General features: G+C 44.4%; 49 protein-coding genes. 22 read left to right on the forward strand and 27 right to left on the reverse strand.

Annotated elements, in window-relative coordinates:
• From CAG60_RS00905 to cra, 4 genes are all read right to left on the reverse strand, one after another.
• Nucleotides 1–1,826, reverse strand: a 1,826-nt coding sequence (locus tag CAG60_RS00905) for a hybrid sensor histidine kinase/response regulator (protein ID WP_161438052.1), incomplete at its 3' end; no start/stop codon positions are given.
• A 53-nt stretch (nucleotides 1,827–1,879) separates the two neighbouring features.
• Nucleotides 1,880–4,924, reverse strand: coding sequence for an AAA family ATPase (locus CAG60_RS00910; RefSeq protein WP_161438053.1), 3,045 nt, complete (start codon nucleotides 4,922–4,924; stop codon nucleotides 1,880–1,882).
• A 3-nt stretch (nucleotides 4,925–4,927) separates the two neighbouring features.
• The gene (locus tag CAG60_RS00915) at nucleotides 4,928–6,070 is read right to left on the reverse strand and encodes an exonuclease SbcCD subunit D (protein ID WP_161438054.1); all 1,143 of its coding nucleotides are present in this window, start codon (nucleotides 6,068–6,070) and stop codon (nucleotides 4,928–4,930) included.
• 74 nt (nucleotides 6,071–6,144) lie between these two features.
• Nucleotides 6,145–7,125: a catabolite repressor/activator gene (cra, locus tag CAG60_RS00920; RefSeq protein ID WP_161438055.1), complete on the reverse strand. Its 981-nt coding sequence runs from the start codon at nucleotides 7,123–7,125 to the stop codon at nucleotides 6,145–6,147.
• A 436-nt stretch (nucleotides 7,126–7,561) separates the two neighbouring features.
• Between cra and fruB the strand changes: the two genes are divergently transcribed.
• The 3 genes from fruB (at nucleotide 7,562) to fruA (ending at nucleotide 11,539) form a co-directional block, all read left to right on the forward strand.
• Entirely contained in the window at nucleotides 7,562–8,710 is a 1,149-nt protein-coding gene (gene fruB, locus CAG60_RS00925) for a fused PTS fructose transporter subunit IIA/HPr protein (protein ID WP_161438056.1), read from the forward strand.
• A 10-nt stretch (nucleotides 8,711–8,720) separates the two neighbouring features.
• A complete protein-coding gene (gene pfkB / locus CAG60_RS00930) occupies nucleotides 8,721–9,647 on the forward strand; it encodes a 1-phosphofructokinase (protein WP_161438081.1) in 927 nt (308 codons plus the stop codon).
• Nucleotides 9,648–9,799: 152 nt separating this feature from the next.
• A complete protein-coding gene (gene fruA / locus CAG60_RS00935) occupies nucleotides 9,800–11,539 on the forward strand; it encodes a PTS fructose transporter subunit IIBC (RefSeq protein ID WP_161438057.1) in 1,740 nt (579 codons plus the stop codon).
• Between the two features lie 109 nt (nucleotides 11,540–11,648).
• On the opposite strand, the gene CAG60_RS00940 is transcribed toward fruA, so the two are convergent.
• From CAG60_RS00940 to nrdD, 4 genes are all read right to left on the reverse strand, one after another.
• Nucleotides 11,649–12,269 carry an ATP-dependent zinc protease family protein gene (locus CAG60_RS00940; RefSeq protein WP_158145033.1) on the reverse strand — a complete coding sequence of 207 codons (621 nt, stop codon included), beginning with the start codon at nucleotides 12,267–12,269 and terminating at the stop codon, nucleotides 11,649–11,651.
• Between the two features lie 23 nt (nucleotides 12,270–12,292).
• Complete coding sequence (locus CAG60_RS00945) at nucleotides 12,293–13,477, reverse strand: amino acid aminotransferase (RefSeq protein WP_154171122.1); 1,185 nt, start codon at nucleotides 13,475–13,477, stop codon at nucleotides 12,293–12,295.
• 75 nt (nucleotides 13,478–13,552) lie between these two features.
• A complete protein-coding gene (gene nrdG, locus CAG60_RS00950; protein WP_158137289.1) occupies nucleotides 13,553–14,020 on the reverse strand; it encodes an anaerobic ribonucleoside-triphosphate reductase-activating protein in 468 nt (155 codons plus the stop codon).
• A 34-nt stretch (nucleotides 14,021–14,054) separates the two neighbouring features.
• On the reverse strand, nucleotides 14,055–16,175 hold the full coding sequence (gene nrdD, locus CAG60_RS00955; RefSeq protein WP_161438058.1) for an anaerobic ribonucleoside-triphosphate reductase: 2,121 nt from the start codon (nucleotides 16,173–16,175) through the stop codon (nucleotides 14,055–14,057).
• A gap of 289 nt (nucleotides 16,176–16,464) precedes the next feature.
• Here nrdD and CAG60_RS00960 point away from each other — a divergent pair, with 289 nt between their 5' ends.
• The gene (locus tag CAG60_RS00960) at nucleotides 16,465–17,364 is read left to right on the forward strand and encodes an endonuclease/exonuclease/phosphatase family protein (RefSeq protein WP_202598471.1); all 900 of its coding nucleotides are present in this window, start codon (nucleotides 16,465–16,467) and stop codon (nucleotides 17,362–17,364) included.
• Between the two features lie 88 nt (nucleotides 17,365–17,452).
• Here CAG60_RS00960 and CAG60_RS00965 read toward each other — a convergent pair whose 3' ends face one another.
• The 3 genes from CAG60_RS00965 to CAG60_RS00975 are packed head-to-tail and all read right to left on the reverse strand — an operon-like array spanning nucleotide 17,453 to nucleotide 18,670.
• Nucleotides 17,453–17,884: a YeeE/YedE family protein gene (locus CAG60_RS00965; RefSeq protein WP_161438059.1), complete on the reverse strand. Its 432-nt coding sequence runs from the start codon at nucleotides 17,882–17,884 to the stop codon at nucleotides 17,453–17,455.
• 34 nt (nucleotides 17,885–17,918) lie between these two features.
• Nucleotides 17,919–18,338 (reverse strand): YeeE/YedE family protein, encoded by a 420-nt coding sequence (locus CAG60_RS00970; RefSeq protein WP_154171126.1) that lies wholly within the window; start codon nucleotides 18,336–18,338, stop codon nucleotides 17,919–17,921.
• Nucleotides 18,339–18,361: 23 nt separating this feature from the next.
• The gene (locus CAG60_RS00975) at nucleotides 18,362–18,670 is read right to left on the reverse strand and encodes an ArsR/SmtB family transcription factor (protein ID WP_161438060.1); all 309 of its coding nucleotides are present in this window, start codon (nucleotides 18,668–18,670) and stop codon (nucleotides 18,362–18,364) included.
• Between the two features lie 145 nt (nucleotides 18,671–18,815).
• On the opposite strand from CAG60_RS00975, the gene CAG60_RS00980 reads away from it, so the two are divergent.
• A complete protein-coding gene (locus CAG60_RS00980; RefSeq protein WP_161438061.1) occupies nucleotides 18,816–20,519 on the forward strand; it encodes an FAD-dependent oxidoreductase in 1,704 nt (567 codons plus the stop codon).
• Nucleotides 20,520–20,623: 104 nt separating this feature from the next.
• On the opposite strand, the gene CAG60_RS00985 is transcribed toward CAG60_RS00980, so the two are convergent.
• From CAG60_RS00985 to CAG60_RS00995, 3 genes are all read right to left on the reverse strand, one after another.
• Nucleotides 20,624–22,183 carry an AbgT family transporter gene (locus tag CAG60_RS00985; protein WP_161438062.1) on the reverse strand — a complete coding sequence of 520 codons (1,560 nt, stop codon included), beginning with the start codon at nucleotides 22,181–22,183 and terminating at the stop codon, nucleotides 20,624–20,626.
• Between the two features lie 594 nt (nucleotides 22,184–22,777).
• Nucleotides 22,778–23,137, reverse strand: coding sequence for a hypothetical protein (locus CAG60_RS00990; RefSeq protein ID WP_050782746.1), 360 nt, complete (start codon nucleotides 23,135–23,137; stop codon nucleotides 22,778–22,780).
• Entirely contained in the window at nucleotides 23,134–24,399 is a 1,266-nt protein-coding gene (locus CAG60_RS00995; RefSeq protein WP_161438063.1) for a S1 family peptidase, read from the reverse strand. Before CAG60_RS00995 ends, CAG60_RS00990 begins: the two co-directional genes overlap by 4 nt.
• Nucleotides 24,400–24,647: 248 nt before the next feature.
• On the opposite strand from CAG60_RS00995, the gene ahpC reads away from it, so the two are divergent.
• The 4 genes from ahpC (at nucleotide 24,648) to glpD (ending at nucleotide 29,567) form a co-directional block, all read left to right on the forward strand.
• The gene (gene ahpC, locus CAG60_RS01000; protein ID WP_161438064.1) at nucleotides 24,648–25,205 is read left to right on the forward strand and encodes an alkyl hydroperoxide reductase subunit C; all 558 of its coding nucleotides are present in this window, start codon (nucleotides 24,648–24,650) and stop codon (nucleotides 25,203–25,205) included.
• 179 nt (nucleotides 25,206–25,384) lie between these two features.
• A complete protein-coding gene (gene ahpF, locus CAG60_RS01005; protein ID WP_161438065.1) occupies nucleotides 25,385–26,953 on the forward strand; it encodes an alkyl hydroperoxide reductase subunit F in 1,569 nt (522 codons plus the stop codon).
• 273 nt (nucleotides 26,954–27,226) lie between these two features.
• Nucleotides 27,227–27,664 carry a DUF3069 domain-containing protein gene (locus CAG60_RS01010; RefSeq protein WP_004396583.1) on the forward strand — a complete coding sequence of 146 codons (438 nt, stop codon included), beginning with the start codon at nucleotides 27,227–27,229 and terminating at the stop codon, nucleotides 27,662–27,664.
• 358 nt (nucleotides 27,665–28,022) lie between these two features.
• Nucleotides 28,023–29,567 (forward strand): glycerol-3-phosphate dehydrogenase, encoded by a 1,545-nt coding sequence (glpD, locus tag CAG60_RS01015; RefSeq protein WP_161438066.1) that lies wholly within the window; start codon nucleotides 28,023–28,025, stop codon nucleotides 29,565–29,567.
• Between the two features lie 73 nt (nucleotides 29,568–29,640).
• On the opposite strand, the gene CAG60_RS01020 is transcribed toward glpD, so the two are convergent.
• The 3 genes from CAG60_RS01020 to CAG60_RS01030 form a co-directional block, all read right to left on the reverse strand.
• Nucleotides 29,641–30,687 carry an AbrB family transcriptional regulator gene (locus CAG60_RS01020; RefSeq protein ID WP_161438067.1) on the reverse strand — a complete coding sequence of 349 codons (1,047 nt, stop codon included), beginning with the start codon at nucleotides 30,685–30,687 and terminating at the stop codon, nucleotides 29,641–29,643.
• Nucleotides 30,688–30,719: 32 nt separating this feature from the next.
• A complete protein-coding gene (locus tag CAG60_RS01025) occupies nucleotides 30,720–31,073 on the reverse strand; it encodes a GlpM family protein (RefSeq protein WP_158145020.1) in 354 nt (117 codons plus the stop codon).
• Between the two features lie 90 nt (nucleotides 31,074–31,163).
• Complete coding sequence (locus CAG60_RS01030) at nucleotides 31,164–31,571, reverse strand: VOC family protein (protein ID WP_161438068.1); 408 nt, start codon at nucleotides 31,569–31,571, stop codon at nucleotides 31,164–31,166.
• A 105-nt stretch (nucleotides 31,572–31,676) separates the two neighbouring features.
• Between CAG60_RS01030 and CAG60_RS01035 the strand changes: the two genes are divergently transcribed.
• The 4 genes from CAG60_RS01035 to CAG60_RS01050 all read left to right on the forward strand — a co-directional run bounded on the left by CAG60_RS01035 (nucleotide 31,677) and on the right by CAG60_RS01050 (nucleotide 34,539).
• On the forward strand, nucleotides 31,677–32,369 hold the full coding sequence (locus CAG60_RS01035; RefSeq protein ID WP_161438069.1) for a tRNA (adenine(22)-N(1))-methyltransferase: 693 nt from the start codon (nucleotides 31,677–31,679) through the stop codon (nucleotides 32,367–32,369).
• A gap of 193 nt (nucleotides 32,370–32,562) precedes the next feature.
• On the forward strand, nucleotides 32,563–33,036 hold the full coding sequence (locus CAG60_RS01040) for a peroxiredoxin (protein WP_154171140.1): 474 nt from the start codon (nucleotides 32,563–32,565) through the stop codon (nucleotides 33,034–33,036).
• 179 nt (nucleotides 33,037–33,215) lie between these two features.
• On the forward strand, nucleotides 33,216–33,959 hold the full coding sequence (locus tag CAG60_RS01045) for a hypothetical protein (protein ID WP_161438070.1): 744 nt from the start codon (nucleotides 33,216–33,218) through the stop codon (nucleotides 33,957–33,959).
• Nucleotides 33,880–34,539: a hypothetical protein gene (locus tag CAG60_RS01050; protein WP_040905069.1), complete on the forward strand. Its 660-nt coding sequence runs from the start codon at nucleotides 33,880–33,882 to the stop codon at nucleotides 34,537–34,539. The genes CAG60_RS01045 and CAG60_RS01050 overlap by 80 nt, the downstream gene beginning before the upstream one ends.
• 3 nt (nucleotides 34,540–34,542) lie before the next feature.
• Here the strand turns inward: CAG60_RS01050 and viaA are convergent, their stop codons facing one another.
• A complete protein-coding gene (gene viaA / locus CAG60_RS01055) occupies nucleotides 34,543–35,985 on the reverse strand; it encodes an ATPase RavA stimulator ViaA (RefSeq protein ID WP_161438071.1) in 1,443 nt (480 codons plus the stop codon).
• 13 nt (nucleotides 35,986–35,998) lie between these two features.
• On the reverse strand, nucleotides 35,999–37,648 hold the full coding sequence (locus CAG60_RS01060) for an ATPase RavA domain-containing protein (protein ID WP_158145453.1): 1,650 nt from the start codon (nucleotides 37,646–37,648) through the stop codon (nucleotides 35,999–36,001).
• Nucleotides 37,649–37,984: 336 nt separating this feature from the next.
• Here CAG60_RS01060 and CAG60_RS01065 point away from each other — a divergent pair, with 336 nt between their 5' ends.
• Both CAG60_RS01065 and CAG60_RS01070 read left to right on the forward strand, forming a co-directional pair.
• The gene (locus CAG60_RS01065) at nucleotides 37,985–38,500 is read left to right on the forward strand and encodes an NUDIX hydrolase (RefSeq protein ID WP_154171143.1); all 516 of its coding nucleotides are present in this window, start codon (nucleotides 37,985–37,987) and stop codon (nucleotides 38,498–38,500) included.
• Between the two features lie 119 nt (nucleotides 38,501–38,619).
• A complete protein-coding gene (locus CAG60_RS01070) occupies nucleotides 38,620–39,399 on the forward strand; it encodes a TetR/AcrR family transcriptional regulator (protein ID WP_158145451.1) in 780 nt (259 codons plus the stop codon).
• A 59-nt stretch (nucleotides 39,400–39,458) separates the two neighbouring features.
• On the opposite strand, the gene CAG60_RS01075 is transcribed toward CAG60_RS01070, so the two are convergent.
• Complete coding sequence (locus CAG60_RS01075) at nucleotides 39,459–40,721, reverse strand: DEAD/DEAH box helicase (protein ID WP_161438072.1); 1,263 nt, start codon at nucleotides 40,719–40,721, stop codon at nucleotides 39,459–39,461.
• A gap of 164 nt (nucleotides 40,722–40,885) precedes the next feature.
• Nucleotides 40,886–41,017 (reverse strand): hypothetical protein, encoded by a 132-nt coding sequence (locus CAG60_RS16745; protein WP_261384366.1) that lies wholly within the window; start codon nucleotides 41,015–41,017, stop codon nucleotides 40,886–40,888.
• A 310-nt stretch (nucleotides 41,018–41,327) separates the two neighbouring features.
• On the opposite strand from CAG60_RS16745, the gene CAG60_RS01080 reads away from it, so the two are divergent.
• Entirely contained in the window at nucleotides 41,328–42,533 is a 1,206-nt protein-coding gene (locus CAG60_RS01080) for an aromatic amino acid transport family protein (protein WP_154171146.1), read from the forward strand.
• Nucleotides 42,534–42,764: 231 nt separating this feature from the next.
• A complete protein-coding gene (locus tag CAG60_RS01085; protein ID WP_154171147.1) occupies nucleotides 42,765–44,189 on the forward strand; it encodes a methyl-accepting chemotaxis protein in 1,425 nt (474 codons plus the stop codon).
• A 153-nt stretch (nucleotides 44,190–44,342) separates the two neighbouring features.
• Here the strand turns inward: CAG60_RS01085 and galE are convergent, their stop codons facing one another.
• Nucleotides 44,343–45,368, reverse strand: coding sequence for a UDP-glucose 4-epimerase GalE (gene galE, locus CAG60_RS01090; protein WP_161438073.1), 1,026 nt, complete (start codon nucleotides 45,366–45,368; stop codon nucleotides 44,343–44,345).
• A 251-nt stretch (nucleotides 45,369–45,619) separates the two neighbouring features.
• Here galE and CAG60_RS01095 point away from each other — a divergent pair, with 251 nt between their 5' ends.
• A complete protein-coding gene (locus CAG60_RS01095) occupies nucleotides 45,620–46,360 on the forward strand; it encodes a 5-oxoprolinase subunit PxpA (protein ID WP_161438074.1) in 741 nt (246 codons plus the stop codon).
• Here the strand turns inward: CAG60_RS01095 and CAG60_RS01100 are convergent.
• The 3 genes from CAG60_RS01100 to CAG60_RS01110 all read right to left on the reverse strand — a co-directional run bounded on the left by CAG60_RS01100 (nucleotide 46,357) and on the right by CAG60_RS01110 (nucleotide 51,356).
• The gene (locus CAG60_RS01100) at nucleotides 46,357–47,826 is read right to left on the reverse strand and encodes an FAD-dependent oxidoreductase (RefSeq protein WP_161438075.1); all 1,470 of its coding nucleotides are present in this window, start codon (nucleotides 47,824–47,826) and stop codon (nucleotides 46,357–46,359) included. The genes CAG60_RS01095 and CAG60_RS01100 overlap by 4 nt on opposite strands.
• Nucleotides 47,827–48,222: 396 nt before the next feature.
• Nucleotides 48,223–50,664: an FtsX-like permease family protein gene (locus CAG60_RS01105; RefSeq protein ID WP_161438076.1), complete on the reverse strand. Its 2,442-nt coding sequence runs from the start codon at nucleotides 50,662–50,664 to the stop codon at nucleotides 48,223–48,225.
• Entirely contained in the window at nucleotides 50,661–51,356 is a 696-nt protein-coding gene (locus tag CAG60_RS01110) for an ABC transporter ATP-binding protein (protein WP_004396609.1), read from the reverse strand. Before CAG60_RS01110 ends, CAG60_RS01105 begins: the two co-directional genes overlap by 4 nt.
• On the opposite strand from CAG60_RS01110, the gene tesA reads away from it, so the two are divergent.
• The 3 genes from tesA (at nucleotide 51,355) to CAG60_RS01125 (ending at nucleotide 55,185) form a co-directional block, all read left to right on the forward strand.
• Nucleotides 51,355–51,972 (forward strand): multifunctional acyl-CoA thioesterase I/protease I/lysophospholipase L1, encoded by a 618-nt coding sequence (gene tesA / locus CAG60_RS01115; RefSeq protein WP_154171151.1) that lies wholly within the window; start codon nucleotides 51,355–51,357, stop codon nucleotides 51,970–51,972. The genes CAG60_RS01110 and tesA overlap by 2 nt on opposite strands.
• A gap of 154 nt (nucleotides 51,973–52,126) precedes the next feature.
• The gene (gene fabV, locus CAG60_RS01120; protein ID WP_154171152.1) at nucleotides 52,127–53,323 is read left to right on the forward strand and encodes an enoyl-ACP reductase FabV; all 1,197 of its coding nucleotides are present in this window, start codon (nucleotides 52,127–52,129) and stop codon (nucleotides 53,321–53,323) included.
• Nucleotides 53,324–53,529: 206 nt separating this feature from the next.
• Nucleotides 53,530–55,185, forward strand: a complete 1,656-nt coding sequence (locus tag CAG60_RS01125) for an ABC-ATPase domain-containing protein (protein WP_161438077.1) — start codon at nucleotides 53,530–53,532, stop codon at nucleotides 55,183–55,185.
• A 108-nt stretch (nucleotides 55,186–55,293) separates the two neighbouring features.
• On the opposite strand, the gene CAG60_RS01130 is transcribed toward CAG60_RS01125, so the two are convergent.
• Complete coding sequence (locus CAG60_RS01130) at nucleotides 55,294–55,917, reverse strand: DNA-J related domain-containing protein (RefSeq protein WP_161438078.1); 624 nt, start codon at nucleotides 55,915–55,917, stop codon at nucleotides 55,294–55,296.
• 515 nt (nucleotides 55,918–56,432) lie between these two features.
• Between CAG60_RS01130 and CAG60_RS16470 the strand changes: the two genes are divergently transcribed.
• The gene (locus CAG60_RS16470; RefSeq protein WP_072671066.1) at nucleotides 56,433–56,663 is read left to right on the forward strand and encodes a hypothetical protein; all 231 of its coding nucleotides are present in this window, start codon (nucleotides 56,433–56,435) and stop codon (nucleotides 56,661–56,663) included.
• A gap of 24 nt (nucleotides 56,664–56,687) precedes the next feature.
• Here the strand turns inward: CAG60_RS16470 and CAG60_RS01135 are convergent, their stop codons facing one another.
• A complete protein-coding gene (locus CAG60_RS01135; protein WP_161438079.1) occupies nucleotides 56,688–57,392 on the reverse strand; it encodes an HAD-IA family hydrolase in 705 nt (234 codons plus the stop codon).
• Nucleotides 57,393–57,671: the final 279 nt, after the last annotated feature.

The following is a 57,671-nucleotide window of genomic DNA, read 5'->3' on the forward strand; positions in this document are numbered from 1 at the left end:
TCCATAGTATGTTGTTTTAATATCTCTAAAGCTTGTTGACCATCATGAGCTTGATAAACATCATAACCCTGCTTTTCTAATAATATAGCAGAAAATGCTCGTAAAGAATCATTGTCATCGACTAATAAGATGCTTCTTTGATAATTGACTTCTCGTTGTGGGATATTTCCCCTTTCAACCTCAAGCTCATCAATCGAAAATAATAGCTTCTCGATAGTTCCAATACTGTCTTTTAACAAATGACGTATTTCAATTGGATAAATTGTTAAGTAACGAGAGATATTAATAGGATAACGCTTAGATTGGTCATAAATATAACTAATTCTGGCTTCAGTAAAATGTAATTGACCTTCCAGTAAGCTCAATTTATCCCACTGTGTTTCAAATGGAGCTAAATCAATAAAAATAAGATCAAATTCAAATTCATACGCTTCTTTTTGCATCGCTTGACTGAGAGTAAGCATATGCAAAGTAAACCCTAAATAAAAAGCTTGTTCATTCAGATGCCGACTTAATAAACTCGGTTCACCAATCAATAAAATCGATTTAGATTTTAGTAGATCGTGTTTTATCTGTTTGATACGTTCGGATTCAACATCTGGAAACTGAAGGGTAAATTGGGTCCATTCACCGAAGACGGAATGGCAAATAATTTCACCGCCAAATGAATGCATAACTTTTCGACAAAAAGGCAGCCCTAACCCATAACTATTATGTTTACCAAAGGTATAGAAGTCCTTAAAAATTTCTTCGAGCTGTTCTGCTTCAATACCAATCCCATTATCTTTGACAGTAATCACATTCTGCTCATCGACTCGATTCAATTCGATGTTAATCGTAAACACTTCACTACTTTGATAATAAAAAGCATTTTTCAATAAATTGTACAACGCAAACTTAAGTAAGGTATCGCTACCAAAAAAATCAAAATCTTGATTAACGGTTAATGAAACGGCTGCTCGATCAACGGCCCGTTTATAGGCAAAAGAATGAATAGCATTTTCAACCACCGTAGCAGCGGATAATTTTCGAAAGGTCGACGTTGAGACACGATGCTGATCAATTGACGTTAACAATAAATCTATGGTTTCATTACCAGAATGAATAACCTCATCCGCATCATTTAATATTTCATGCAATTGCTGTAAATCTTGTTGATTAATAATATGAGTTGCTTGGCCTGAATGAGGGGAAGGAACTAGAGTACGCACCACATCAAGAGAAGACTTAAGCGCACTGAGTGGATTACGCATTTCGTGTGCAATCCCTGCACCAAACGATTTTGCTAATGATGCTTTGCTCTCGTGTGATACCTGATTGCGAAAGTAGAACAGATTACCGAATACATAAGTAAAGATAAAAATAGGTACATAAGTCCAAGAAATCATCTGACTAGGGGCGGCATCAACGACAACATAAACCGAGAAGTAAGCGAGTAATACTGAAATAATCGCTTGTGGCAACATCACCTTAGTTTCATGAACTAGCAGAATATGCAAGAAAATCGATGCCATAAAAGACATCGCCCAGACTGTCGACCAATCGTTCATCAACATCATAAAAGAGAAGAAAAAAGGTAAACAAAAGCCTATTGAAAGCAGATAGTAATACGGTAAATAGCGCTGTAATGCTTTGGGAAATGAGTGGCGAAAAGCAATTCCGGCAAACAATAGCGAGCAAAATCCCCGTAGCCAAAACGATTCATAGCCTTGGGGAAACAGGTAAGTCCATACATAATAGTAAATCGGAAAACCGATGAAGCCCATCCATCCAACTAACGTTAAGTTTGGTTCTGCGTATTGGTATATTTTTTTTACCGCATCCATATGAGTTATCGCTGCCTATGATCCATTGATCAATCCTCTATCCTATCTTTGAACTATACAACAAGTTTAATGCTACTGCCGAGGGTTGAGGTCACGATATCTAACCGTAAAGCAATTTGCTCTTTAAGCTCAGCAACGTGAGAAATAATACCAATGCACCGCCCCCCTTGCTGCAAATCAACTAAGGTTTGGATTGCCAAATCTAACGATTCAGGATCTAAGCTACCAAATCCTTCATCAATAAACAGAGTATCGAGGCGAATCCCACCGCTGTAGGCTTGCACTACATCGGATAAACCTAATGCCAATGCTAACGCCGCCATAAAAGATTCTCCGCCCGATAATGTCGCCACATCGCGCCATTTTCCGGTATAGCCATCTTCGACCATTAAATCGAGCCCTGAACCCGCATTACCTTTAGCGCGATCTTCTTTACGTTTTAACCAATAGCGTCCTTTACTCATCCTTTGCAAACGTTGTGAAGCCTGAATTAAGACATCATCCAGCAGCACCCCTAACACAAAGCGGTGCAAACTGACTTTAGCGCCCGTGCGTCCATTGGCTATATCACTTAATGTGCCGTAAATTTGATATTCTTTTTCAAGTTGCACATTGTTCTGATAAAGCGTAACCAACTTGTCGCTCACTTGGCGTAAACTGTCGTAACGTGAACGAACTTCACTGAGCTGCTGCAAGCAAAGCGTAACATGGGCTTGTTGCTGTTCTACCGCGGCCTTGAGTTCGGTGAGATTCGGCGGCGTTTGGTTATGCAACTCCTTAGCCAACGCTTCCCACTGGCCTTGTAGCGTCGCAAGGCGCTGCTCAAACTGGCGAACTTTCTGCTCTATGGATAAGCGAGTCTCTTCTGCTAACTTGGCCTGCAGATAATCCTCTAGCGAGGAAAAAGCACTGTCGTTAAGCGCCGCTTGCCATTCCTGGGCTAAACGCTGCTCACTGTCCAACCAACGTTTCGCTTGCTGCTCGGCGCTGATTAAGCTTGCTTGAGCAGAAGATAAAGCCTGTTGAGCCGCAGCTAACTGGGTTCGAGCTTGTAATTCAGCTTGCTGCAACGCGGTGATCTGTTTTTTCACCCGTCCATAGGCTTCACGCACTTGATCGGCATCCGTAAACTCACTAGCCACTTCAGCTTGTAAACTGGTGACTTTGGTTTGTGCTTCAATCTCTGTTTTACTGGCTTGCTCGACTTTATGTTGCTGCTGCTCAAGTTGTAACTGAGCTTGCTGCAGTGCAGCGGTGATTTGGCTCAGTTGCTGCTCAAAGGTTTGCGGATTTAACAGCGTTAGACGCTCAATTTCAGCAGTTAATGCTTGATGTTGATGTTGCAATGCGGTTAATTCTGGCAATGCCTTGTGCTCAATTTGCTCCTCGAACTGCTTGAGCTGCTGCTGATAATGACTAAGATTGTTTTCAGCATTTTGGTATTGTTTCAGTTGTTCGGTTTCACTCGCTTGATGATGCTGCTGCGCCTGACGAGCTTGCTGAACCTGATCTTTACTCACCACTTGACCAGAAAATTTTGCGATATGAGGATGATGCTCACTACCACAGACTGGACATGGATTACCTGATGCGAGTTTCTGTGCCAATTCTGCGGCTTGATTACTGTGCCAATAAAATTCTAACTGATCGGCATGCTGGCTAGACTGCAACGTTTGCTGCTGCGCCTGCTGATAAGCTTGCCCAGCTTGTTGATACGCTTGCTGTAACTGGTTGATTTGTTGGGTTAAAGATTGCTGCTTGACACGTAGCTGAATATGCTCATTCAGTTGGCTACACTGTAGCTGTTTGGTTTCCAAACCGCTTCGTTGGCTAATCACCCGTTCTAATGCTTGCTGCTGCTCTTGGCGCTGCTGTTCTAAATCGGTAAGGTGCTTTTTCAACTGCTGATGCTGAGTCTGCGCCGCCTTCAACGCCGCTAACGCGTTAGTCTGCTGATGCCGTTGTTGCTCTAACTCAACCCATTTTTTACCCATACTTTCCAGTTGATACAACTGTTGGCTGAGCGTCTCAATTTGCTGTGCAGCTTGCTCTGCCTGCTGATAAGCTGCCGTTGCCACCGTCACTTGCTGCTGTGTTTGACTCACCGCTTGTTGATGCGTTTTTTGCGCTTGCTCAGCCAGCGTCAATTGCTGCCGTACATCAGATAATTGTTGATAAGGTAAGTCGAGCCGCGCCGCTTTTTGGTCTTGTTGCAATCTTACTTGCCACTCATCGATCTCAGCCTGTTGCGCGGTTAATTGTGCTTGCTCTAAAGCCAACTGCTCTTGCTGGCTAAATTTCGCTTGTAACTCTTGCCCCGCGTGCCATTGTTGCTTAAGAGCATCCAATTGCTGCTGCGCTTGTTGATGGCTTTGCTCGCTGTGTTTTAAGCTTGGCTCAACGCTGGTTAGTGCTTGCTGCAATTCCTCTTCACTGGCCATAGCAACAACATTCAACGCCCCTTTTATTTGCTGATCAAATTGCTCTTTTTGGCGACGAATCTCTGCCGCTCGCTCAAACAATTCCCGTTCAATTTGCGTATAGATATGGGTTTGAAATAGCTGACCAAAGATTTGTTCACGCTCTTTTGAGTTGGCGACTAACAATTCACGAAATTTACCTTGCGGAAGTACCATCACTTGACGAAATTGCTTTACATCTAAGCCAATTAATTCCACCACCGCAGAAGCAACACGCTTAGGGCTATGAGCCAGCAGCTTTTCTTCGTCATTAGCGAACCATTCGATTAAGCTCGCGGCATGAGATTTTTTAGTGGTGCCTTCACCGCGCTGTTTCGCCACCTGCTGATCTGGGCTGCGGATGATCTTAAACCGCCGATTATGCAGCTCAAAGACAAACTCTATTTCCGTCAGAACAGAATCAGGCGCATAATCACAGCGCATTTGATCGCCAGAACGCTCACTACCCGTAGTTTCGCCATACAAGGCATAGCACATGGCGTCGAGTAGCGAGCTTTTCCCTGCCCCTGTTGGACCATTGATTAAAAAAAGCGGCGCATGACCAAAAGCGCTGAAATCGACCACTTGCTGGCTCGCAAACGGGCCAAAAGCTTGCAGAGTCAAAGAAATTGGACGCATAACTTAATTTGACTCCTGATTTTTCAGTGACTGAATGACTTGGCTAATCGCCTGTGTTTGCAATTCCGTTAACGGCTCTTGCTTGGCTTCAAGAAAAAAATCTCGAAACATATCCAGCTCACCACGCGCCAAACGAGCTCGACCCATTGGCTGCTCACTATCCATTAACATACCCGGTTTCTCTAAATGCAACACATTTGGGTACACTTTGCGCAGCTTTTCCATCGGATCTAAAATGGCGTGCTTATCCATTAAACGTACCAGCAGATAATCATCCGCATGAGGGTCTTGCTGACCTTGAGCCAATAAGGTCTCTAATTCTCCCTCGATAATACGCATATCATGGGGCGCGGTGAGCGGGATCGGTTGTGCCGACACAAAACCCTCTTGATTCAATTCCACTAAAGTCATGCCTTTTTTATGATATTGCTCAGAGAAGCTGTATTTCATCAGCGAGCCACTGTAACGAATATAATCTTGACCTTTATATTGCGGCTGATGCAAATGCCCTAATGCAACATAATCAAAGGGTAAAAAGTGCTGGTGATTCACACAGTCAGCGCCGCCAATCGACAGCGGTCGCTCTGAATCTGAAGTACTTGCGCCATCGACAAAACAGTGACTAAGCAAGACATGACGCTGGGCAGGATTGAACGTATCAACGATCTGCTGACAAAGAAATTGATGCGCCTGATCATGAGTGCTGACCTTATTTTTAAACGCATCACGAACCTGCTCAGGATCGCTGTAAGGCATACCATAAAAAGCCACTTCCCCGGCTTGCTCTGAGCTAAGCACCACAGGCTGTAACATTTGCGTAAAGTCACTGATAATATGCAAGCCAGACGACTGCATATGTTTGGCGGCAAAACCTAAACGTTTCGCGCCATCATGATTGCCAGGAATAATGATCACTGGGGTCTGTAATTGCTGACAAATACGCGTTAATACTTCATCCAATAGCTCAATTGCGGCGGTTGGTGGTACTGAGCGGTCATAAATATCACCGGCGATCAACAACGCATCCACCGGATGAAGAGTGATATAATCGATAAGTTGGTTTAAGACCTGCCGTTGATCATCCAATAAAGAGACATTGTGAAAGTGGCGGCCTAAATGCCAATCGGAAGTGTGTAAAAACTTCATTGCCAGCCTATAAGCAAAGGTGATGTTAAGCCTATGATAACCTTAAGCCATGATAAGATCATTGCTTTCATCAATCAGCGGCGCACTTTCAACCGACGCGGGATCAGTTCAATACCATTAGAAAAACGTTTTGCCGACGCATTCAACGCTAATGCCATCGCACTATCGGCGATCAATTCAAACTGCTGGGGTAATGAATTAATTTTAATCGGTAAAAAGTCTAATAATCTATTATCACCAAAGGTCGCCAGCCTTAGTTTATCCATCAGTGACGGCTGCTCTAATAATACGTCTAATACCCCTTCTAATAAGGTATAAGACGTCACTACCACGGCATCGGGCATGTTATCTTGCTCATGCCACTGTGCGAACACTCGCCGCCCTTCCTCGCGATTAAAGTGCTCGCCATAAGCCAGCACCATTTGCTTATTCGCCTGCTTCAACGCCGATTCAAAACCCATTTGCCGCTCTTGAGAGATACTTAATTCAGGCAATGCGCCAATTAAACCAACGCACTTCACCTCATCGCTCAACACCGATTGGGTCAGTTCAAAGGCGGCACTGAAATCCTCACTGATCACGCAAGGAAAATGTTCATCATCCAAAGGTCGGTCAATGGCAATCACCGGCGTGCCCGCTTGCTGAACCTGCCAATAAAACTCGCTGGCATCCGCCAAGCTACTGGCCACAAATAAGGCATCAATCCGCCGAGAGACGAGAGCATGGGCAACATTTTTCTCAATTTCTGCATCATCATCAGAGCAACCAATTAATATTTGATAACCCGCTTGACGTGAATTGTGTTCAAGTAATTTGGCTAATTTGGCATAACTGGTGTTTTCTAAATCGGGAATAATCAAGCCAAACGAGCGACTATTGCCCGCTCTTAACGAAGATGCGGCTAAATCTGGGCGGTAATCGTACTGTTCAACAATCGCGATCACTTTTTGCTGAGTTTTTTGGCTAATGCGATATTTGGTCGCTTTGCCATTAATCACATAACTGGCGGTTGTTTTTGAGACGCCGGCCAATTTGGCTATTTCATCTAGTGTCATATCCACTACTCGGGTTCTGTGCGTGGGATCATAGAAACAATTTTTTGATCCTTAATTGAGTTGAATTATAAGCTGAATCGATTCAGTATCAAAGCTGAAAGGATTCAGCAAAAGTTTAAATTGGTAGCTAAGTCGAGTTTTTAGACTCAGCCTAATTAAAACGATGATTAATAGACCATAGCGTTTGCTAAATTTTTTTAAACTTAAAGCTGAAACGATTCAGCTTAATCATAAATCACGATAATGCGACTCTATACCCAAACAACTTGGCGTTGCAGGTAGGCGGCAAGTGAGTGAGTCCCCATGAGCATAGATAGACTCTATGATTGGGGTGAACGAACATAGCCAACACCCCTGCAGCTTCAAGTAGGAAGGGGATAGTCAGAAAAGCGACTCGCATTATCAACACAAGCCATTTCTGGCTAAGGGGCCAAACATGTTGCAACTCTCTACGCAAGATATTCGATTAGCGCAGACACCCTCGAACAAACAAGATGCCATTCGTGCTATCGCGGCAGACCTTACTGAAAAACAACTGGTCGAGTCAGGCTATGTTCAAGGTATGCTTAACCGCGAAGCGCAAAACTCTACCTTTTTAGGCAGCGGTATCGCCATTCCCCATGGCACGATTGAAACTCGCGAACTGGTTAAGCAGACTGGCGTCACCGTACATCATTTTGCCAACGGCGTTGATTGGGGTGAAGGTAATATCGTCTATGTCGCGATTGGTATTGCAGCCAAATCCGATGAACATTTAGGCATATTAAAGCAACTGACCAAGGTGCTCTCTGCCGATGGCGTTGAGAATCAGCTCAAACAAGTACAACAAGCGAGTGATTTAGTCGCACTACTCAATGGCGAAGTGCAATTTAGCGCTGATTTTGATCCTGCTTTGATTCAACTGCACTTTCCTGCCAGTGACATGCTGCAAATGACTGCGGTGGCGGGTGGTTTACTGAAAAATACTGGCTGTACTGATAGTGCTTTTGTCGCCGATCTGGTCACCAAGTCCCCTACCCATTTAGGCAAAGGGTTATGGTTAATCAGCAGTAACCAAAGTGTGACGCGCAGCGCGATGTCATTTGTTTCTACCGCTAATCATTGTGAGTACCAAGGCATTGCTGTCAAAGCTTTGATCGCGATTGCCGCTTGTAATGATGCCCATCGCTCGTTTCTTAAAATCATCACCCAGCTTGTCTTCAACCAGCAGCAAGAGCAATTATTACAAGCGGATGCCCATCAATTGGTCGCGTTATTTTCTCAAGACAACGCCCAAGCTGCTTCTAGTCATCCAGAAACCAACGCTAATGTTGAAACCGCGATCTTTAAAATTACCAATTCACATGGTTTGCATGCCCGCCCCGGCGCCATGCTCGTCGCAGAAGCGAAGAAATTTCAAGCCAACATCAAGGTGGTCAATTTAGATGGTGATGGTAAAGCGGCCAACGCGAAAAGCTTAATGAAAGTTATCGCCCTAGGAGTGAAACACGGCCACCAACTGCAATTTAGCGCTGAAGGGCCAGATGCCGCCCTTGCCCTTGAATCGATTGGCGCAGCGATTAAATCCGGTCTTGGTGAGCATTAAGGAGCCAATGATGAGTATGAAAGTCGTTACCATTACCTTGAATCCAGCACTTGATCTCACTGGCAGCATGGAAAAAATGTATGTTGGTTCCGTGAGCTTAGTTCAACAAGGTTCATTACATGCGGCGGGTAAAGGGGTCAATGTAGCCAAAGTGCTCAGCGATCTTGGTGCTCAAGTCACGGTGACAGGATTTCTGGGTCAAGACAACCAAGAAATGTTTTGCCAACTCTTTGCTGAAATAGGGGCAAACGATCAGTTTATTCGTCTACCCGGTGCAACGCGGATTAATGTCAAACTAGTCGAACAATCCGGACAAGTCAGCGACATCAATTTCCCTGGTATTCATGTTAATGAACAAGATATTCAACGATTCGAGCAGAGACTGTTCCAGCTCGCTGATGATCACGAGTACTTCATCATTGCAGGCAGTCTACCATCCGGCCTTTCACCACAACGCTGCGCAACATGGATTGAGCAACTGGGCTTACTGGGTAAAAAAGTGCTGTTTGATAGTAGCCGTGAGGCTCTAATCGCCGGAGTCGATGCAAAGCCATGGTTAATTAAACCCAATGAAGAAGAACTGGCTCAGTTTGTTGGCCACCCTCTGCATAGCCCTGAAGCGTGTCAAGCCGCCGCTCAACAACTCGCCGATAAAGGTATCGCTAATATTGTGGTATCCATGGGGGCACAAGGCACGATGTGGCTTAATCAAGGCCAATGGCTGCACGCCAAACCACCCAAAATGCCGGTCGTGAGCACGGTCGGTGCTGGCGATACCTTAGTAGCCGGTTTGTGTTGGGGGCATATGCAAAATATGGATAAATCGTCATTGATCACCTTTGCAACCGCGCTATCCGCTCTTGCGGTAACGCAGGTGGGCGTTGGCGTTCCTGACATCAATAAAGTCACAGCTCTACAAAACGATATCCAATTATAACCACACGACTTGACGAAAGCAGTCACCAACGACAGCGAGGTAACTGGGTAGAAACAATATACCAAGCTGTTAAAACCGCCATCGTCTTAAGTTACTAGGGTAAACCATTGATTAGTCTATGAACTAACCATTAACGACAAAAGGTCAACACTATGAATATTGCCATCATTACCGCATGCCCCAGCGGGGTTGCCAATAGCATTATCGCCGCCGGTTTATTAGAACAAGCAGCGAAATCACTGAACTGGAATACCACTGTCGAGTGTCACTCTTCGATACTCGACACGACAACCTTAACCGAGGCCGATATTGCTCAAGCTGAAGTGGTGATCATTGCTGCTAATACGCCGGTCGATACCTCGCGTTTTGTCGGTAAAAAAGTCTACCAAAGTGAGATTTCAGCCTGCACCAGCGATCCGACTGCATACTTAACCACAGCCGTTGAACAAGCTACCGAGCTTAACGCCTCAGCCGTTACCACCACGACGCCAAGTTCATCAACTACATCAGCGGTAAAAAAAATCGTCGCTATCACTGCGTGTCCAACCGGTGTTGCTCATACCTTTATGGCAGCGGAAGCGCTGGAAGAAGAAGCCAAACGCCGCGGCCACAAAATCAAAGTCGAAACTCGTGGCTCGGTCGGTGCCAAAAATCAACTCACTGAGCAAGATATTGCCGAGGCCGATTTAGTAATTATTGCCGCTGATATCGAAGTGCCCCTTGAGCGCTTTAATGGTAAAACACTGTATCGCACTAAAACTGGCCCCGCTCTTAAGAAAACCGCTGAAGAGATGGATAAAGCCTTGGTTCAAGCGACCACTTACCAACACTCAGGTGGAATAAGTTCATCGTCCAACGACGAGAAAAAAGGCGTTTATAAACACCTCATGACTGGGGTTTCACATATGCTCCCGGTGGTCGTTGCTGGTGGCTTATTGATCGCCCTCTCTTTCGTGTTTGGTATTGAAGCTTTTAAAGAAGAAGGCACCCTTGCCGCCGCTTTGATGACCATTGGTGGTGGATCCGCCTTTGCATTGATGATCCCCGTACTGGCTGGTTATATTGCTTTTTCGATTGCCGACCGTCCTGGTCTGGCACCTGGTCTGATTGGTGGCATGCTCGCTAGCTCAACGGGCGCTGGCTTTTTAGGCGGTATCGCGGCCGGTTTCATCGCTGGTTATAGCGCAAAATGGATTGCTGATAATGTCTCCTTGCCTCAGTCAATGGAAGCGCTTAAGCCGATTTTAATCATTCCGTTTATCGCCAGCTTAGTCACCGGTTTAGTGATGATTTATATCGTCGGCGGGCCAGTTTCAGGCATCATGTCGGCGCTGACTGAGTTTTTAAATAGCATGGGTTCCACCAATGCCGTGTTATTAGGCATTATTCTTGGTGCGATGATGTGCTTTGACTTAGGTGGCCCAGTCAACAAAGCGGCGTATACTTTTGGTGTTGGTCTATTAGCGTCAAACACCTATGCGCCCATGGCTGCGATCATGGCGGCAGGGATGGTACCTGCATTAGGGATGGGCCTTGCCACGTTCTTAGCCAAAAATAAATTTGCCGCAAGTGAACGTGAAGCAGGCAAAGCCTCATTTGTACTGGGCTTGTGTTTTATCTCTGAAGGGGCAATTCCTTTTGCAGCCAAAGACCCCATGCGAGTTATCCCGGCATGTATGGTGGGCGGTGCATTAACCGGAGCACTATCCATGCTGTTTGGTGCACAACTCATGGCACCGCATGGTGGACTATTTGTCTTGTTGATCCCCAATGCCATCACGCCAGTATTGATGTATTTGGTCGCGATCGCTGCTGGTACTATCGTGACCGGTGTAGGCTATGCGTTTTTAAAATCACGCGCAGCGGCAAGTACACAAGCCGTTCAAGCTTAAACCTCTCAGCCATGGTGCAAGCCATCAGGCTCTGCGCTCCTTGTTCAAAAAAGCAAAAAGTCAGCGATACGCTGACTTTTTTGTTTCATAACTTCTACCACTGTAGATGTTATTGATGCTTACCTTGGACATATTCACGACTTACATCAACCACCGCCACATCCCTAAAAAAGCTCCGCCCTAACAATATAGGAAAGGTGAGATGGGTTCGATTGGCTAAAGTGAATTGAGTATGATCTTTCATCTCTCCAAGTTGTACCCACATCATCACCACCGGACGACGCTGATAACTGTTATCGGACGATTGACGAATGCGTACCCAACGTTCAACAGGTAAATTGATCTCACCACTTTTTATTCCATCATGTTCAATACGAAACTTGACCCAATCTTCTCCATCCCGTTCAAAAGCTTCAACATCGACTGCACTAATCGAAGATGTGGTTGCTCCGGTATCGATGCGAGCCCGAAAGCTCTCTTCTATTGCCGGTACATAAACCCACTCTTTTTCACCAAAAATCAGTTTACCATCGGATGTTTTGGTCGCCGCAGGCACCTCGGGCTCAACAATCTCTGGTGGTTCTACTTCCGGTTTTGCAGATTCCGTTTCTGGTTCGGGTTGCTCAATTTGGGATGAGGTTTCAGTTTGCTCAGAAGAAGGAACCATCGCACAAGCAACTAACCCCCCACTAAGCAGCAACGTTAGAAGGATTTTCCATGGTTGTTTCATTCATTTACCTCATTCAACTACTGTTATGACACGCTAACGATCGCCTCTGCTACATAAGGGATGTCTTTCTCCGTTAGACCGGCGATATTAATTCGACCATCAGCCACCGCATAAATCGCGAACTGATCGCGTAAACGACCCATCTGTTCCGGACTAAAACCGAGCATAGTAAACATCCCTTTGTGGCTTTGGATAAAGTCGAATTGTGACGTATTGTGTTGATTTCTCAACTCATTACACAAGGTTTGACGAAGGCTTAACAATCGTTGCTGCATTTCTGTCAATTCTTGCAGCCAAAGGTTGGTTAACTTTTCATCTTGTAATACGGTTTTCACCAAAGCCGCACCGTGATCAGGTGGCATAGTGTAAGTGGCTCGTGCTAGGGTCAACATTTTGCCTCGCGCATTGGCGACCTGCTGAGCGTTTTTACCTAATACGATTGCCGCTCCAGTCCGTTCACGATACAAACCAAAGTTTTTCGAGCACGAAGTAGTAATCAGCATCTCTTCTACCCGCTGCGCCATATAACGCACACCTTGAGCATCACCTTCAAGTGACTCACCAAAGCCTTGGTAAGCGATATCCACAAATGGAGTAAAACCTTGTTTAAGTGATAATTCCGTTATCGCCTGCCAGACGGAAAAATCAATATCCGCTCCTGTCGGGTTATGGCAACAGCCATGCAGTAACACCACATCTTTCGGTCCCGCTTGAGCCAGATCGCTCATCATTGCCTCAAGATCAACCATTTTGGTCTCCGGACTAAAATAAGCATAGTATTTTACTTTTAATCCTGCCGCTTCCATGACTGGTTTATGATTAATATAGCTTGGATTGGTTAACCACACCGTCGTATCGGGCTGAGCAACACGCATCAAATCCCCCAACATGCGCAATGCGCCACTGGCTCCGGGAGTCTGAATGGTGGTTAAACGGTCAGATAATGAGTGTTCATGACCCAAGACCAATTGCGTGATACTGTGGTTAAACTCTTCACAACCGGCAAGCCCAACGTAGGATTTAGTGGTTTGAGTCTGGATCACCTTTTGCTGAGCCAGTTGCACCGCCTGCATGATCGGTGTTTGGCCTTGACTATTTTTATAAACGCCAATCCCCAAATCGACCTTTTCAGGACGGGGATCTTGACGAAAAGCGACGGAGAGAGAAAGAATAGGATCTAATACTGGTTCAGATAAATGGTCTAGCATGAAAGTCACAACCCTTTGAAATTCAAGTAATGACTTTCAAGTAAACACCAGAAACCATAAAACCGAAAGTAATTTTTACACTTTACAACTATGTATCACCTGATTATGGCTGCCCCGCCACGGTAAACTGGGATCCGCTTTATCTTGCTCAAACTTACCATCAATTAATACATCAATATGATCGAGTACTTGACGTTGTTGAGCGTTCAATTCTGATAAACGGTAACCCGTCCATAACCAAATATCTTTGCCCGGGCATTCCTGATTAACTCGTTGCACCAAAGCTAAAACGGTAGAGACATTACTCGGATGCAAAGGGTCGCCACCGGACAGTGACAAACCCCGCTTAATAATGCGCTGGTCGTTGAGATCAGCAATAATCTGATCGGCCAACTGGTCAGTAAACGGCAAACCTGAAGTCAATGACCAAGTGCTTTGGTTATAACAACCTTTGCATTGATGTACACAGCCAGAGACAAACAAAGTGCAGCGTGTCCCTGGCCCGTTCACCACATCAACGGGATAATATTGATGATAATTCATAGCTCAACCGATGATGATCTGATGATAAAAGCCGTCATAGGTGTTTCACTCGTCGCTTGACTTCTTCTTGTTTACCGAAGTTAAACGGTCTTGCATCCGGACTACCGAGATAACCACAAACTCGGCGCGTGACCGATACTTTTGCAGAGTCATGATTACCACATTTAGGACAAACAAAGCCTTTGCTGGTACAAGAAAATTCACCGGTAAATCCGCACTCATAACACTCATCTATCGGCGTATTGGTGCCATAGTATGGCACTCGGCTATAACTGTAATCCCAGACGTTTTCCAATGCTTCAATATTGAGCTGCATATTAGGAAATTCGCCATAACAGATAAAACCACCACTGGATATCGCTGGGTATGGCATTTCGAAGTCAATTTTATCGTATGGATTAACTTTCTTCTCTACATCTAAGTGAAAACTATTGGTGTAATAGCCCTTATCAGTTACTCCAGCAATAATCCCAAATTCTTTGCTGTCAATTTGGCAGAAACGGCTGCACAAATTTTCACTGGGCGTCGCGTACAAGCTGAACGCGTAGCCAGTCTCTTCTTTCCATTGATCCACTGCCGCACGCATGCGACTGATAATAGTTAACGCGTGATCGCGTAAAGCCGGACTATCATAAACGTGCTGTTGTGAACCAAACAGCGCATTAATGGTTTCATGTAAACCAATATAACCCAACGAAATAGACGCTCGGCCATCTTTAAAAATTTGCGCAATCGTATCATCGGCTTGCAAACGAACACCACAAGCCCCTTCCATATAAAGAATCGGTGCCACCCGCGCTTTAACATTCTCTAAACGACTAATACGAGTCTCTAAGGCTCGACGAGCCAGCAGTAATTGCTGATCGAACAAACGATAGAACTGGTCCAAATCCCCCTTGGCTTTCAGTGCGATACGCGGCAGGTTTAAACTCACTACACCTAAGTTATTACGCCCTTCATGAACAAGCTCGCCCTGCTCTTGGTATGTATTGAGGAAGCTTCGACAACCCATTGGGGTTTTGAATGAACCCGTGACTTCAACCACTTTGTCGTAATTAAGAATATCGGGGTACATACGCTTCGACGCGCACTCTAAAGCCAGCTGCTTAATATCGTAGTTGGTGTCACCGGGTTTATGGTTCAAACCTTGTTTAATCGCAAAGACTAATTTCGGGAATACGGCGGTTTTACGATTTTTACCAAGCCCAGCGATACGATTTTTTAAGATCGATTGCTGAATTAAGCGCGCTTCCCACGACGTACCTAAGCCAAAACCAAACGTGACAAAAGGGGTTTGCCCATTAGCCGTGTGCAAGGTATTGACTTCATATTCCAGCGATTGGAAGGCGTCGTAACACTCTTTCTCGGTACGAGACATAGCAAAATCTTGTGCATTAGCAATGTGCCACTCTTCGGCAATCGCCAAATGTTTGTGATAGCTTGCCGTCACGTAAGGTGCGAGCACTTCATCAATGCGGTTGATTGTGGTGCCACCGTAAATATGGCTAGCGACTTGGGCGATAATTTGCGCGGTTACTGCCGTGGCGGTAGAAATCGATTTCGGTGTATCAATCTCAGCATTACCCATCTTGAAACCATGAGTAAGCATCCCCTGCAAATCAATCAGCATGCAGTTAAACATTGGGAAAAATGGCGCGTAGTCAAGGTCGTGATAGTGGATATCGCCTTGCTCATGGGCTTGTACAATATCTCGGGGGAGAATTCGGGTTTTGGCGTAATGTTTAGCAACAATCCCCGCTAATAAGTCTCGCTGAGTTGGGATCACTTTACCGTCTTTATTGGCATTCTCATTGAGTAGATCGGCATTACTTTCTTCAATCAGACCTTCAATTTCTTTGGTTAGCGTACTCTGCTTTTCACGGGCAATATCGCGATCGTGACGATATTCAATGTAGGAGCGAGCCAAACCTTTATACGGCCCTTGCATCAGTTCATTTTCAACCAAGGTTTGAATCTCAGCAATATGAACCTGATGCTGACCCTCAAGTTGTAATTCAACCGCTAACGCGACATTGAGTGCATAAATAGCAATCTCGCTGGTGACTTGATCAGCAGCGCTTTCTACCGCTGCTTGAATACGATCTCGGCTAAACGACGCTTTAGAGCCGTCACGCTTGATTACGATTGGTTTCATGATATCTCCTTACCCAGAATATCCACACGCTTACCCACAAATACACCATATAGATAAAAGTCTGCACCGCTAACACAATATGTTGTGGCATATTAGACGAAATGCCGCCATGAGGCGTATTGATTTAGATCAATAAAAACCAGACCATGGACAAGAAGACGACGATATTGAGGTCAGAGATCGCAATCTATTGAGAAACGATGAAAATAGGCATTTTCTCAAACAACGTATTGATTTTTTAAAAAGCCTGCTAGGCTAAGGACTTAAGATTCAACGGATGAAAATAACCATGATAACCCGATTTCTGTCACGATTGACTCTGTGTGTGGTGTTGCTCAGCTCATTTTGTGGCTATGCACAACCGATCAGTATCACAACCTGGAATATAGAATGGCTGACCTTAAATCCCGATGCGCCTGACGATAAGGGCAAACGTAGCGAAGCGGATTTTCAAGCCTTGTCTCGACATTTTCAGCGTTTCAGACCTGATGTACTGGCTTTTCAAGAAGTGGATAGTATTGCTGCCATCCAAAAGGTGGTGGGTAATGAGTATCGAATTGTTTTATCTGAACGCGCCATGCCACAACATCAGCAGCATCAATTCAGTAAACTCAATCAATACACAGGTTTTGCTATCAAATCAACGATCCCTTTTGATACACCAGCTGATATTGATCTCTATGGACGGGCTAATCATAAACTGCGCTTCGCCACGTATGTGATTCTCTATCCTGATAATCCGAACGAGATCCACTTGCTTTCAGTGCATTTAAAAGCTGGATGCGCTGGAGCCTTCCATCCCAATACTGACAGTTGCCAAATTTTAAAAACTCAGGGCAAAGCACTCAATCGTTGGCTACAAGAGCGAGAGCGTCATCAACACGCGTTTATGATCTTAGGGGATTTCAATCATAATCTCGCCTACCAAGGCGATTGGCTATGGAAAATAATTAACCAAGAGTTAAGCAAACCAGTGCAACTCGCGACTCAAGAAACGCCCGCACGCTGCCAAGTTCGCTCTCGCCGTCAGCCAGATAAACTACACCGTTTTCGTTCGTTAATTGATCATATCATTGTCAGCAGCCAAGTGACCTATCAGCAAATACAACAAATGATTTTTCCTAACGATGAAGTGCTGCGCTACCGACTGAGTGATCATTGTCCGATTCATGGTCAATTTCACTGGTAATTCTTTTACAGTCTATTAAGACCAGATAAAAAAATAGGCGTATTGAATGACATTTTTCAATACACCATAAACCAAACCACTTAAGTAACTAGGATCTGGTTTTTAGCCATTGTCCCATGACAAATAAACCCATCAACATAGCCACAAAAAATACCCATACGTCACGGTTACCTAGCGCTAAACTTGACACTGCTGGCCCAGGGCAGATGCCTGCTAACCCCCAACCCAAGCCGAAAATAACCGCGCCGCTAATCAGACGACTATCGAGATGAGGATTATTCGCCAAACTAAAACTCGAGGCATTAAGGGGCTTAGCTTTTGGCTTGATCACAATAAAATAAGCAGGCATAAAGACCAATAATGCACCACCCATCACAAACATTAGACTTGGATCCCAAGCGCCAGCAACATCTAAAAAGCCGATCACCTTGGTCGGATCCGCCATACCAGAAATCACCATACCGAGACCAAACAATAAGCCCGTTACCAGTGACGTTAAACGAAATAAGAACGTATTCATGATCTATCCTTACTAATAAAAAAAGACTATGCGTTTAAAGAAGATGCAAACGAACAAAGACGGTAATACCAGCAACCAACATAAAGATCCCCGTAGCAACAATAGAGCGCAGCGACAAACGTCCAATACCACAGATACCATGGCCACTGGTACAACCATTACCTAAGCGAGTGCCTAAACCAACCAGTAAACCGGCGATGATTAACATTCCTGTACTCGATGAGTACTGTAAAGGCACTTCAGCTCCCAGTAAGCGCACCCCAAACACGCCTCCCGCCACCAAACCAATCATAAATAACCAGCGCCATGCGGTATCTTGCGCTTTGGGGGCTAATAAACCACCAAGGATGCCGCTGATCCCAGCAACTTTACCGTTGAGCAGTAACAGCAACGTCGCGGAAACGCCGAGTAACATTCCGCCGAATAGTGAATACCAAGGAATTGAAAATGTCATAATTACCTCATCATGAGTTAGCGTTATTTGGGTGACAAAAAAATACGTTGTAAACTAGCGATTAGTCGTTTAACTCTATGATCAGCCAAAGAATAAAAAACTTGTTGCGAGCGTTTACGTGCGCTGATCAATCGCTGTTTACGCAGTAAAGCAAGATGCTGCGATAAGGCGGATTGACTCAATAAAGACGCTTGTTGTAACTGAGCTACCGCGACTTCACCTTCAATCAACTGACACAGCACCATCATCCGTTCAGGATGGGCCATAATTTTTAGTAATTCCGTGACCTCATCAATATGAACTTGCATTTGATCAATATTTATCTCAGCCATACGCTTATCTCCGGTCACACTGTCAACATAATAGTAATCAACCACTAAATTAGTCAACACTTATTTAGGTTAATAAAAATTAGAAAAAACTAATTCATTAACTTATACTCGTTGTCAGTATTTTTAGAAGCTAGAAGAGGTAATCATGACCAAAATCGTTATTATTGGTGGCGTCGCAGGTGGCGCATCCGCAGCAGCCAGAGCTCGTCGTTTAAGTGAAGAGGCTGAAATTATCATGTTCGAACGAGGACCGTTCGTTTCCTTTGCTAACTGCGGTTTGCCTTATCACATCGGTGGTGATATTCAGGATCGCAGCAAATTGCTACTACAAACACCAGAAAGTTTTCTTGCTCGTTTTAACGTTGATGTGCGAGTGATGAATGAAGTGATAGCAATCAATCGCTCAGAAAAAACGGTTACCGTGAAAAACCTTGTCGATGGTACCGAATATAACGAATCGTATGATTTCTTACTGCTTAGCCCAGGGGCGAGTCCGATTGTTCCTCCTATTGCTGGTCTTGATAATCCACTCACACATTCGCTGCGTAACATTCCCGATATGGATCGCATTATCCAAACGATCCAGATGAACAAGCCCACTCACGCGACTGTCGTCGGTGGTGGTTTTATTGGTTTAGAAATGATGGAAGCTTTTCATCAACTTGGGATTAAAACCACGCTGATTGAAATGGCCGATCAAGTAATGACACCCGTCGATAGAGAAATGGCCGGCTTTGTCCACCATGAAATTCGCAACCAAGGCATCGATTTACGTTTAGGTGTCGCATTGCAATCGGTTGAATTTGTCGCAACCACTTCCATTGCGAATACCGATGCTGGCGAGCAAGATTCTACTCAGCATTTGTGTGGCCAACTTTCATTAACATTAAGTAATGGCGACTCGTTAACCACTGAGCTATTGATTATGGCGATTGGCGTACGGCCTGAAACCACACTAGCGCAACAAGCAGGATTAGAGATTGGTCAACTCGGTGGTATCTGGACTAACGCAGAAATGCAAACCAGTGATCCTTTTATTTATGCCGTTGGCGATGCGGTTGAAGAGCAAGACTTTGTAACAGGTAAACCAACACTCGTGCCACTGGCGGGGCCTGCAAATCGGCAAGGTAGAATGGCAGCCGACAATATGTTTGGTCGCCAAGAAACGTATCAAGGAACACAAGGCACCGCTATTTGTAAAGTCTTTGATCTTGCCGTTGCTTCCACGGGTAAAAACGAAAAACAGTTAAAACGTGAAGGGATCGAATACGAAAAAGTCTACGTCCACACCGCCAGCCATGCCAGCTACTATCCGGGGGCAGAAATTGTCTCATTTAAAATGTTATTTGATCCCAATAATGGCAAAATATTCGGCGCGCAAGCGGTTGGCAAAGACGGAATTGATAAACGTATTGATGTGATGGCCGTAGCGCAACGCGCTGGTATGACAGTGGAACAACTTCAGCACCTAGAGTTAACTTACGCGCCACCGTACGGCAGTGCAAAAGATGTGATTAACCAAGCCGCGTTTGTGGCTACCAACCTGATAAAAAGTGATGCAAAAGCGATTCACTTTGATCAACTCGCCACCCTGAGTGACGATCAGATTATTTTAGATGTGCGCAATCCTGAAGAACGCCAAGAGGGTTGTTATCTACAAGGAGATATCAATATTCCGGTTGATCAATTACGTCAACGTATGAACGAACTACCAAAAGATAAAGAGATTGTTATTTACTGCCAAGTCGGGTTACGCGGTAACGTCGCCTATCGCCAGTTAGTAAACAATGGCTTTAAAGCTCGTAATTTGATTGGTGGTTATCGTACTTATCACTTTGCTAATGCCTAGGCTATCTTCCAGAAATACTAAATCACAAACTGATTGCTGATGACTTTATAGAAAACAAAAAAGCCCGATATGCAATCGGGCTTTCCAGCAAAACAGCACCACCTTTAGAAACCTAACGGTAATCCAAGTGTGAAGAAACCAATCAGTAATACTGTCCAAGAAACTAAGAAGGCAACAGAATAAGGGATCATCATCGCAATCACATCACCAAACGATAGCTCCGGTTTGTACTTACGCATAAAGGCTAAAATAACCCCAGCATAACTCATCATCGGCGTAATGATATTGGTTGATGAATCCGCAACACGATAAGCAGCAGCCACTAAATCTGGCGTCATATTCGGGTTTACTTGATAGAGCATTGGCACAAAAATAGGGCCTAATAGCATCCATTTCGAAGTTAGACCACCCACAAAGAGGTTAATCACCGCAGTGGTCAGCAAGAAACCAACAATCAATAAGATCGGGAATTTTTGCAGCCCAAGAGATTGCAAGAAAGTCGCACCCAGATAGGTAATATAAGTGCCAAGACCGGAATAGCTAAGTAAAGCCAAGAAGTTATAGCAGAAAAAGGTCAAGACTAAGATATAGCCCATGGTGTTCATCTGCTTAACCATCGCTTGTACAACGTCTTGCACTTTCTTGAATTTACCGCTCGCGACACCGAAAAACACACCAATAATGGTGAAAACTAAGGCAATCAATAAAATGACATTATTCAGGTACGGCGTCACTTCACGGCCAGAGGCATCGGTATAGGTTGCTAATGGACCAACAATCAGTCCCCACACCATTAATAGCGCAAGAATTAAACCCACTCCTGCAGCGCGTAATCCCTTTTGCTCTTTCTCAGTGACTTTAAAGTCATCTAAATTCAAGTCTTCGGGAAGCTGATAACTCATCTTTTCTAAGCGTGGAGTAACGAAACGTTTCGTCACCCAAGCACCAACAACGGCAAGCAAAATGGTGGAAACAAAAATAAAATAATAATGCATTGTTGCAGGATTAAGCGCCTCTCCCGCCGCATTCACAAACGGCACACCTTGCGCCTCAGCAAAGACTCGGGCATTAACGCCGATGATCACGTCTGAAGGCGTAGCTGGGATCAAGTTGGCACTAAAGCCGGCAGAAACACCCGCAAATGCCGCGCTCATACCGATTAGTGGGTTTTTACCTAAACCAGCGTAAAGCATACCAGCTAAAGGAATTAAGACTAAATAACCAGCATCACTGGCGATCGAACTCATGATCCCTAAAAAGACCAGTAGCAGAGGTAACCAACGATCACTGATTTTAGTGCCTACTCGTTTGATTACGGTGCTCAATAAACCGGAATGCTCGGCAATGCCGACACCAATCATGACGATCAGAATGACACCCAATACACCGCCACCAAAGGCTAGCCAGTTTTGCAATAATGCATTATCAAACACCCAACGCACGTGCTCGGTTGCCAGCATATTTTTAATGCTGTGCGTGGTGCTCGCGCCATCCGCTCCTATGGTTACAAACTGTACACCGTTCATCACCCCAGTGAGGAGTAAGCAGACAGCAAATAGCACCATAAATATCACAATAGGGTCTGGGATTTTCTGTCCCGCAAGGGCAATAAAACGCAGTACACCACGGCCTTGCGTTGATTCCTTATCCGCGATTTCACTCATTGATTTCTCTATCCTTATGTCATCCATTAATCATTGCCATGCTCAAACTACTTAGCGAAACACTCTATATCGACCTCAATCATCACTATATATGAGGAAAAATAGCCATGTTTTACGCTTCCATCACAGTAAGTAGAAAGAGAGTAAGCTGAGTTATTGCAATGAGCTGAGTGGATATCTCAATAGACAAATGGTGGCTATTGTCCATCAGCTCAGCATATATCACCAAGTCAATTGCATTCAGCTTGGTAATGCTGCCGCAGAGTAAATCAAAAGTTAATGGGACATTTCAAGTATTATCGACCAATAAAGGGTAGAAAAGCTTAAAAATTAGCACTGATATCATTATTTGTTGAAGAATCAGATAAAAAGAAAGGAGAAAGAGTCAGTATCGGGCTTAACTTTTGTACCGAATGATCCTCTTCAATAGTGGCTCGATTAACGTTGAATCGTCTAGTTAACGATTTAGGGTGTTCTGAATGGCAGGCACTATCGCTCGTCGATGACCTAATGCGTGACGACTAAAAACGGCGCAGCCATAACTAGGCACTGCGCCGCGGGTTTATCTCACAAACCATAAACACGTTGTGATTATTAACCTTTACTATCTGCCTGCCCTTGGGGGTTGGTCACAGAAAGGGTTTTACCTTGGAGCTCTTTAGGTAAAGCAAGCGTGAACGATTCCCACATCGGCATACGGCGACACATATCTTGTTTAACGCGTATCACTGATACCGTTGCTGCTTGTCGATGAATTGAATCGATTTGTAGCGCAAAATGATCCGCTTGACTGCATCCATTACCTAGCGCTTCAAAGGCGATATGATTGGGGTTGACTTGATAACTCAGTAGAGGAATTTTATCTCCAACCACTGGGTCAGTTGCTGCACTCTCAGCGCCGCTGCAAGCGCTCAATATGAATACTAATAATGTACTGAATACGACTCTTATCACAATCTCACTCCTTTACGAAAACGTAACCAACCGAGTAAGCCTAACCCAAATAAAGACCAACCGATACTGCCGCCTGAGCCGGAAGAAGAAGGCAAGGCTGGTTTATCACGTTCAAACACCAAGAAAAGCGATAATTCATCATTCAAGCGGTCAGTCGTCACCACTAACTGTTGTACCTCGCGAATATCATCCGGTTGAGTAAACAGTTTTTTTGAGGTTGATGTGAGACGAATACTACAACGATTAGAAGGCTCCAAAGTCGCATCAATACAAGTATTGGTTGTTATGGTGAGCTTGGAATCAGGCTCAAGTTCTATATCAAGAATAGATAATGCCGTATCAGAGGTATTCTCTATAACAAGCTCTTCTTCTACGGTTGGTTGAGTCACTTTACGATAAGTATATTGAGTATAACTGATACCCGATTCTTTTATCTCGGCGATCCAATCTTGAAAATAAGCAACATTAGCATAAACCCCATAGGCGTTTGGCTGAGCACAGCCATCTCCCCAACTCACCACACCAACCTGCTCTGTGACGCCATTAAGGATTCTCACTAATGGCCCACCACTGTCACCTTGACAAGAATCTTTACCGCCCTCACTAAATCCAGCACAAATGGCATCATCACCAATATCGCTATAATCACCACCAATATTTTGGCAAGTTGCTCTCGGTACATAAGGCAAATCGACCTGGTTAAGTATCCACGGATAATTAGGTTTCGTATTGCGATCAGGCACAGTATTGCCCCAGCCCATGACTGTTAAAGTTTGCCCTTCCGACAGATCTCCTTCAGTTGTTTTTAGTGCTACTGCGTCAGCATTAGGTTTCGACCTTAACTCAATCAAAGCAATATCATTGCTGTAATCACTAGGATCAGCATAGTTTTCATTCACATAAACTGCTTTAATCTCGGCACCTTCACCTTCAATGCTCGCTTTAAGCAGATCATGCACACCAATATGCACATGGAAATCATTAAAATTGATTCTCTCCACACAGTGGGCAGCGGTCAACACCCACCCATCACCTAAGTAACTCGCCCCACAAAATTGTCCTTGATAACTATCGTTCGTTTGATTACTGCTGCTCACTTGACCTCTTATCAACGCAGTCATAAAAGGCCATTGATCTTTTTGTGCTGGTTTTCCACCAATAATACGACTCGAAAAACTGGTTTGCCCTTCTGTCGATTCTGTTGCCACTACTGGTCCAGCAACCAATCCACCGACCAATAAAAGACCTATTGTGTTACGCATAAATAATCCTTACCTCTCATCCTTATAATATGCATCCAGTGTAATTTTAGTGACTGATAAATACAGCAACTTTTTGTATTGGTTTGTATTTTTTAAACATATCTGGATAACGTCTCTTTCATTAAATAGCTTTCACCTATCAATAGGATAGACACAAGCAATTTTCCTTTATCAACTCAAAGTGGGAATATACTTACCGAGCGCAACACATTGCGAAATCAAAAACTTACAGAAAAGGAAAGTAAAGAATGATTAACACTCAAATCAAACCATTTAGCGCAACTGCATACAAAAACGGTGAATTCGTAGAAATCACAGAAAAAGACGTTCTCGGTAAATGGGCCGTGTTCTTCTTCTATCCAGCTGACTTCACGTTTGTTTGTCCAACCGAACTTGGTGACCTTGCTGATCACTATGAAGAGTTACAAAAACGCGGCGTTGAAGTGTTCTCAGTTTCTACTGACACTCATTTCACTCACAAAGCATGGCACGACAGTTCTGACACGATCGGCAAAATCAACTACTACATGGTCGGTGACCAAACTGGCAACATCACCAATAACTTCGGTGTAATGCGTGAAGGTCAAGGCCTAGCAGACCGCGCGACTTTCGTTATCGATCCAGAAGGTGTTATCCAAGCGATAGAAATCACCGCTGAAGGCATTGGCCGTGATGCACAAGACCTAATGCGTAAGATCAAGGCGGCTCAGTATGTAGCTTCTCACCCAGGTGAAGTGTGCCCTGCAAAATGGAAAGAAGGTGAAGAAACGCTAGCGCCATCTTTAGACCTTGTAGGCAAAATCTAATTCTAATTAACGCTGATAGCGAACCTGTGGCGTTAAACCACATCCGCAAGCACAGACGTTAATCGATTAAGAGCAGGCTGGGTGTTTTACTCTGACGACCTAAATGCCTAGCTTGCTCTCTCTTGACAATATTCATCCAGAGTGGCCATTTTTTTCAACGTATTCGACAAGGTGTTTCTATGTTAGACCAAGCGATTAAACAACAATTAAAACAATATCTCAGTAATCTGAAACAAGACGTCCGTTTAGTGGTCAGCCTCGATGAAAGTAAAGCGGCGCAAGACATTCTAGCTCTGGCTAATGAAATTGCTGAACTCAGCCCATTAGTTTCGGTCGAGCGTGACGATAATGCCAGTGCGCGTAAGCCTATCATGACGGTCAGTAACCCAGAGAAAGCAACCCAATTAAGTTTTGCTGGTGTGCCTATGGGCCATGAATTTACTTCTTTAGTTCTTGCCCTGCTTCACTCTGGCGGCCATCCAATGAAACTGGAGCCAGAAGTCATTGAGCAAATTGCCCAGTTAGACAAAAAATTAGACGTAGAGATTTTTATTTCACTGTCTTGCCAAAACTGCCCCGATGTCGTGCAGGCGTTCAATATGATGTCGGCAATTAATCCTGATATTCGCACCACGATGATCGATGGCGCTCTATTCCAAGATGAAGTCAAACAGCGCGACATTATGGCGGTGCCAAGCGTATTCGTAAACGGTGAGCTGTTTGGCCAAGGGCGCATGAGCCTAACTGAAATACTGCATAAGTTAGACGATGGCGCCGCCGAAAAAGCAGCGGCCAGCCTCAATGAGAAAGCCCCTTACGACGTATTGGTTGTTGGCGGTGGTCCAGCTGGTGCAGCAGCAGCGATTTACGCGGCTCGTAAAGGCATTCGCACCGGTATTGTTGCTCAGCGTCTTGGTGGTCAAGTAATGGATACCATGGCTATCGAAAACTTTATCTCGGTCAAACATACTGAAGGTCCGAAGCTTACTGCTAATTTGACTGAGCATTTAAAAGAGTACGGCGTTGATATTATTACTGAACAGCAAGTCGATAAATTAATGGGCGCAGAATTTACCGATGATGGACGTATTCATGTCGGTTTACAAAGCGGTGCTAGCCTTAAAAGTCGCAGCGTGATTTTAAGCCCAGGTGCTCGCTGGCGTGAAATGAACGTACCAGGAGAGCAAGAATATCGCAATAAAGGCGTGGCTTACTGCCCACACTGTGATGGCCCATTATTTAAAGGCAAAAGAACCGCAGTGATCGGTGGTGGTAACTCAGGTATTGAAGCAGCGATTGACTTAGCGGGCATCGTTGAGCACGTTACGGTACTGGAGTTTGCTGATACTTTGCGCGCTGACCAAGTATTGATTAATAAAGCGAATTCATTGCCAAACGTTGATATCATCACGATGGCACAAACCACTGAAGTGATCGGTGACGGTACCCGAGTGACCGGATTGAACTACAAAGATCGTCATACTGATGAAATTAAACACATTGAATTGTCGGGGATCTTTGTGCAAATCGGTTTAGTACCGAACACTGAATGGCTGAAAGATTCAGCGGTTAACTTATCACCGCGTGGTGAAATTGAAATCGGTAGTCGTGGTGAAACCAGCCTTGAGGGGGTATTTGCTGCTGGTGATGCAACAACGGTCCCTTATAAACAAATCATCATTGCGATGGGCGAAGGAGCTAAAGCCAGCTTAGGCGCTTTTGATTACTTGATTCGCCAACAGAACTAATCTTGGCTTAACACAACCAATATGACTCTTACGACGCGGCTGACTCCTTTTCTAGGTCGCTGTCGTGAGAGTCTTTTTTTTGTCATGAATTCAATAACGATCTGGCTTTTAGTCTAATTTTTAGCAGAAAAGCTCAGTATCAACCTTTACCGACTGCTAGTCATGCTGATGATACGAACAAAATCTCCGCGTTTAGCGCTTTATTGATACGTTTAGGTTGACATTTCAGCGTAACTTTTTAGCATGAGGTTTTTCCTTGATGAGAAATTTTTCATGTCAGACACGACTCAAACTGAAGCACCGATCGTTAATTTGGATACCGTATCCCCTGAACTGCGTCAGGTGATTGAATTTGACCAAGTACCCGAGCAAATGTACAACATGGTGGCTTCGATTCATGAAGTCTCAGAAGAGGTCGTTAGAGAAGCATGGAATAGCCTTCCTGCTAGTGCGCAAAACATTCTTGATAACTTTGAGCAGTTCCATGCACTGATCTCAGTAAGCCAAGCGTTTGCCGGCGTCAATGTAATGGAAGAGTTTCCGACACTAAAATTACCTAAAGACATGAGTGAGCAAGACAAAGAAGAGTACCGCGCAGAATTGCTCGATCAAGTCTTACATAACTGTGTTAAAGACATGGTCAAACAAATCAAAAAAGCCCGTCGTGATCCTATTTTAAAACGTGATTTTAAAGACGTGTTTGTTAAATAGTTCAATAACCATTGATACCTAGCTCGCCGTTATCTAACCGTAATCGCGAGCTTTTTTATTTTCTAACACTCACGTTATTTCGCTTCACCTATAGACCATCCCTAATAACCTGTTGTCATCCCTCCTGGTTTCTTTTATTTCGTCGTTATCGACATAGCCTATACTCATCTAATGAGCCGTTTCTCCTATCATTAATATAAATAAACACGCAATAGAGCGTTCAATTACCAAAAAAACCTTCAAACGCGCATTAAACATGATCCATATCAAAAAATCACACGTAACAACTGCCAATCTTGACCATTTAATGGTTTCATACGAACATTAAAAGACAAAAACGAACACAAAGGCCATCAAAATGAAACAACAGCACAGTTCAACGCAATTTAACGAACACCAAGTGTTAGATATTATCGTGGTGGGTGGCGGCATTAATGGTGCCGGCATCGCCGCCGACGCCGCTGGGCGTGGTTTAAAAGTCGGGCTCTATGAAGCACAAGATTTTGCCAGCGCTACCTCGTCAGCCAGCTCAAAGCTAATCCACGGTGGCCTACGTTATCTCGAACATTATGAGTTTCGTTTAGTGAGTGAAGCATTAGCTGAACGCGAAGTCTTACTTAAAAAAGCACCGCACATTGTCACGCCGATGCGTTTTCGTCTTCCTCATCGCCCGTTTCTTCGCCCGGCATGGATGATTCGTGCGGGTCTATTCCTGTATGACAATTTAGGCAAACGCACTTCACTGCCGGGGAGTAAAAAAATCGCCTTGCAGGCAGGCAGCGTAATGAAACCTGAAATGTCGGTCGGTTTTGAATATTCTGATTGTTGGGTAGACGACGCTCGATTAGTGATACTGAATGCGATGCAAGCTAAAGAGCTCGGATCGGAAGTGATCAATTATTGCCGAGTAGAAAAAGCCACTCGTGAACATGATATCTGGTCTGTTACGCTCTTTGATGAGCGAACACAAACCCGTTTTGTGCGTAAAAGCCATGCCTTAGTCAATGCTACCGGACCTTGGGTTAAGCAATTTTTAGATAACAATATCCAAATCGATTCGCCCTATGGCATTCGTCTTATCAAAGGCTCACACATCATTGTGCCAAAAATTCACGATGAGCCGCAGTCTTATATCTTGCAAAATGAAGATAAGCGTATCGTATTTGTTATCCCTTATTTGGGTAAGTATTCAATGATCGGCACCACAGACGTTGAGTATAAAGGCGATCCAAGACAAGTCACGATTTCAGCAGAAGAGCGTCAGTACCTGATTGATATCGTCAATAAGCATTTTGCGAAAGAGATTGCTGTCAGTGATATCGTCTCTGAGTTTAGCGGTGTGCGGCCTTTATGTGATGATGAATCAGACTCACCACAAGCGATTACTCGTGATTACACCTTATCTCTCGACCAACACGGTGATGAAGCTCCACTGCTGTCGATTTTTGGTGGTAAGCTGACTACCTATCGTAAATTGGCCGAATCAGCGATGAAACAGCTTGCGCCCTTCTTCCCACAGATGAAACCAAGTTGGACAGCACAATCTGCTTTACCGGGCGGGGAAGCCTTTGCACGCGATAAGCTACTGGCCAAACTGCAACAACAACTGCCATTTATAAATCAAGCCATCTTAGAGCGCTGGGTCACTAACTATGGTACGCGCTGTAATACCATGCTTGATGGCGTGCAAAACCAAGCGGATTTAGGTCTTCAGTTTAGTGATGACTTGTATCAAATCGAAGTCGATTATTTGATTGAAAATGAGTATGCACAGCAAGCGGATGATATCTTCTGGCGTCGTACTAAATTAGGTATCGATCACGATGTGACCTGTGTTGAACAAGTAACACAATATTTAGCCACTAAGACAGAGGCAGACCGTAGCCAGCGGGCCGCTGGTTAAGCCCCCTTCATACAGACAAACATGATTGAAGCCACCGCCTTACGCGGTGGTTTTTTTATACGATGAATTTATTTTACTGTTCAGAAGGGCGTAACTGCTCTAACTGCTTCTTAAACAGTGCTGGCATGGTGTATAAAAGCAGTAAGCGAATGGCATGGTTGGCCATCACAAAAGCGGGTTCTAAACCAAGTAATAACGCCACCGCGGTCATCGCTTCAACACTGCCGGGCACCCAAGATAACAGTAACACTAACCAACTCATACCCAATACATGGGCGGCAATCCATGACACGCCCACCGCAACCATTAAACCGATCATGGTTACTATTACCCCAGCTTTAGAGTATGAAGCCGCTTCACGCAATGTCGTTTCCGCCAAACGAACGCCAATTAATACTCCCAGTAAAGCGGTAGCAAATAGCACCAAATTGATCGGCACCGCAAAAGAAAATGTAGGGGCGAAACTATTAAAGGCAGCAGCGATCAGTAATGAGGCCAACATATAGGGAGCGGGAATGCCCAGCTTTATCGAGAGTTTGCCACAAAGCATACTTAGGCCAACAATAGCCCCTAACATGAACCATTGTTCCCCGCCCATCAACGGATAACTGACCGCGATACGGAGGCCGTTAAGAGAAATAATCCCTGCCAATAAGATTAAAATAATTAAGCGAATTGAATGAGCATAAACCACTTTACTCGATGGCTTACTCCCCGACTCACTGATCACCAGAATCGCCGCCATCGCACCGGGAATGGCGCCCAATAATGCTTCAAACGGGTGCCAACCTTCCCGTTTATGTAGCCACCAAAAACCGCCCCCCGTCTGTAACAGTAGACAGACCATTAATCCAGCCACTACCGAGACATTCAGGGTTTGCCCTAACTCAATCAGCGAAATCGTCGCCCCAACACTGATCCCCAATATCACCTGCACAAACATCAACAGACTTTTTGGTAAATTCAATGTTATCTGCGCTTGCTTACGCAATAGCACCACCACGATAGCCGCGATAAATAACTCGCTTAACGGCAAGGAAAAAAAGCTTCCCACTAACATGGAGCACAAAGCAATTAGGGTAATCACCACTAGGTTAAAGCTTATTATTCGAGTGCACATACTGACTCCCACTTCACAGATAACACCGCCTATCACACGGCCATGCTTGGATGAAAACGGCTCCAGCTCACAATCAACACCCCAGCGAAAGCTAGCCAAATCAAAGTCGATAAACTCAATGTCCAAAGCAAAGAGAAGTGATAGCTAAAATAATAAATCGCTAATAGATAGGCGGCATAAGGGATCAAGGAATAGAGGCCAAATAAGGCGGTTAAACGCAGGTCAGCCATGGTGCGCTCAGAGCCAATAATATAATGCGCAATCAAAGCGAAAGTCGGAAACAGTGGCACTAAACCAGCAATAAAAAAACTTTTACTCTTCGAGAGAAGAGCAATAATCAACACCGCTACTGCGCCCAGTAAGCATTTCAAAAACAGAGCCAGCATGGCATTCCTCTCTCATTTCAACGCGTTGCTTACTATAACCAGTTGTTACAAGATGTAAAGATTAAGTTCTCAACCCGTGAAAATAGACAGTTACGGTTGAAAGGCTTTCAATTCAATCACGTTGCCTTCTGGATCTTCAATATAAATCGAACGCCCAAAACCTTGTGCGCCATAACGAGTGTCAAAATCAGAATGAGGAATCTCGTGCTGATCAAGAAACGCTAATAAAGCCGCCTCTTCGAGTGGAGAGACTTGTAAACAAATATGCTCAACATTTCGGCCATCTTGTTGCGGCGCTTTACCCCCTAATTTACCCAGCTCACTATCAACAGTAACGATATCAATTAAAGCTGAGCCAGCTCGTAGCTGAATCAATCCCACTTCATCTGGTAAAGTGCGTTCTATCGGACAACCAAGCACGGTGCCATAAAAATAGAGCATTTTATCTAACTGAGTCGTGCGTAATACCACATGATCCAAACCATGGATGGTTAACATTATCTTCTCCTTATTACTATGTGTATTGGTTTTGCATCTAGAATTATGGCTCGCGAGTTAAGTTGAGTATAATCCGCTTCCTTAATTGACTAATCGTTATTTTCCATGAAGCTAAGCCAACGCCTACAACACATTGAGCAACTGATTACCCAGCCTTATGATCATATTTGGGATTGCTGCTGTGATCATGGTTGGCTGGGACAAGCGCTATTAACGCGCCAAGCGGCGAGCTGCATTCATTTTGTTGATATTGTCCCCGAGCTGATTGACGTGTTACGCCAGCGCCTTTCTCGCCACTACCCTAATCAAACTCTGTGGAGCGCCGACTGCATCGATGTAGCAAGGTTGCCGCTTGATAACTATCATGGTCGTCATTTAGTGATCATCGCGGGTGTCGGTGGTGATTTAACCGCGGAGTTGGTGGACAAAATCATCACGACTCATCCAAACCAATCGATCGATTTTATACTTTGTCCGGTTTATCACACCTATCGCTTAAGACAACAGTTACGTCAGTTGTCCTGCCAGCTGTATCATGAAAGCCTTGTCGAAGACAACCGCCGTTATTATGAAGTGCTGTATATCGCGGCCCCATCTTCTACTGATAATAACGCACCAACGATCAGTCTAGTGGGCGACTCACTCTGGCAAGTCAAGACCCTCGCCGAATATCAGCAAGCTCAAGGATATTTAACTAAGTTACTTAGCCATTATCAGCGTGTTGAAAAAAGTCACCCTGAAAAAGCCGCGCCAATTGTCCGTGCTTATCACTCCGTTTCAATCACGTTATCAGAATGAAATATCAGCCCTAAACTGGGGGGCATCGATAACAAGTGGTAGCAACCATAATAACGCCATTAACTCATCATGATTTCCCTACAGTTTGTCGGTGGTTGGTCATCGTATTTAGAGTTACACTGGATGAGTAATCTCTTCCCTCAGGCGATTTGATTTTCAAACCGCAGGGACAACTCACGATTAAGGAACCAAGATGATCAAGCAAGGACAATCTTTACCTGCGGCAACACTCAGCCAACTGACCGCAGATGGTATGGTTAATCATAATGTTCAAGAATTGTTTGCGGGCAAAAAAGTGGTTTTATTTGCTGTTCCAGGTGCATTTACCCCAACCTGTTCAGAAGCCCACTTACCTGGTTACGTGGTTCATGCCGATACTTTCAAAGCGAAAGGCGTTGACCTGATTGCCTGTGTTGCGGTTAATGATGCATTTGTAATGAAAGCATGGGGCGAAGCGCAAAATGCCTCTGAACTGTTAATGCTTGCCGATGGTGATGCCAGTTTTACCAAAGCTCTGGGCCTTGAAATGGATACTGCTGGCTTTGGTGGCATTCGCTCACAACGCTATGCCATGATCATTGAAGATGGTGTGGTCACCACCCTCAATGTTGAAGAAGCGAAAACATTCGAAGCCAGTAAAGCAGAAACCTTACTTGCGCTGCTTTAATCGACGCTTGAACGACGATGGTTAATACTATGGCCCCTACCTACAATGGGGCCAATTCATTTCTTTAGCGTATCGCTATTGTGTAAATGAATTTAATTACTCTCAAGCCTACAACTCCCTATGCGACTGACATACAATAACGCTTCCTTTTAATATTACATAAAGTCGGAGCGAGATAAGTGAGCGCAAAATATACCCATCTAGCCTGGCAACTCAACTGTGCAAGCGCAGCGGAAAAACTGGTGTTATTAATGCTTGCCGATAGCACCGATGATATGGGCTATGTGACGGTTAACTTAGAACATATGGGCCCGCTCTGCTGCTTATCTACCTTTGGTTTGGCCGAATGTTTACGTTCTTTGTGTGAGCAGCAACGGCTTGAAAAAATCAAAGTAGACTATCATCATGGTCATGAACTGCATATTTTCCAGATGCGAATCAGTGATCAAGAGCACCACCCTATAGCGATGAAATCACCTGCACCTGCACCTGCACCTGCACCTGCACCACAGGAAAACTTTCCTAATCTGCCAAAGCAAGCGTTACAATATCGCAATAACTCGTCTAATTTACTGCAAGGAAACGCGATTGCGACTCATGATTTGGATGAGAGTGAAATCCCTATGTGGGCAGAGCGGGCTTTTAAATTCTCTGGCATTAATAATGATCATCTATTAGTGTGGAAAAAATTTGTTCTCTGGCACAAATCCAAAGCCAGTGAGCTATTAACTGTCGCCCGATTAGAAAACAAACTCCAGTATTGGTTGACCAACGAGAAACTCAATGAAAGACAGCAAGCGAAAACCTCTGAACATTCAGGAAATCGAGAGCAAACTACGGGGAATGGGTATAAACCAAAGCTTAGCCCATCTGAGCGCTTCCGACAGCAGCTTATCCAAAAAGGAAAAAAGCCCACCTTCTGAGCCCATCGTGGCCGATAGTGTTCATCCTGAGGAGCCTTCCGACTGGTGCTTACATGTTTTTGGCTCGTTCTTGAGTGTTTATGAAACTCAATGGGAATATCAGTATGGCAGTTTGCCTACAGGGAAATTTGTTGATTTCGCTGAATCGATTGACCCTAATAGTCTCAATCGAGTACTTAAACATTGTCATGAACGTATTCAGTTGGGCAATAGCTGGCCACCACAAATGGGCGAGCTTTGGGTACTGCGTGATGCCCTTACTGCCGAAGAGCTACTGGATAGCCGGATCCGCGTACTCTCTCGCGAACCGGAGAATAACATTGAGAAATGGTTAGTTCAAAACAAGCTGTATGACTTAAAACGAGTGGCGGAAGCCAAGTTAGATCAACTGTTTAAGAAATATTATTTGGAAGCGAAAAGGCTTGAAGAAAAGGGGAAATTAGTCACTGAATTGCCTAATAATTTACTGCCGTCCCATTCAGTGAAAAACGTTAATGATCTCAAACGGGAAGAGTATGAGCAACAACACGGGAAAACGCTCAACCCACGTATTCAACAGATCCTTAACAGCAAACGTTGAAGACTACCATTTCTTCACCAGTCTACCCAATAAGTTAGGATGGTAATGCCAACAGTGATCAAACATGGTCATCAGTTCGGGATTACCATGACGAGACAAGGTTAACGCATGGAAGCGGTTGCGGCTACGTTTTAAATCCTCGACCTGCTGCAAAATCGATTCGTTCTGCTTGGGAGCAATAAAGTCTGAAATTACCATCAGATCGGCATTTTTGTATCGCTCACCTTGCATTAAGCTGATCGCTTTTTCTAACGCTGGCTGCAGATCAGTCCCGCCATGAAAGGTATAACTTAAAAAATCACTCGCTTCACGCAGACCATCTTGCCGCGTGAGCTCATAGACAATCGCTTGCGTTGAAAACAGCATCACAAAACAATCACGATCTTCGGCTAACGCAATTTGCATCAAAGCGTAAGCCATCGCTTTGGCACACTGCTCAGGAAAACCTTTCATTGAGCCTGATGCATCAATGGCAATAATAAACGGCCCCTTTTCTAATTCTAACTGTGCATGCTCGGTAGATTGAGCACGAACCTTACGCAGCGTGCGTGACTTACCTTGCATACGATAGTTCATTAAGCGCTTATCTATTAGATGCTTATAGAAGATCACTTCGAGTTCTGGATGACTCAAGAAAAGAATTTCATTCGGCAGTAACTTATTGAGATCATCACTAGGGTGAATGCCAACAATATCATCGGTCGCTTGATCAGATTTCTCTTCCACCACCTCGGGATGTTCATTTAGCATTGGATTGAGCGAAGGATCATCAATTTGACTGGCCATTCGTCCAAGTTGCTCAGCGATTTCTTGTAGCCCTTTATGTTTTTTGAGGAAGTCAGCGTGACGCTTCATGACGCTTAGATCGGTTCGGCTTAACTTAGCGGCCGCCATATCCCATAAACGTCCAACGTGATTTTCATCCCCAGCTTGAGCGACATCATCCATATTACGCAACGTTTCCATCCGCTGGTACAACTCGGCATAAGCCTGTTCTTTACTCGCTTCAAGCTCAATAATCTGCGCTTGTTTAATCTCTTCGCTTAAAGCTTTGTACCATTGGTCACAGAAAAAATGGGCAAACATCGGATTCTTCAGTGCGTTGTTGTCTTCCATTAATTGACGAGCTTTCAGATAAAAAGGTGACACCCCTTCTAATTGCTTGATCAGTTCCGGTAGTTTGCTAAAAAAGGTTTCTTCATCCCAATGAATCACTTGTTGGTAAAGTGCCATTTCAGTTTGAAAGTGCTCACTCTCTGTGACTTGAGTAATCTGTTGCTTAACTTGACTATGCCACTTCGCTAAATGATTTTTTACCGAGGCACGAATACCATCATTTTCAACCATCATCATTTGTGAGCGTGCTAATAGATCATTGACGGCGGTTTCAATAATGCCAGATTCCGCGATGGCTAAAACAATATTCAAGCTGTCTGCACCAAGCATAATCAGACCTCAATTAACTAAAAAAATCGCTTAACTGTCTAAAGCGCTGAACGGTTTTCTCAAACTCACTGTGCGTCTCTTCTAATTGCTGCTGTAACTCATGCAATATCGACTGCATCGCCACAGGCAGTTCTGGATCAATAAAGTTATGTGGTAACGCACTATGAAAATCTGAACGCACTTGACGTAAATGATGCTCCGTCTGCTTGAGTTGTGCCAACGCCTGTTCCGCTTGTTGTAACCAAAGTTGATACTGTTGTTCGTCTAACCCTTGCTTAGTCACCAAGGCTAATAACACGGAACGATTGGCAATATCTTTGATAACTAACTTCCCTTGTCCATCCAATTCGATCCGTAACCGGAATACATTCGGATTGTGGTTAACGTAACCGTAAATCTCTCCCTGTCCTTGTTTAATCGCCTTTTGCAGCTCAGGCTTACTAAGGTAAATCCATCGACTATCGCCTTTTTCTGCTTCAGCAACCGATAAATTGTTTTGCAGCAATACCAGTTTAACGAGATTCTTTGTTTGCCCCACTTGATAAAGTTTAGCTTGGCTGAGATCGTATTGATGAAATTGTTTTTTTCTTAACCCGTTTGTAGTTTCTAGTGACGGCTCCATCGCTAATTCACTTTCTAACGCCTGCTGAATGGACGTCAATTCAATACGACAGCGGTCAATTTGTTGCTCAACCTGAGATTGATCAAATGCATCACGTAAAGCAAACTCACGCGTCACTCGATACACCAATTCACGAGACTCGGGACTGTTCCATAAACAATCTTGTAATAACAGTAAATCCAGCGGGCTTATCTGATCGCGTCCATTAAAAAATGCGGACGCTTTCAGTAACTTTACTGACTTTTTCCAGCGACGATCAGAAACATAAACATCATCGGCTGGTAAACCGCTCTCTTGTGCCGCTTGCTCTAATTGCGCTTTTAGCAGATAGAGCTTTTCAAACAGCGGATCGGTTAACGTCAGCTTATCTAATTCACTTAACCATTGATGATATTCTTGATCGGTAATTGCCAGTCCATCAGGGATTTTCGCTTCTTGTGGCGTCCCTACCGTTAACATCGATTTAAAGTTCTGTTTATTTTGAATACGATTGACAAAAACACGCACTAACATACGGTCGTATAAAGCATCAAGACCGCTCTCTTCATCAGGTAATTCATTGGAAGCCGAAATCAACAAACGCATTGGGACTCGTTCAATATCACTGCCATTTTTAAACGTCTTCTCATTAACGACTGTCAGTAATGTATTTAGAATTGCCGGTCCCGCTTTCCATATTTCATCTAAAAAAACCACTTGTGCCGTCGGCAGGTAGCCATCCGTTAGGCGTAGATAGCGACCATTATCTTTTAATTCTTGAATACTTAATGGACCAAACACCTCTTCAGGGGTAGAAAATCGAGTCATCAAGTATTCAAAATAGCTACTACTATCAAAAGCTTGGATAAGACGTTTGGCAATTAAACTTTTTGCAATCCCGGGAGGACCAAGCAGGAAAACACTTTCACCCGTCAGGGCAGCGAGCAAACAGAGCTTAATCGTACTTTCACGCTCATACACGCCATCCGCCAATGCTTTGGCTAATTTATTAATTCTTTCTGCCAGTAACGCTTTTTGTGCATGAGAAGAAGGGTTGATCATAGAGGCGCTCCGTAACTGGCTGAGGGTACAGCGGGATTTATACATTCGTTATTAATTTGTTACAAGTTGTATTTTAAACTCGCACAGCCTTATACCAGATCTCAATAGTGAGAAAAGGGTTGAGATCAAAGTTTGCAGAATTACTTCTCAACTCATTGATGCGTAAATAACAAATTCATAGAAACGTCACGTCTGGACATCAATTGAGTTGGGGTATCCGATTAAATGGGGTAAGGTTAGTCGCTTAACGATAACCGCCCTCTGTTGATACCCTATTGCTTTTATTCATCGCTGACTGCCACGGCATTTCAACAGATAAAAATAGATTATTAGTCCATGATAAAAACCATACACCACTGGAAAAACATTGCACTGGTTGAAGAAACCATTATCTATCCAAACGGACAAACCTTGGTTCATACCACCATCAAACACCCGGGTGCCGCAGTCATCTTGCCCATCACGGCAGATAAGCGAATTATCGTTATTCGTCAATTCAGACCTTCGTTAAAAAAATGGTTACTCGAATTACCCGCAGGGACCATCGAAAATAATGAAACTGCACTTGAATGTGCACAACGTGAGCTAGAGGAAGAGACTGGCTATAGTGGCGAACAATTTTTTGAATTAGGCCAAGTCACTCCGATGGCCGGATTTTGTGACGAAATACAATATCTATTTGTCGCCAAACAACTGACGAAAACACAGCGCTTTCAGTGTGATGATGATGAACTAATAGAAGTATTAAGCCTAACGATGGAAGAGCTCGAACAATACATTATTGATGGCGATATCAGCGATGCAAAAACCATCGCTTGCTTAAGTAAAGCCAAACTCTGCGGTTATGTATGAACCTTCGCATTAATTAAGGTGAGGTTTTGTGCAGTCAATCTCTCCATGCTCCAGTTATCCGTGAAACTCTGCGGTAGATCTGGTAAAACATCACAGTAATCAATCAACGAAGAAGTGCCATGACGGAAAAACGACAAGGGCGGCGCAGTGCTGAAGATGCACTGAACACTCGCTATCATATCCTCAAAGTTGCAGCACAACTGTTTTGTGATTTCGGTTATGCACGAGTCTCTTTGCGTAACATTAGTGAAAAAGCCGGAGTGTCACACAGTTTGATTCGTCATCATTTCGGTAGTAAAGAGAAAATCTGGCACAGCATTAGTGATGGCCTGCATCTGTATGTTGAGCATTATATGCGTAAGGTGATCAAAGAGATCCCAGAATCCATGCCAGCTAACGTGAAAGTCTATCTGTTTATCATGCGTTTATTGGCTCATGGATTGATTGTCAAACAACCTATCCAGCTGATTGCTGATGCCGTGCGTCAAGACGATGCGTTAATCGACTACTTTATCGATACTTCAGGTGAAATAGAACGATTAATTGAAGGGTTTGCCGAACAGTATAATCAACAGTGCCCTGAAACGCCGATCAAAATTTGGGAAGTGAAATGGCAAATGATCATGTATACCCACAGTGCGGCCAGTTTAACGCCTTTTCTCAAAGAAACATGGCGAGATGAAGAAGCGGACCTCGACCAATGCTTACTCAATCACTGGCAACTGTTTAATGGGTTAATGATTCAAAAATACCGCATTACTGACGAGTACGCTTTATCTCCTCGCTCCGTCAAAGAGCTGGTTTATGATGTGCAGTATGATTGGCGAAAACAGTGCGCCCTCTCTCATCCATCGGAAAACCTCTCCACTGACGAAGACTCATCAGCGACAACCGATTAAGCCAATATCTAACATATAACCCCCTAAAGGCTCACGTCTTCAGGGGGTTATATGTTTAACTATCTTTTACCACGCTTGGCGTGAATTTTCAGCTTAGCCTTTAATTGGCGTTTCTCCGCCGAGCGGCTCAATCGCAGAGAAGGCGTATCGTCATAACGTTCTAATGGCGATGGTTCAAAACCTTTTAACCACTCTTGTGGTAAGCGCTGATCCAGCAACCGCTCAATCGCTTGCAACAATGGCTCTTCTTGTGGACTCATTAAAGAGACCGCCAAACCGGATTGTCCTGCCCGTCCCGTACGGCCGATACGATGAACATAGTCTTCCGCTTTATAAGGCAGATCGAAATTAACCACTTGCTCTAACTGGGAAATATCAATCCCGCGCGCGGCGACATCCGTGGCAATTAACGCCCGAATCTTGCCGGCTTTAAAATCATCCAACGCCTTTTGTCGCGCGCCTTGGCTTTTATCACCATTGATCGAGGCTGCTTTAATACCATCCAACTTCAGCTCTTGAGCTAAAGCATCACTGCCCTGCTTAGTCTTAGTAAAGACCAACACTTGCTGCCAGTTACGTGAACCGATCAAATACGCCAATAACTCACTTTTACGTTTTTTATCAACCGGATAAACCATTTGTGACACTGTGTCTGCCGTCGTATTCGCTGGCGTCACTTGCACCTCTATCGGTTCATGCATCATCCGATAAGCCAATGCCTTAATTTTTTGATCGAAGGTGGCAGAGAAAAATAACGTTTGTCGTGCACGATTTAATTTACGCAAGACTCTTTGGATATCAGGCATAAAGCCCATATCCAGCATTCGATCCGCTTCATCCAACACTAAGGTTTGTACGTTACCCAAATAAAGACTTTTCACATGTGCATGATCCAAAAGCCGTCCTGGCGTGGCGATGAGTACATCAGCACCACCACGAAAATGCTGTTTTTGCACACTCATACTGGTACCGCCATACGCAACAACAATTTTTAACTCGCTGCCTTTCGCGTAAGCAGTCAGGCTCTCAAATACCTGCTGGGCAAGCTCACGCGTTGGCACCAACACTAAAGCGCGAATATCCCTGTTGCTCAAATCGATACTAGTTTTTGATGCCGCCAAGCGTTGTAATATTGGCAGACCAAAGGCCGCCGTTTTACCCGTTCCGGTTTGCGCTCCAGCAAGCACATCATGTCCCGCCAAAATGGGCGGGATGGCCTGAATTTGAATTTCTGTTGGCGTCTCAATACCTAACGCATTCAGGCTCTCAACTAAAGTAGGTGCAATACCCAAGTCTAAAAAGGTTTTGAAGGGTGAAGACATGCTACTTTCCTTTTAAAAATACAAGAAACGCCCAGCGTTCGACGCTGAGCGTAAAGAAAATCTGGGCGCGGATTGTAGCAAATAGTTATGGATTTGGCTTTGCGAAAATGAGAATCGCCACCTATAGTGATTATTTTGTACGCAAATGGAAATCATGATGCGAACTAACAGAGTAAGGTAACGTCAGCCTCGCTAGTGTCATAAGCCGTAGTATCGTAGTGACTTAATTCACAACCAATTTCCAACGCGTCTAACAGCTCTAAAGTATCATCATTAAGGTTTATCTGGTCTGTCATCTCGACCTCCTGTGTTATTACTGGAAAGGTGAATCACTTTTCCACTCCGTGTAATTTTGTGTCGTACTCAACGAGAACAATACCAACTACAGATTTAACACAGTCAGCGATGCATCACCAGTCAGACCAAACTAAAGATTCAGTGTACAAATAAAATTACACTAATGAACTTAATTTTTTACAACACCATTGACCTTATTGATTAATTTATTCAAAATAGCCAAAAACACCTAAGCAGCGGCCTAAACATCGTTTAACTGACTCCGTCGCACCCATTTAACCACTAAATACGTACAGATAAGTTTACAATATGATTAAATCAAAACTGTTAGGTAGTAGCTTAATTATTGCAGGAACGACGATTGGCGCGGGTATGCTCGCTCTGCCTTTGGCTTCCGCTGGGCTTGGATTTTCGACGGCATTAGTCATTATGCTTGGTCTATGGGCCTTAATGGCCTTCACCGCATTATTGATGGTAGAAATCCATCAATACTCAAGTCAAGACGCCACGTTGCATACCCTCGCGAAAGAGATACTCGGCACAAAAGGCAAGTGGATAGCGACCTTCGCTATGCTGTTCTTATTTTACTCGTTATGTGCTGCTTATATCGCTGGAGGTGGTGGGCAGTTTACTCAACGGATCAGTGAATTTACTGGATTCACTATATCTGCGCCAACAGGCACTTTGCTGTTTACCGTTATTGTCGCTGCGGTAGTCACCATCGGTACAGCGACGGTCGATAAAGTCAACCGCTTATTATTTGCCGGTAAAATCATTGCCATGATCATGGTGCTGACGTTTCTTGCCCCTAATGTTACTGAGTCCTACTTATTAAGTATGCCACTTGGACAGGGGCTGATCATTGCTTCTATCCCCGTGATTTTCACCTCGTTTGGTTTTCATGGCAGTATCCCTGCTATCGTCAACTATCTTGATGGACATACCCCATCACTGCGTAAAGCCATCGTCTTTGGTTCGGCTATTCCACTGATCATTTATATCCTGTGGCAATTAGCCACACTCGGTGTCGTTAGCCAAGCTGAGCTGGTTCAAAATAGTGGTTTGTCTGCCTTAATTGGCACATTGGCACGCAGTGCACATCAATCGGGCCTAGGGAGTATGATCGGTATTTTCGCGGATTTAGCGTTATTGACTTCTTTCCTCGGTGTTAGCTTAGGTTTGTTTGAGTTTATGGGTGATACGTTACGTAAAAAAGGGGCAGGTGTGAATCGGTTCGTCGCTTCTGTCGCCACCTTTACCCCACCGCTTTTGTTTGCTTTATTCTACCCGCAAGGCTTTATTATGGCCTTAGGTTATGCGGCAATTGCTTTGGCGGTGTTGGCGATATTTTTACCGATTGCGATGGTCGTGCGCGTTAGAAGTCAAAGCTCCTCACCTGAGTATTACCAAGTGATTGGTGGTAAGCCAGCCTTGATGATTACAGGGGTCATTGGCTTATTAATTGTTGCAGCCCAATTAATGATCACCATTGGCGCACTTCCCGCACTCGGCTAATCACTGCCATTCAAGCGCCCTGCTTGGAATTCTTTATGACCTTTCTCAAAGCCCGAATAAGAATCCTTATTCGGGCTTTGATATAAATGCTGAATATATCGATCTACCTCTCACTTCTTAAACATTGGTACATATATATTTCATAAATATATGGGATATTACACACTTTAATCGCTCAGATAGCCGTAAAATCGCTCAACCCCTACGCCATTGTGCTGCACCGGAGAAGATATGAAACAAGTTCCATTCAGGATGATTGATCGTGTATTCATCAAAATATCCATCAACGATAAGATGTGGGCCGTGTTTGCGCTCTTTTTTATCACACTAAGTGCCCTAGCTGGCGCTCGCTATATCAACACTATTACCAACTTTGAGACTCAAGCGAAACAAGCGGTAGAATATAAGCTGCAAGGGATCATCAGTCAAAATGCCATTACCCTGATCCCGGGATTAGAATCTCGCGCTGCTTTGCAAGATACGCAGTATCAACAAGGTCGAGTCATGGCGACGGCTCAAAGCAACAATGGGCAGGTCTATCGTTTAACGGAAGACTTCTCTCGTCAAGAGCAGCAAATGCGCTCTGCCGCTTTTAAGGTGCTTTTATTCAGTTACTTGTGGGTTCTTCCGTTCGGGCTTCTTTGCTATTGGATTGCGACTTTCTTAGGTGGAGCATTGTGGGATCTCTACACTACGACGCAAAAAATTGCGAAAGGCGATCTGACTTCCCGCTTAGGTTTTCATCCTGGACGTGATGAGTTTGGTACCATTGGCTGTGCACTAGATAAAGCCATGGATACCTTGACTGAATTAGTGGTCACAGTAAAAGACAACTCAGCGACACTCACCGATACCTCAAAAGTGTTTGCCGGTGAAATGAAAGAGAGTGAAAAACAAATTCATAATCAATACGCGTCGTTAGATTCTGTTGCCACCGCCATGGAGCAAATGACGGCCTCCGCACAGGAAGTGTCGAGCATTTCTCGTCAAGCCACTCAACAAGCAGAGCAAGATGCGAAACAAGTTGAGATTGGTCATCGTCGAGTCACTCAAGCGATCAACGAAATTGAACAATTATCACGCTTTATCGGTCAAACATCCTCATCGGTAACAACCTTAAATGAAAATGCGATCAAGATTAATGAAGTGATCACCACCATCAACGCTATCTCTGAACAAACTAATCTTCTCGCACTCAACGCAGCGATTGAAGCCGCACGAGCTGGTGAACAAGGTCGAGGATTTGCTGTGGTTGCTGACGAAGTTCGCACTCTCGCTAGCCGTACACAATCAGCCACTATTGATATTCAATCGATGATTGAAAAACTGCAAAGTGAAAGCCGTACGATAGCAAAAATGACCGAACAAACGGTAGGACAAGCGCAAAGTAGCAGCAGCTTAGTAATGGAAATTGGCCAAGATATTGAAAAGATCGCTCATTCGGCACGGATGATCAATGATATGAGTGTACAAATTTCAACGTCTGCAGAAGAGCAAAGTTCGGTAGCCAATGATATTGCATCAGAATTAAGCGATATCCGTAGTCAGTCCAATACCATTCGTCGCGTCGCAGAAAAATCCTCATCTGGGATTAATGAAATCAGTCAAGCGACGCAAAACCTCAGTCAAATATTAAGTCGCTACCAAACGAATTAATCCGCCGCTTTCTCCTCTCATTTGAGATGAAGAGTGATTTATTAAAAAGCCAGTCAACTAATGTGACTGGCTTTTTTATTGATAACCATTTGTTGGTGACCAATAACGACTGACCATAGCCCAAAATAAGTGATGGCTAATAACGTCGTTTAGTTATATCGCTTCACTATCCGGATAACCTTGAGGATTTTGTGACTGCCAACGCCAAGTATCTTGCGCCATCTCTTGGAGGGTGCGTGTCGCTTGCCAATTTAGCTCTTTCTGAGCTTTCGTTGGATCGGCCCAACATTCGGCAATATCACCCGGGCGTCTTGCCACTAACTGATACGGTATTTGACACTGATTAGCGGTTTCAAAGGCTTTGACCATCTCTAACACACTGTAACCCTGACCTGTGCCTAAGTTATAGATATGTAGCCCTGACTGAATGCCGACTTTTTGTAGTGCCGCAATGTGCCCATCAGCCAAATCCATCACATGAATATAATCGCGTACACCAGTACCGTCTTTGGTGGGGTAATCACTGCCAAAAATAGACAGACATTCGCGCCGCCCGACAGCAACTTGAGAAATGAACGGCATTAAATTATTCGGAATGCCTTGCGGATCTTCACCAAGCTCTCCCGATGGATGCGAGCCAACCGGATTGAAATAACGCAAAAGCGTGATGCTCCAATCTGGATTAGCACGTTGAAAATCATGTAGACACTCTTCAACCATCAATTTACTACGCCCATAGGGATTCGTCGCGCTGGTCGGAAACTGTTCAGTGATTGGCACGCTAGCAGGATCGCCATACACGGTCGCAGAAGAACTGAATATTAATGATTTCACCCCCACTTCACGCATCGCGGAAACGAGCACTAAGGTACCATTGACATTATTATCGTAATATTCGAGCGGTTTTTGAACCGACTCACCGACCGCCTTCAACCCCGCAAAGTGAATCACCGATTCAATCTCATGTTCGGCCATAATGCTCATTAACCGCGCTTTGTCACGAATTTCGCCATGAATAAAAATGGGGCGACAACCTGATATTTTCTCAATTCTGTCCAATACCGAGGCTTTACTATTGTATAAGTTATCAACAATAACTGGCGTCATGCCCGCTTGAATCATCTGGATACAAGTATGACTACCGATATAGCCCATTCCCCCGGTGACTAACACTTTCATACCTAGCTACCTTTGTTCGTTAATTTGTACATCTTAGTTATCTGTTTGAGTCATTGATTCGATTGCAGCACGATTGACCACGTTCATAAACCTATTCTATCGTTAAGTACTTTCAAAATACTAATAAAGAATCCAAGAAAAAAACTGTCATCGTATTGATCTTATCCTATAAGATAATGATAAATAGGCTCAAACGATGACTAATATTCAACATCAGATAAGTAAGGGATAACCAATAAGGATCACCTTCTGTGAGTACGACGCGAACGATCAAACTAAATTGTGATATGGGCCAAGGCTTTGGTGCATGGCAGATGGGGGCTGATAAAGACATCATGCCTCATATCGATATGGCTAATATCGCCTGTGGATTTCATGCTGGCGATCCACATCTCATCAGTAAAAGCATTGATTTAGCACTACAAAATGACGTCATGATTGGTGCTCATCCCGGCTATCCTGATAAACAAGGCTTCGGTCAACGCTCCTTTGCCCTATCGGATGAAGAGATATGCGATATTGTGATTTATCAAGTTGGTGCGCTCAAGGCCTTGTGTGAGAGCAAAAATGCCGAGCTAAGCTATGTCAAACCCCATGGCGCGTTATATCGTGACATGATGAGTGATAAAAATATTTTCCGATCGATGGTCGATGCAGTCTCTTGTTTTAATCTTCCCCTGATGATTTTAGCCTCGCCGAATAACCAAGATTATCTCGATCTGGCGGATCGCTTTGATGTGCCGCTGTTATTTGAAGCGGTTGCCGATAGAACGTATCTGGCTAACGGGCAATTAACGCCCGACACGCTACCTAATGCGATACTGCATAGCGAAGAAGCGGTATTAAACCAAGTCAAACAAATCTCTCGTTATGGAAAAGTAACCAGTGCAGACGGTTTTATTTTGGCGATTGAAGCAGACACCTTATGCGTCAACCCAGGACATCCAAAAGCGGTTGAATTGATCAACCGCATCCGTGAGCAGTTGCGTTAATGATTACTAATGCCAACAACCTTAGCTAACGCAATCGGATAACCACGCTGCTCCGCTAACTCGATGGCTTTTTGCTCAATTTGTTGCTCGCTAAAACTTAAACACACCGGGTGCTGCTGCTCAATCGATAATCCAGAATCAACGTCGGCTAATTGCCATGTCGAAACCAGTCGTCTCGCTGCTTCCAAAGCCGATGAGCCTTTTACTACCTCGATGCGAGCATACTGGTTGGCCTCAAACGTAACATCTGCCGCTCGCAGTGATGCATCGACACCTGGGATCTGCTGAGCACCAAATAATGGGTTTCCACCAACCTCTGCACAAGCGAATTCGGGTACAAATTGACTCATGTGTTGAATTGCTCTTAAAGTCCGCTCACTTAGCGCTTGGCTTGACCAGCCTTGAGTCAGCTTTTCCTGCAGATAAGCGGGCAAACAAGGTTGTGAGGATTCCGCCGTCGAAGACACCAAGCCGTCACTGAACAACGTAATGTCTTGTGTCATACCGTGCAATTGAAAAACACCATCCGCATAAGGGGTTAGCTGAGCCATTCCTTGTGGTGTGCCTCTCGGGCCATGGAAAATTACCTCAGGCCACTCTTGATGACAACGCGGCCAGTGGGTCACAAACGCAGCTTTAAACTCAACCAGACGCTGCCGAGGATGTTGAGTTAAATCATCAATTTTACCCGTTTCATAACCGCAGGCATTAATTAAGTAGTCACACTGTAACAATTGCTGATGACCATGACGATCTTGATAGGTTAACTGCCACTGTTGATCGACGAACTGGGAGTCAACCAACGTCGCTTGGGTGATGACTTGGCAATTTGGCAACGCTTCTAAGGTTAAGTGTGCGCTGGCGGCTAATCGGAAGACGCTCCAACCATATTCTTGCACGGCAACAACCGGATATTTCAGTTGAGATAAATCCGTATGCTGGGCAAAAGGGATTAACCAATCATCGAAGCTGGTTGGTACCTTCGGTTGTGACTTAAGTGCAAGACGCTCAAGCTCATCTTGCTGATAAAGACGAAAATAGTCACTGGGTTCACCGAGCATTTTATTGTGACAGTCTTCGACGACGAGCTGCTGGTAAGCGGAACGAATGACTTCTAGCCTCGGTAACACTTCCTGTACAGATCCAGGATCACTGTGTGGAATGGCGATCACTGTGGGTCGACGATTTAAGGTGTGCGGATATAACCTTACGGTTTCTATCGATTGACGCAGTAATTCAATGCACTGCTGTTGAGAAATTTCTCGATATAAATTACCGCCTGCATGAAGATGGCAAATCGGTGGTCCGTTGACGAGACCAGCACTCTTTTCCAACAAGGTCACCTTTAACCCGAGTTCACTTAGATGCACCGCGGCGGTGGCACCTGCGACACCACCACCAATAATGGCGACGCTCGGGGCTTGTATTTCTGGTTTAGTAAGTAACATTTCACTGCCGTTGGTCATTACGTTGCTGCCTATTCTAAAACGTGTAAAAGGTTATGAAAATCACATTTTTCACAAGGTCTTATCGATGTTATACCCAAATGGGCCTCGCTCGCTCGACAATGGACTCAACCGATCATCGGTGAAAGCCATGAGTCGCGAGACCTTCCCTAAATGCACACAGGATAACGGGGGTTTGATGTAACGTGGCACCGTTATCAACTGTGCAAAATTTATCAAAAAAGCCTTGACTGATTATCCGCTTATCTTCGACTGTCGCTCACTGTGAATAACGGATTATCAGTAAGCTTGAGCGGCATTGGCTTAGCATGCTGATCGCTATCTATGACCAATCAAGTTATCCCAACCTTTATCCACTGTTTTTGTGGATAAGTTCTTTACTTACTCAAGATACGATTAACTTAAAGCTCGGTTAATCGGCGTTAACAATCGCTGTAACAAGCTACTAACCACAAGGGCTAAAGTAACAAAGGTCATCACTGGTAGAGCCAACCACATCGAAAAATGCGTCACTGGGGATAAGTCAAACCCCCAATACATGATACTGCCAACAATCACATCGGCACTGATTGCCGCCACCAACCCAGCTATTAACGCCATTACCCCATACTCAGCCCATAAGGTTGCTGTTACTCGGCGGCGACTTGCACCAAGCGTACGGTAAAGCTGGATTTCTTGTTGACGTTGACTCAAACTTAAACGCAATAAGGTAAAAATCAGCAAAATACCGGCTAACATACCAAGCGCGGCCAATACCGTAATCGACCAAACGATTTGCGTCAGTAGCTGCTGAATCTTTTCTCCCATCGCTCGGATATCCATTAAGCTCACTGTCGGATGCTGGCGAGACAACTCACTGAGCAAGGGTTGGTGATCAGATTCAATCCGAAAGCTCACCATCCAACTGCCTGATACGTTTTGCATCACATCCGGCGAAAATATAAAAAAGAAATTCGGTTTCATTTCGCGCCATTCTACGTGACGAATCGTATTAACAACCGCACTAATGGTTTGACTACTGATCATAAAGCTCAGCGTATCCCCCACTTCAATCCCTAATTCTTGAGCTAGGGATTGTTCAATTGAAACGGCCTGACTGGCTACCCATTGCCCTTCCACAATCGTGTTATAACTCGGTAATGTATCACCCCAAGTAAAATTAAGTTCACGGCGCAGCGCGTTAGGGCCATCTCCATTCTCAATTCTTTCCTGAGCGACTTGACCATTAATATGGGTTAGTCGACCACGAATAATCGGAAACGCCTCAGATCGTTCAAGACCCGCCTCATCGAGAGCTTGCAAATAAGCCTGCTTTTCATAATCAGCAATATTAATTGCAAAGGCATTCGGTGCATCGGCAGGTAATACTTTTTGCCAATCCGTCAGTAAATCGGTACGCACCAACCACATCACAGCCAATAACATTAGCGATAATGATAACGCGCCAAACTGTAGCCCCGTAGCGACACTCGAACGATTGATTCGGCTCAATGCTAAACGCATCGCCGTATTCAGCGGTAACAAACCCAATACGCGGATTAACAACAGACTGATCACGGCTAAGACAAAAAACAGCCCAAGAATGCCAAATAAGATGATCCACACCAATTGGTTTTGCCAATAAACCACCACCATAGGCACCAATGGTACAGCGAGTAATAGGGTATTCCATAAGCGACGGCGAGCGGCTTTAACGGGCTGTATGACACTGGCAGCGTTAACATTCAGTAGATAACCAAGAGGAATGCCTAATGCGGGTACGGCAATCAAAATACTCGATAACAACGCCACCGCGACAGGTTGGAAACCATAAGTCGGTAGAGGATCAGGCAATAAATCAACCAACGGTATTCTGAGTAAAAATTCCAATCCAACGCCAATCAGAGTACCGCCTATGGCAGCAAAGAGTAGCAACAGTCCAATTTGAATCGTTAACCAACGCACGATCCATTTTTTGCTCGCGCCAAGACTTTTTAACATGGCAATCGTACGTTGGCGCGTCGAAACATAGTGCTGACAGGTTAAGACTAACGTCGTCGCCGCCATCATGATCACAATCGCGACGGTTAACGACAAATATTGCTGAGTACGTTCAAAAACTTCATTACTCTGATTGGTGGTTTCTTGATCTCGCCATTCGTCACTCGGTCCGAGTTCGAGCGATGATTTTAATGGCTCAATCTGATGATCCGCGCCGAGAATGAATAACCGATATTGAACACGGCTACCCAGTTGAAGGGCCCCCGTCTTCGCCACATCTGCTTGATGAATATAAACTACCGGCATTTGTTGAAAAGGATTAAAACTTAACCCTGGCTCGTCAATAACTCGACCACTGACCTGAAAATCAGCGTCCCCCAAAGTAACCGTGTCACCTATCTCTACATTAAGTTGAGCAAACACGCGATCGTCTAACCATAACTGGTTGGCTTGCACACGATGAGACAGCGCAACACCATCACTTAGGGTCATTTTGCCAAGTAGCGGATAGGATGCATCCACCGCGCGAACTCCGACCAATTGCATACCATGATCACTGAACGCCATGGTCGCAAAACGCGTCATCTGCGAAGTACTTAACGACTTCTGTTCCGTGAGCGCCAATAAAGAGTCTGGAATAGGATTAGCCGACACATACACGCTGTCGGCGGTAAGCGCCTCTTTCCCCTGTTTGACGACCACTTGTTCCATGCGCTCAGCTAAAGCGCTTAATGCAAACAAACAAGCAATAATCAAGGTTAACGCCAACGAAATCGGCCACAACTGACCATGACGAATTTCACTCAAACTCCAACGTAAAAACCGCTGATTCAAAGTAAGGGCTGGGCTTGTTTTCACACGCGTTCCTCCAACTTACCCGCTTGCATGTAAAAGCGGCGCTGACAACGTGCTGCCAGTTTAGGGTCATGAGTCACCAACACTAGCGTTGTGCCATGTTGTTGATTGAGTTCAAACAGCAAATCAATCACTTTACTGGCCGTTTCTTGATCTAAATTGCCGGTGGGTTCATCGGCAAACAGCACTTGAGGTTCAACCATAAAGGCCCGAGCAAGGGCAACGCGCTGCTGCTCACCGCCAGACAGTTGATTGGGTGAATGGTGTAAACGGTGAGCAAGACCAACCGAGGTCAATAACGCCTCAGCTCGCGCTCGATTTTCAGGTTCCCCTTTTAACAGACAAGGTAGAGTGACATTATCGAGCGCCGATAAGCTTGGGATCAGTAAAAAACTCTGGAATACAAACCCAATCGATTGACTGCGGATCGCCGCTCTCGCTTCATCATCGAGTGAAGAGAGTCCCTGCCCAAGTAGATACACTTCGCCTTGTGTTGGCGTATCTAAACCGGCTAATAACGTCATTAGGGTTGATTTACCTGCGCCAGAGCTACCGACAATCGCTACGCTTTCACCAGCACCGATGGTAAGATTAATATCATGAAGAATGGTCAAGGTCTCCTGTTCAGTGGAGACCACTTTTGAAACCGACTGTACTGAAATTACAGATGGTACTGAGCTAACGGAGCTTTGCATGGCGAAACGACTTCCTTTGTTATTTTTAGGGTTTATTTTTTCTAGCATGATGCTATTTACAACGACGGCACGCAGTCAAACCTTACTAATTTTGGGTGATAGTTTGAGCGCAGGCTATCAAATGCCGATTGAGCAAGCATGGCCGACCTTACTTGAAAGCCAATTAGCATCACACCACGAGGTTACGATTATTAACGGCAGCATTTCTGGAGATACCACAGGTAACGGGTTAGCGAGACTTCCTTCACTACTTGAGCAGCATCAACCTCAAACCGTACTGATTACCCTTGGCGCGAATGATGGCTTACGTGGTTTTCCACCTCAAGTAGTAGAAAATAATCTGCGCACAATGATCGAACAAATTAAACAAGCCAATGCACAGTCTGTGTTAATGCAAATTAAAACACCGCCCAACTATGGTAAACGTTACAGTGACTCATTTGCTGACGTCTACCCTCGCTTAGCCAAAGAGTTTGACCTACCTCTGATCGATTTTTTCCTTGAGCAAGTGATCATCAACCCCGAGTGGATGATGAGCGATGGGCTACACCCAAACTCAGCCGCTCAACCTTGGATCGCTCAATTTATGGCCCAAAAACTCGCGCCGTTACTGTAAATAATCATTCATGACGGCAACACCAGCTTGACAATTTAATCACCCTAGCAACCGTAAATTGCCTAAAACTGTCTGATTTAATGGTTCAGCTCAATAAACTTTACCATGCTTTACGTTATTTTATTGGTTCATCCACTGCACACAGGCCATCTTTATGCGCATTGAACCACTCATTCAAGGCATGGTTGCTCGCTCTGCTCATCCCTATGGATGTCAGCAAGCCGTCCTTCAACAAATTAATTACGTAAAATCCGCGCCATCGATCAGTCAAGGCCCTAAGCGAGTATTGATCTTAGGCGCTTCATCCGGCTTTGGGCTCGCCGCTCGCATTGCCTTGACCTTTGGTGGTGCAGACGCCGATACCATCGGTGTTTCATTAGAACGCGGACCTTCGAATAAAGGCGTTGGCAGCGCGGGGTTTTATAATAATCATTTTTTTAAACAATACGCCGAACAAGCCGGACGAGTAGCGATTAATATTACTGGTGACGTTTTTTCGAAAAACATCAGAGACCAAGTGGTGGAAGCGATTGAAACCTATTTTGAAGGTGAAGTCGATTTAGTGATTTATAGTATTGCCAGTGGTATGCGCCGCAAAGGCGATAGCGAAGAATTTTGGCATTCAGTCATCAAGCCGATTGGTGACAGTGTTACGGGTGCCACGGTCTTATTAGAAAATGATCAGTGGCTAGACACCACCTTAGCGCCAGCTTCAGAACAAGAGATTGCAGATACGTTAAAAGTGATGGGCGGCGAAGATTGGGAAAACTGGATCGACACATTGATTAACCATGATTCTTTAGCCCAAGGATGTAAAACCATAGCGTTCTCTTACGTGGGTTCTGAACTGACTCATCCTATCTACCTTGATGGCACATTAGGCCGAGCAAAAGTCGATCTGCACCAAACCAGCCATGCCTTAAACTTGAAACTCGCTAATTACGATGGCAACGCTTACGCCGCTGTCTGTAAAGCATTAGTAACCAAAGCCAGTGTGTTTATCCCCGCGTTTACCCCCTATATGCTTGCCTTGTATCGCGTGATGAAACAAAAAGGCACCCACGAAGGGTGTATTGAGCAAATGCAACGTCTATTTAGCGATAAGCTTTATACAGATAAGCCTGTTCCCGTCGACAGTGAACGATTAGTGCGAGTCGATGAATGGGAATTAGCTCCTGATACTCAAGCACAAGTTCAAGATCTGGTTCATCAAATGAATGGCTCTAACTTCACTGAATTGGGTGACTATCAAGGCTTCAAGCAAGAATTTTTACGCTTAAACGGCTTTGGTTTTCCTGAGATTGACTACCAACAAGACGTCGACCTTTCTCCCTTTATGGACCACATTTAACATGTGATGGGTGTTCTACTCCGTCAATCAACCATCATCTCCCCATGATGTATCGATAAGTTGGCGCTTGGAGATGATGGTACTAAACCAGTAAAGCCGTAAACCTTAACAGGTAAAGGTGATGAGAAGATCGGATGATTGCTTTACTCTGTCTATAGCGGTCCCTATAATCGCGCCTTTGTCATTCTCAATAAGTGATACTCGAGATGGATCTATTAATTGCAAACCTGAAAAAACTCGAAAAACAGAACTACCGTGCCTATCAGAAAATTAAGGGCCAGTATGACTTTGGTGATTTTACCCTGTCTATCGATCACGTTCAGTCCGATCCTTACGCATCAGCCTCTCGTTTGCGAGCACAACGTGCTTGGTCACTGACTGGATTAGAGTGGTTAAAAGACTGCTCAGCCACATATCAACAAGCCGCCCGCGACTTTATCGCTCGCCGCTTTGCTGAATTAGCCAAACAAGAAAACAGCCTATCTATCTCATTGACTGGGCAAACCGTATTGGACAGCACGTCTGTTCTGTTCAATCAACAAGGTATTGAACTTCGTTTTCGAATCAATTTACCCGCAGAAGGTCGTGATATTTTGGCCAAAAAAGCCATTAATATTTTAACGTTTCATCTGCCAAAATTTATCCGTCGAGCCACCTTAGAGCGTGAACTGGATAAACCCGCCTTGATTACCCATTGCCAAGTGGTTGAAGATCAGCAAGCGCTGCGTGATCAGTTATCAGCTAATGGATTGGTTGCTTTTGTTGCTAATGGTAGTGTCTTACCTCGTGTTGCGGGTAACTGCGATCTACCGATGAAAGAAGCGGTGCCTTTTCAAGCGCCAAAAACCCTGAAGATAACACTCACGACGCCAAACCAAGGCCCGATCACCGGCATGGGAATCCCTAAAGGTATTACCTTAATCGTCGGTGGTGGTTTTCATGGTAAATCAACCTTATTAACCGCGTTAGAGCGTTCGATTTACAATCACATCCCCGGAGATGGTCGAGAAGGTATCGTGACCGATCCGCAAGCAATGAAAATTCGTGCGGAAGAAGGACGTTGTGTTCACAACTTAAACTTATCAAATTACATCAATCATCTACCTATGGGTAAAAACACCCATGATTTTAGTACTCAAGATGCTTCAGGCTCAACCTCACAAGCCGCTTGGTTACAAGAGTCTATTGAAGCAGGCGCAAGCACCCTGTTGATTGATGAAGATACTTCTGCCACCAACTTTATGATCCGTGATGAAAGAATGCAGGCTTTAGTCGCGAAAGGCGATGAACCCATCACGCCATTGGTGGATAGAATTGGTCAATTAAGAGATGAACTCGGCATTTCAACCTTGATAGTCATGGGTGGCTCGGGAGATTATTTAGATATCGCAGATACCGTGATTCAAATGCATGATTATCAAGCGATCGATGTTACTGCGAAAGCACAACAAGTGATCCAACAGCATCCAACCTTACGTCGCAATGAGTGTGAAACGCCATTAACCGCTTTCCCTCCTCGATCATTAAACCGCAGTGTTTTACAAAAAATATTGGCAGAGGGTAAATTTAGAGTATCGGCTAAAGGCACCAGTTCACTACGCTTTGGTAAAGAATTTGCTGATATCTCGGCACTGGAACAGTTAGAGTCCTCTGCAGAGATTAACGCTATCGGCTGGCTTTGTTTTCAACTTGCCCAGCAGCCCGGTTGGGCAACTTATCCGGTACAAGAGCTAGCAGCGTTATTGGAAGGGGAATGGTACAGCAAGATGCCCAATCAAGGCGATTTGGCTAAACCACGTATTTTAGATGCGATGGCCACCTTAAATCGTCTACGTAAAGCACAATTTAAAATAGCCGAATAATCCACGTCGCTTAAAGATGGTCATTTTCAATATCCTCAACACACATGATAACAAACCGTTTCTGTGAGTTGGGGATATTATACAACGACGATAAATGCTCAACCCTATCTAATGCTCATGCCTCAAGACATTCCAAGCGGCGCACAAGATTCGAAATTGAGCAGCATTACCATTATCGCGATCCGGGTGCCAACGCAACGCTAATCGACGCCAAGTCTTACGAATTTCAAAAGAAGAGGCATCAGCAGGTAACTCGAATAACCGCAAAGCTTGAGAACGATCGAGGGTTTTAATGTCGTCCCCACCCACAAAACGCTGATAACGGGTCCAAAATTCATTCAGTAACCGCTTCACTTCCCCTTCACTGACTTCATAGTGCTCCCAACGCGAGTAATAATCACGCAGCGGATCATCAGAGTCTATCGCATAGTGCGAATGACTAAATACTGGCAATAGCGCAATATCCATCGCTTCAACTTGTAACCAGTTTTTCGGATACAACATCTCTTGTAACTGGTATAACGCGTTCATGATCAGAAAGTTTCGCTTAAAAAGATCTTTATCAGCAGCACTATCAAGCACAGGAATTAAGCCCTGCTCGCTAAGATGAGCCGCTAAGGTATGTACCTTCCAACCAGAAGATTGCCGTTTCAAAACTTCTAGAATGGGCCACAACAAGGGATTTTCCATGTAAGTTTGAAAGGTGGTACTCAAAGCCTGTGAATTTGCCATACTCTACTCACGCTACGTTGTCTCATTCCCATTCAAAGCTAAAGCTAGGCATTTGTCGAGCTTCCCTCCGCAGCTTAGTGTCAGTTTTTGAACTGGTCTGCGGTTCTCATGTAATTGTCGAATGTAAATCCTCATTTAGCCACTACTCCAACTGACGAAAATGGAACAAAAAGCCCTCGCATTGGATCTGCATCACAAATAAAACAGAAAACATGAAATCACTCTCAAAAATGAATCAAAGCTATCTTTATTTAATCAGTATCGTCACAAAGCCGATTATGCTTACTGCACTATTCTTAACCAATCGTGCCTAGAGAGCGGAAATTTGTTGATAATAAACACCGCCATTCTTGCTGTAGCACCAAATAACATGAATAGATTACCTAATAAAAGTAACCCCCGATATCACTTGGAATGATCAAAATAATTTCAAGAATGGAGCGAATAGCGACGTTTCTTTCGGCTTCAAATCAGAGGGGAAAATGAGACATTCTTTTTAATGCTGCTGAGTAATAATGATGACAACAAGAATCCCCAATATTGATATTGACGCTTGCCCATTATGTCAACATGATGAGTTTTTTATCTCTCAAAACGGCGAGAAGTTTTTTTGCGCACAGTGCGGTTTCCATACCCATCAGTTACAACAGATCCAACAACAAGTCTTATTAAGTAAACCAGCCGTCACACTGGCAGCAACTTATCTTCCTCATCAGTTGCACCCCTTAACCCAAACCCAGCATTGACGGGTAAACCATCGTGTTGACTGCTCAGCGCTTAATCAGTGTCTGAGCTTGTGTACTATTGGTTGATCTATCGCCAAGATATTCAACCAATTGTTGCAAATGATGCAGGGTAATCACATCAGGATGCAACACAGGATGAGAAAATAGAGGTGAACATAGTTGAAACGTCATAACTCCTGCGCTGATCCCCGCCTCAACCCCTTTCGGTGTATCATCTACATACACGCAATCTGCTAATGAAAACCCCATACTCATGGCACAATAACGCACCAAATCGGGTTCAGGTTTCCAGCTATTTGCCTCAAAGGCGGAATAAATGCGCCCACCAGTAAAATAGCGCTCTAGACCCGCTAATCTTAATTCAGCGACCATTTTGTCGTGTGGCGCATTTGAAGCAACACAATATTCAATATTATGCCGTTTGAGCTGCTCTAATAAATTAATCGCACCTGGCATAGGCTTAAGCTCAGTATCAAACAATGAGGTAAGCTCTTGCCGGTAACGAAGTTCTAGTTGATCAATATCAGCACTGATACCTGCAAATTGACAGGTATTAACCAGAATATCGGCAATTTTACCACCAGAAAAATGCTGCAAAACATTCTCAAGCGTTAATGAAACACCCAGCTCATTAAACACTCGCACTAGCGCGATACAGCTCAAACGCTCGCTATCAATCAACGTTCCTTCACAATCAAAAATCACACAGCGAATGGTACGGTTTTTCATGGCTGTCCTTATTATGCTTTGTGATGGCTAACGGCAGTTAAACAATCCCTATGCGATTTAACCTTATCACTCATTGCCGATCATTGATTGATAACCCATAGCGTTAATCATCAACACCAAGGCGACTTCAGGGGAAAGGGATAAGCCCCAAAGTAGTGTATACCGATGAGATAGCACTCGGATGATAGAGTTAACAAAATAAAGGAAAAGACCGACAATAATCCCGTATCTTCAAGCAACATCACGATTCTCTTCTATAGAAGCAAGATGAATGCAATA

The organism is Vibrio sp. V33_P6A3T137, from assembly GCF_009904835.1.
GTDB classification, from domain to species: domain Bacteria; phylum Pseudomonadota; class Gammaproteobacteria; order Enterobacterales; family Vibrionaceae; genus Vibrio; species Vibrio metschnikovii.

What these genes read in the sequence shown, in the direction of transcription:
- CAG60_RS00910 (WP_161438053.1), bottom strand. Translation starts at nt 4,924, where the DNA reads ATGCGTCCAATTTCTTTGACTCTGCAAGCTTTTGGCCCGTTTGCGAGC.
- CAG60_RS00915 (WP_161438054.1), bottom strand. Translation starts at nt 6,070, where the DNA reads ATGAAGTTTTTACACACTTCCGATTGGCATTTAGGCCGCCACTTTCAC.
- cra (WP_161438055.1), bottom strand. Translation starts at nt 7,125, where the DNA reads ATGACACTAGATGAAATAGCCAAATTGGCCGGCGTCTCAAAAACAACC.
- fruB (WP_161438056.1), top strand. Translation starts at nt 7,562, where the DNA reads ATGTTGCAACTCTCTACGCAAGATATTCGATTAGCGCAGACACCCTCG.
- pfkB (WP_161438081.1), top strand. Translation starts at nt 8,721, where the DNA reads ATGAGTATGAAAGTCGTTACCATTACCTTGAATCCAGCACTTGATCTC.
- fruA (WP_161438057.1), top strand. Translation starts at nt 9,800, where the DNA reads ATGAATATTGCCATCATTACCGCATGCCCCAGCGGGGTTGCCAATAGC.
- CAG60_RS00940 (WP_158145033.1), bottom strand. Translation starts at nt 12,269, where the DNA reads ATGAAACAACCATGGAAAATCCTTCTAACGTTGCTGCTTAGTGGGGGG.
- CAG60_RS00945 (WP_154171122.1), bottom strand. Translation starts at nt 13,477, where the DNA reads ATGCTAGACCATTTATCTGAACCAGTATTAGATCCTATTCTTTCTCTC.
- nrdG (WP_158137289.1), bottom strand. Translation starts at nt 14,020, where the DNA reads ATGAATTATCATCAATATTATCCCGTTGATGTGGTGAACGGGCCAGGG.
- nrdD (WP_161438058.1), bottom strand. Translation starts at nt 16,175, where the DNA reads ATGAAACCAATCGTAATCAAGCGTGACGGCTCTAAAGCGTCGTTTAGC.
- CAG60_RS00960 (WP_202598471.1), top strand. Translation starts at nt 16,465, where the DNA reads ATGATAACCCGATTTCTGTCACGATTGACTCTGTGTGTGGTGTTGCTC.
- CAG60_RS00965 (WP_161438059.1), bottom strand. Translation starts at nt 17,884, where the DNA reads ATGAATACGTTCTTATTTCGTTTAACGTCACTGGTAACGGGCTTATTG.
- CAG60_RS00970 (WP_154171126.1), bottom strand. Translation starts at nt 18,338, where the DNA reads ATGACATTTTCAATTCCTTGGTATTCACTATTCGGCGGAATGTTACTC.
- CAG60_RS00975 (WP_161438060.1), bottom strand. Translation starts at nt 18,670, where the DNA reads ATGGCTGAGATAAATATTGATCAAATGCAAGTTCATATTGATGAGGTC.
- CAG60_RS00980 (WP_161438061.1), top strand. Translation starts at nt 18,816, where the DNA reads ATGACCAAAATCGTTATTATTGGTGGCGTCGCAGGTGGCGCATCCGCA.
- CAG60_RS00985 (WP_161438062.1), bottom strand. Translation starts at nt 22,183, where the DNA reads ATGAGTGAAATCGCGGATAAGGAATCAACGCAAGGCCGTGGTGTACTG.
- CAG60_RS00995 (WP_161438063.1), bottom strand. Translation starts at nt 24,399, where the DNA reads ATGCGTAACACAATAGGTCTTTTATTGGTCGGTGGATTGGTTGCTGGA.
- ahpC (WP_161438064.1), top strand. Translation starts at nt 24,648, where the DNA reads ATGATTAACACTCAAATCAAACCATTTAGCGCAACTGCATACAAAAAC.
- ahpF (WP_161438065.1), top strand. Translation starts at nt 25,385, where the DNA reads ATGTTAGACCAAGCGATTAAACAACAATTAAAACAATATCTCAGTAAT.
- CAG60_RS01010 (WP_004396583.1), top strand. Translation starts at nt 27,227, where the DNA reads ATGTCAGACACGACTCAAACTGAAGCACCGATCGTTAATTTGGATACC.
- glpD (WP_161438066.1), top strand. Translation starts at nt 28,023, where the DNA reads ATGAAACAACAGCACAGTTCAACGCAATTTAACGAACACCAAGTGTTA.
- CAG60_RS01020 (WP_161438067.1), bottom strand. Translation starts at nt 30,687, where the DNA reads ATGTGCACTCGAATAATAAGCTTTAACCTAGTGGTGATTACCCTAATT.
- CAG60_RS01025 (WP_158145020.1), bottom strand. Translation starts at nt 31,073, where the DNA reads ATGCTGGCTCTGTTTTTGAAATGCTTACTGGGCGCAGTAGCGGTGTTG.
- CAG60_RS01030 (WP_161438068.1), bottom strand. Translation starts at nt 31,571, where the DNA reads ATGTTAACCATCCATGGTTTGGATCATGTGGTATTACGCACGACTCAG.
- CAG60_RS01035 (WP_161438069.1), top strand. Translation starts at nt 31,677, where the DNA reads ATGAAGCTAAGCCAACGCCTACAACACATTGAGCAACTGATTACCCAG.
- CAG60_RS01040 (WP_154171140.1), top strand. Translation starts at nt 32,563, where the DNA reads ATGATCAAGCAAGGACAATCTTTACCTGCGGCAACACTCAGCCAACTG.
- CAG60_RS01050 (WP_040905069.1), top strand. Translation starts at nt 33,880, where the DNA reads ATGGGTATAAACCAAAGCTTAGCCCATCTGAGCGCTTCCGACAGCAGC.
- viaA (WP_161438071.1), bottom strand. Translation starts at nt 35,985, where the DNA reads ATGCTTGGTGCAGACAGCTTGAATATTGTTTTAGCCATCGCGGAATCT.
- CAG60_RS01060 (WP_158145453.1), bottom strand. Translation starts at nt 37,648, where the DNA reads ATGATCAACCCTTCTTCTCATGCACAAAAAGCGTTACTGGCAGAAAGA.
- CAG60_RS01065 (WP_154171143.1), top strand. Translation starts at nt 37,985, where the DNA reads ATGATAAAAACCATACACCACTGGAAAAACATTGCACTGGTTGAAGAA.
- CAG60_RS01070 (WP_158145451.1), top strand. Translation starts at nt 38,620, where the DNA reads ATGACGGAAAAACGACAAGGGCGGCGCAGTGCTGAAGATGCACTGAAC.
- CAG60_RS01075 (WP_161438072.1), bottom strand. Translation starts at nt 40,721, where the DNA reads ATGTCTTCACCCTTCAAAACCTTTTTAGACTTGGGTATTGCACCTACT.
- CAG60_RS16745 (WP_261384366.1), bottom strand. Translation starts at nt 41,017, where the DNA reads ATGACAGACCAGATAAACCTTAATGATGATACTTTAGAGCTGTTAGAC.
- CAG60_RS01080 (WP_154171146.1), top strand. Translation starts at nt 41,328, where the DNA reads ATGATTAAATCAAAACTGTTAGGTAGTAGCTTAATTATTGCAGGAACG.
- CAG60_RS01085 (WP_154171147.1), top strand. Translation starts at nt 42,765, where the DNA reads ATGAAACAAGTTCCATTCAGGATGATTGATCGTGTATTCATCAAAATA.
- galE (WP_161438073.1), bottom strand. Translation starts at nt 45,368, where the DNA reads ATGAAAGTGTTAGTCACCGGGGGAATGGGCTATATCGGTAGTCATACT.
- CAG60_RS01100 (WP_161438075.1), bottom strand. Translation starts at nt 47,826, where the DNA reads ATGACCAACGGCAGTGAAATGTTACTTACTAAACCAGAAATACAAGCC.
- tesA (WP_154171151.1), top strand. Translation starts at nt 51,355, where the DNA reads ATGGCGAAACGACTTCCTTTGTTATTTTTAGGGTTTATTTTTTCTAGC.
- CAG60_RS01110 (WP_004396609.1), bottom strand. Translation starts at nt 51,356, where the DNA reads ATGCAAAGCTCCGTTAGCTCAGTACCATCTGTAATTTCAGTACAGTCG.
- fabV (WP_154171152.1), top strand. Translation starts at nt 52,127, where the DNA reads ATGCGCATTGAACCACTCATTCAAGGCATGGTTGCTCGCTCTGCTCAT.
- CAG60_RS01125 (WP_161438077.1), top strand. Translation starts at nt 53,530, where the DNA reads ATGGATCTATTAATTGCAAACCTGAAAAAACTCGAAAAACAGAACTAC.
- CAG60_RS01130 (WP_161438078.1), bottom strand. Translation starts at nt 55,917, where the DNA reads ATGGCAAATTCACAGGCTTTGAGTACCACCTTTCAAACTTACATGGAA.
- CAG60_RS16470 (WP_072671066.1), top strand. Translation starts at nt 56,433, where the DNA reads ATGATGACAACAAGAATCCCCAATATTGATATTGACGCTTGCCCATTA.
- CAG60_RS01135 (WP_161438079.1), bottom strand. Translation starts at nt 57,392, where the DNA reads ATGAAAAACCGTACCATTCGCTGTGTGATTTTTGATTGTGAAGGAACG.